Source organism: Streptomyces sp. ISL-94, from assembly GCF_018614075.1.
Classification (GTDB): domain Bacteria; phylum Actinomycetota; class Actinomycetes; order Streptomycetales; family Streptomycetaceae; genus Streptomyces.
Map to the genome: position 1 here is coordinate 21,481 of NZ_JAGGOZ010000065.1, position 45,315 is coordinate 66,795.

Genomic DNA, 45,315 nt, shown 5'->3' on the forward strand with positions numbered 1-45,315 from the left:
CCCTGACGGCCCGCGTCGCTTTCCCGCACCGGGGCGACGAATGGCGTGACCGTGTATCGCAGAACCGAGCTGTCGCCTACCGCATCCACCTGGATGTGACCCGGGGCCGCTGGTACCTGGACGCGTCCTGGCAGCGCAAAGACGCGCCCGTCGTGCCGCTGGAGTCCCTGCGGGCCGGCGAGATCATCGGCGTGGACATGAACGCCGACCACCTCGCCGCCTGGCACCTCGACACCCACGGCAACCCGGTCGGCGAACCCCGCCGCTTCGACTACAACCTGACCGGCACTGCCAGCCACCGCGACGCACAGCTCCGCCACGCCCTCACCCGACTCCTCCACTGGGCAGGCGCGACCGGCGTCCGCGCTATCGCGGTCGAAGACCTCGACTTCACCGACTCCAAAACCCGGGAGAAGCACGGCCGCAAGCGCCGCTTCCGCCAGTTGATGTCCGGTATCCCCACCGGCAAACTCAAGGCCCGGCTCCTGAGCATGTGCACCGAGGCTGGAATCCGGGTGATCGCCGTAGACCCGGCTTACACCAGCATGTGGGGCGGCCAGCACTGGCAGAAACCCCTCACCACCAAGACCAGGCCCGTGACCCGCCACCAGGCGGCGAGCGTGGCCATCGCACGACGCGCCCTCGGACACCCGATCCGGCGACGGACCACACCGCCCCGCCAGCACCAGAGCGATGCCGGCGGGCATCGGAGCGCCCAGGCCGGACCAGGTGACCGGCGGCGTGAGGAAACCCGCCGCCCCGTCACGGACCGTAGCCGAGAGCTACGTACCCGGACAGGGACAACACAAGGAACGCGGGCAACCAGGACACCCAAAACCGTTCGGGGTGTCCGCAGTGACCAGGAATGGGTCCAAGACTCACTCCTGCACGCTGATTAAGGAACGGTTGCCTTCCACGTCTCGTGAACCGGATGCCGCCGGCGGGGGTGGCCCGCGCCGGGCGGGGGCGGCCGCCGGAGCCGCCATGGTCGGGAAATCCGGCATCCGCGGTCCGCGGTCCCGCAGCATGGGGCCATGAGCGACAGTGCGATCACCTACACCCTGTACATCCAGGCCGACCCCGACCGGATCTGGCAGGCCCTCACCGAGCCCGCCTTTACGCGCCGGTACTGGGGCCTGAGCTTCGAGACCGACTGGGCGGTGGGCTCGCCGATGGACTGGGTCGAGCGCGGGGCCCGCACCAGCGATCCCGAGCAGGTGGTCCTCGACTGCGTCCCCGACCGGCTGCTCTCCTACACCTGGCACACCTTCACCCCGCAGTGGGCGGCCTCGGTCGGCATCGGCGAGGAGCTGCGGGCCGAACTGGCGAAGGAGCGGCGCACGAAGGTGACGTACGAGATCGAGCCGGTCGGCGAGACCCTCGCCCGGCTGACCATCCTCCACGAGGGCTTCGAACCCCGCGGCACCCTCATCGGCATGTGCGGCCGCGCCTGGCCGCTGCTCGCCTCCAGCCTCAAGACCCTGCTGGAGACCGGGGCCCCGCTGCCCGAGCCGGGCCACGAGTCGGAACAGGGGTCCGGCGGCCACGAGGCGCACGAGCCCCACCCGACCGGTGGACCCGACGGCAGCTGACCGGCCGGCACGGAGAACCGGCGCGCGCCCGGGAGCCGGCTCTCCGCGTCCGCGTCGTCCGGGCCGCCGGCTACCAGCCGGTCGGCGCGCCCCCCCGGGTGCCTGATGCCGGCTCGCGCCCGCGGATAGCAGCCCGACGGCACCCTGACCGCCGGCCGCTCAGGGCGGTCGTGTGGAATGGGTGCCATGGGGAGAGGGAAGCAGCAGCGGCCGGCCATCGCCGTGCCGCAGACGGTATGGGTCATGCCCACGGCGGGCGGCTGGGCTCAGGCGATCGCCGGAGTGGGGTGCGGTCGGCCGGATCCGGCCGTCGTCGATGCCGAGCAGGCCAAGGCCAGGGCGGCCGGTACCGGGACCGCCCTCGCGCGGGACGTGCACGGCCGGGCCGTGGAGGTCCGCTGGGAGCCGGCCACGTACGGCGCGTGGGTCGGGCGCGTCGGCGAAGGCGTTGCCCGATGAGCCGTTCCGATGCCGCCATGCCCCCCGAGCACTGGCGCTACGGCCGCCACCTGGAGTCGCTCGCCGTGGCGCCGGGAGCGGACGCCGAGGCCGAGGTCGCGGCAGCCGTGCTGCGTGATCCCGACCCGGTCATGGCCGAGAGCGCGGTCGTCACCCATCTCGACCGCCGTGCGGCACGGCTGCTGGCCGACGACGGGTTCCCCGCCTGGGCGCGGGCCATGACCGGCGTGCTCGCCGGCCGTGCCTTCCCCGAGCGCCGGCTGCGCGAGTGGACCCTGCTCAAGGCCATCACCCACGGCGAGCCCTGGTCTGCCGCGGAGCTCGTCGCCGCCTCCGACTGGTGCCAGCGCACCGCCGCGCAGTCCCTGACCTCGCTCGACGCCCTCGTCCTGCTCGCCTCCAGCGCCCGCACCCGCCGCGTCCGCAACGCCGCTGCCGAGCGCCTGCGCCGCCGTACCGTGGTCTGACAATGGGCAGCGGCCGGGCGCTGTACGAGGACCCCGCCGGCTCCCGCCGCGCCTCGGCCGGCAGCTGTCAGACGCCGCGCCGCACCCGCGCCGCGCGGCGGGCTTCGGCCTGCTGCCTGGCCTCCAGCGTCTTGCGGGACTCCTTGCCCTTGCCCACCCGCCCGGGGCGGGTGCCCATCCCGCGGAAACCGAGCTCCGAGCCGGACGGCTTGCCCTGGGCGTCGGTCGGGGCCGCGCCGGCCAGCGGGACCCCGGACGGCGCCTTCGCCCCGGTGATCCGGCTCAGGGCCGCCTCGCCGGACCGCACCTGGGTGATGGTGGGCCGGATCCGGGCGTCCGCCATCAGCCGGACCATGTCCCGGCGCTGGTTCGGGGTGACGAGGGTGACGACCCGGCCGGACTCGCCGGCCCGGGCGGTGCGGCCGCCCCGGTGCAGGTAGTCCTTGTGGTCGGCCGGCGGGTCGACGTTGACCACGAGGTCCAGGTCGTCGATGTGGATGCCGCGCGCCGCGACGTTCGTCGCGACCAGGACGGTGACGGCCCCGGTCTTGAACTGCGCCAGGGTCCGGGTGCGCTGCGGCTGCGACTTTCCGCTGTGCAGCCCCTCGGCCCGTACGCCCATGGCCCGCAGGTGCTTCACGAACTGGTCGACCCCGTGCTTGGTGTCGAGGAACATCAGCACCCGCTTGTCGCGCGCCGCGATCTCGGTCGCCGCCGAGATCTTGTCGGCCGCGTGGATGTGCAGCACGTGGTGGTCCATCGTGGTCACCGCGCCCGCCTGCGGGTCGACGGAGTGCGAGACCGGGTCCTTCAGGTACGAGCGCACCAGGTGGTCCACATTGCGGTCCAGGGTCGCGGAAAACAGCATCCGCTGCCCCGCGTGGTGCACCTGGTCCAGGATTTCGGTGACCTGCGGCATGAAGCCCATGTCGCACATCTGGTCGGCCTCGTCGAGCACGGTGATCTTCACGCGCTCCAGGTGGACGTCACGCCGCCCGACCAGGTCGCTCAGCCGCCCCGGCGTGGCCACCACGACCTCGGCGCCGGTGCGCAGCGAGCTGACCTGCCGCCCGATGGACAGTCCGCCGACCACCGTGGCCATCCGCAGCTTCAGGGCCTCGGCGTAGGGGGTCAGCGCCTCCGTCACCTGCTGCGCCAGCTCGCGCGTCGGCACGAGGACCAGCGCCAGCGGGCGCTTCGGATCGGCCTGCTGTCCCGCCGTACGCGCCAGCAGCGCCAGCCCGAAGGCGAGCGTCTTGCCGGAGCCGGTCTGCGCGCGGCCCAGGACGTCCCGCCCGGCCAGGGCGTTGGGAAGGGTCGCGGCCTGGATGGGGAACGGCTCCTTCACCGCCAGGTCGGCCATCGTCTTCACCAGCTCATCGGGCAGGTCCAGCTCCGAGAACGACTTCACCGGCGGCAGCGCCGGCACCTTCGGCTCGTGCATCGTGAACTCACCCTGCGGCCCGATGCTCCGAGGGGCCTTGGCGCCGGATTTGGTGGCGGCCTTGGCACCGCCCTTCACACCGAAGCGCCCATGAGCTGACGGGTTCCTCATGCAGAACCTTTCGAAGCAGGAAAGAAGATGGTCAACCGCCCATGGTACCAGCGGGGGCTACGCCTCCGCGGCGTCCAGTTCGCCCGCCCGCACCTGCGCGCAGTGGGCGCGCACCTCGACCGCCGCGCGCTGGAACCAGTCGGCGATCACGGCGATCTCGTCGGGGGTGTAGTCCGTGAACAGGGCGCCGAGCCGGCGAGCCGGCGCAGCAGCCCCTCGGCCTCGATCCGCCGCGTCGTTGCCCGCTCCGGACAGCAGCGCATGAAGATCGCGGGACGGTAGTCGTCGCCGGGCCGGGGAATGTTGCGAACCTGACCATGTCCGTCCCCTTTCGGAGGGTGCGCCGAAGGTACCTTTCCCCCGATTCACGGATGGGGCGGCCAGAAGTTCGAATCCGCGGCGCGCCCCGGTTGGCCGCGTCCAGCGTGTGCTGTGCGGGACCGTTGGGCAGGATCGAGACGGCCGCGCGTGCGGCCCGCAGTGGAACGTTGAGAAGGATCAGCCAGATGGCAACAGGCACCGTGAAGTGGTTCAACTCGGAGAAGGGGTTCGGCTTCATCCAGCAGGACGACGGCGGCCCCGACGTGTTCGTGCACTTCTCCGCCATCGAGTCCACCGGCTTCAAGTCGCTGGATGAGAACGCGAGGGTCGAGTACCAGGTCACCCAAGGCCCCAAGGGCCCCCAGGCAGAGCGGGTGGTCCCCATCGGGTAGTACCGCTTCGCGAGGCGCTCTCGTGAGCCCGGGCCCCGCCGGTCATCCGGCGGGGCTTTCGCGCGCCCGGGGGCTTTCGAGGGTCCGGCGGTGTCCCTCGCCGCACTAGACGGCGCGGTGGAGGGCCAGCAGGAGGGGCCACATGAGGTCCGCCAGGCCGGCCGGATCGGCAGGGATGGCCTCGTGGAGCCAGTCCGCCAGGACGCCGGTGAAGGCGGCGGCGACCGCCGAGGCCACGAGGTCCGGGTGCGGGGCTCCGACGGCCGTGCGCTCGGCGCGGGCGCGCGCCCGCAGCTCCCGGTGGAGGCGCTCGCCCAGTGGACCGCCGCCGCCCGGGAGGAGGAGCGTGCGGTAGAGCGGCGCGCGCTGGGCGGCGCCCGCCAGGAAGCCGGCCAGTGCGGCGGGGGGCCGGGCCGGGGCGACGGCCGCGGGGCCGGTCTGCCAGGCGTGCAGGGCGTCGACCGCCGCGTGCACCACATCGGCGCAGGCGTCCACGGCGAGGGTGGTGAGGTCCTCGTAGTGCAGGTAGAAGGTGGCGCGGCCGACTCCCGCCCGGCGGACCACCGCCGAGACGCTGACCTCCGCGAGCGGCCGGCCGGCGCACTCGGCGAGCAGGCTCTCGCGCAACCGCGCCTTCGTCCTGGCCGTACGGGGGTCCGGCGCGCGCGACTCCTGTGGGCTCACGCGGCGAGCAGCGCCGCGCCGAGGGCGAGGGCGCCGGGCAGGGCCTGGGCCACGAGGATACGGCGGTTGGCGGTCGCGGCCCCGTACACCCCGGCGACGATCACGCACACCAGGAAGAAGACCTGCGTGGCGAGCGAGTCGATGACCAGGGACCAGACCAGCCCGGCGGCCAGGAACCCGTTGTAGAGGCCCTGGTTGGCGGCGAGCGGCGCGGTGAGGCGCGCGGTGTCCGCGTCGAAGCCGGACAGGGCGCGGCCCGGTGGCCGCTGCCACAGGAACATCTCCAGCACCAGGAAGTACGCGTGCAGGAAGGCCACGAGGCCGATCAGGATCAGAGCGACCGTGTGCATGGCCGCCTCCACTTCGCCGGGGGGTTCGTCAGGATCGGATTTCCTGGACAACTGTACAGGAAATCCGATCCCGCCCCATGGCGGGCCCGCCCCCGGAGTCCGTCAGCCTCCTCCGGGCATCAGGCGCCCGGGCGTACGGAGATGGCCGAGACCGGGCAGGCCCGTGCCGCCTCGCGGACCAGCGGGCTGCCGGCGCCGTCCGCGCGGCCCGGGAGCACCGTGCCGAAGCCGTCGTCGTCCTGGGTGAACACTGCGGGCTCGGTCAGCGCGCACTGGCCCGCGCCGATGCAGACGCCGGTGTCGATCTCGATGTGCACGGGGGGACGGGGAGTCGTGTCGGCCACGGCCCTCACCACGCCACGGGGAGTTCGACCATGCCCTGGATGGTGTCGCCGGGTTTGAACGGGATCCGGTCCGGTTCGGCCGCCAGCCGCAGGCCGGGCAGCCGCGCGAACAGCGTGCCCAGGGCGATCTCCATCTCGGCGCGGGCCAGGTTCTGGCCGAGGCACTGGTGGATGCCGAAGCCGAAGGCCACGTGGTGGCGGGCCGGCCGGTGCCAGTCCAGCGTGTCGGGCTGTTCGAAGACGGACGCGTCGCGGTTGATGACGGAGGTGGAGAAGACCACCCCGTCGTCCGCGCGCACCGTCACCCCGCCGATCTCGATGTCCTCGGTCGCCACCCGCAGCATCCCGTCCGCGATCGACAGGAAGCGCATCAGCTCCTCCACCGCCGTCGAGATCAGGGACGGATCGGCCCGCAGTTCGGCGAGCTGCTCGGGGTGGCGCAGCAGGGTGAACGTGCCGAGGGAGATCATGTTGGCCGTGGTCTCGTGGCCGGCCACGAGCAGGATCACGGCGAATGCGACCAGCTCCTCGACATCGATCTCACCGGTCTCCAGGCGCTGGGCGATGAGCTCGTCGAGCAGGCCGTCCCCGGGCTCCGCGCGCTTGCGCTGGATCAGGTCGTGCAGGTACGCGTCGAGTTGCCGGCGGGCCTCCTCCACATCGGCCGTTTCCGGCCCGCGCAGCAGCCGGCGCGACTGTCCTTCGAAGAACTCGTGGTCCTCGTACGGCACCCCGAGCAGGTCGCAGATCACCATCGACGGCACCGGCAGGGCGAAGGCCCCGACCAGCTCCGCCCGCGGGCCGCCGGCCGCCATCTCGTCGATCAGGCGGTCCACGGTCTGCTGGATCCGCGGACGCAGGGCGGCGGTGCGCTTCAGGCTGAAACGCGGGATCAGCATCCGGCGCTGCGCGTTGTGCTCGGGATCGTCGAAGCCGAGCAGTGCGGCGCGGCGGTTCTGCAGCCCCTTGAAGCGCTGGGTGGGCGCGGGGAAGGAGGCCTTCGTGCGGTCGGCGGAGAGCCGGCCGTCGGAGAGCAGGGCGCGCGCCTCGGCGTGCCCGGTGACCACCCATACCGAGCGGCCGTCGAAGAGGGTGACGCGGGAGAGGGGCCGCCCCTCCCGCAGGGGCTCGTAGCCGGTCGGCGGGTGGTAGGGGCAGGTCCGGTCCTGGGGAAAGGCAACGGTCTCTGACGTGAAGGACATCAAGCACCTCGCGAGCATGGTTCCGTGATCCGTCGTGCCGGACTCCATTACATGCCTGAGGCACCTATCCCACCTATGCCACTTTCGGCCAGATCACCCGAGTTCGCCCAAGTGGGTGTCCAGGAACACCCGGAACTCCTCGCGCGTCATCGGTCCGGCGTGGCTCGCGACCGCCCCGCCGTCCTTGATGAGCACGGCGGTCGGGGCGGCGGTCACCCCGTAATGCCTGGTCGGCCCGGGGCAGCGGGTCATGTCGGTACGGACGGCGGTGAACCGCGCCCCGTACTCCTCGGCCAGCTCGCCGACGACGGCGTCCATCGCGCGGCATGCATCCAGGGCCTTCGGCCAGGTCCCGCAGAAGTAGGCGAGAACCGGCCCCGGCGCCATGGAGAGGATGAAGTCGAACTCCTGGTCCTCCAGTGGCTGGTGTACCCGACGTGCCATGCGTACCGCTCCTCGCTCCCGCGCCCCGCCCGTGATCGGGAAGGCGGCCACCATCATCGCCGCTCGGAGGTGGCCCGTTGTCAGTGGCGCCTGTGAAGCTGAGCGGTATGGACGACAGGATGCTCCGGCGCCGGGTCTACGGCGCCGACCACGACGACCCCGACCCGGGCCCGCGCCCCGGCCACGTCTACGGCGAACTCGTGGGCGGCCCCCTCGACGGGCTCCTCCTCGACATCACCGGCTGGAGCGCCCCGCAGCTCGCCGAGGAGGCCAGGCTCCCCACGGAGATAGGGCGCTACGGAGCGGGCGGCCGCGCCCACTACCGCCGCCGACCGGGTGATCCGGGGCGCTGGGACTGGACCGGCGACAGCCGCTGACCGGCCCCGGGCCCCCCGTCCCCGGGCCCCCCCTCGCCGGTGGTGGAACTCAACCGGGCGGTCGCCGTCTCCATGGCTCAGGGGCCCGAGGCGGCCCTGCCGCTGGTCGACGCCCTGGCGGAGGAACCGGCCCTGCGCGCCTACCACCTGCTGCCGAGCGTACGGGGCGACCTGCTCGAACGCCTCGGACGGCCGGCTGAGGCCCGCGCCGAGTTCGAGCGCGCGGCCGCGCTCACCCGCAACGCCCGCGAGCGCACCCTGCTCCTGCGGCGGGCGTCCGGCCTCTGATCCGTGGCGGCCCCGGCCCCGCGCGGGCCGGGACCCCTGGTCATCTGCGGCGGGCGAACGAGGCCACGTCGAGCGGTGTGCCGAGCGGCCGGCGGGGCGCGGTCAGTGCGATGGGGCGCCGGAACCCGCCGGAGCGGGCGATCTCCTGGACCGTCAGGCGCAGGGCCTCCTGGAAGTCGCCCATGGTGCGGCGGGCCGCCGGGGTGTCGACGTACAGGGAGTTCATGTGCATCCCGGCGGCGTCCCGCTGGAACCACGAGCAGGCCCCGTTGGCGCGCGCCGACCACACATGGGTCGCGGGCCGCCACTGGCCGTGGCGCTCGGCGCCCGGGCACTTGCGCATGTCGAGGTACGAGAAGAAGTTGACCGGGTACGGCCAGGAGCGGGCGGCGAACTCCTCGGGCGCCAGCAGCTCCCACGCCCGTACGAACGGAACGTCGATATGGCCGATCATCTCCGTGAACCCGGCCCGCACCGCGGCCATGACCTGCGCGAAATCCCGCCCTGGGGAAGCGTCGAACTCGATGGGCATGGTGTTGACGAACCAGCCCACCGAGTCCGCCCACGTGCCCCGGCCGCGCTCGCTGACCGGCATGAGGCCCCGGTAGACACCGGGCCCGCCGGCCTCGCGCAGACACACGGCGACAGCGGCCAGCACCCCCATGAAGGGCTTCCCGTCGACCGTCGCACAGGTCTTCTCGAACACCTCGGCATCGGCGGCGTCCAGCAGCGTCGAGGCCTCGTTGACGATCGGGTACATCCGGCCCGGCTCCACGCCGAGGTCGAGCGGGAAGCGGGGGAAGAACGAGCCGCCCCGGCCGATGAAGGACTTCCAGTAGTCCAGACGCCCGTCGTCGGCCTCGATGGAGAGGTAGCGCCGCCGCTGCTCGTCTGCGAAGTCGAGGTAGCTGGGGGCGGACGGCAGTTCGACGTCCTCGCCGCGGCACAGGGCCTCGTACGCGCTCAGCACCTCGTTGACGACGATCGGCATCGACATGCCGTCGCACACGATGTGGTCGAAGGCGAGGTAGACCGTCGCGGAGTCCTCGCGCAGCACCGCGCCCATGGTGAACAGCGGCCAGGAGAGGGTGTCGATGGACCGCTTGAACCGCTCGACGAGGAAGCCGCGCAGCAGCTCCGATGTCGCGAAGGTCCCCACCTCCTCGGCATCGAGCGCCAGTTCGGCGGGGTCGAAGGGCTCGCAGGCCAACTCCCCGGCCAGGCGGCGGAACGCGCACCGCAGCACCTCGTGCCGCTGGACGAAGCCCAGCAGGGCCTGGGCCAGGGCCCGTTCGTCCAGCCGCCCGGCCACCTCGAAGGTGACCGCCAGCCACGACGCCACGGGATCATCGGCGGCGCGGCTCTCCTCCGCTACGGTGAAGTGCTTGTCCTGGTTGAAGGACGCCCTCCTGCCCGTCGGATCGGCCGGGCCGTCGGCCCCGGCCGCAGCCGTGGACCGCAACCGCCACTCGACCACCCGGCCGGGTGCCACCTGGTGCATCTCCAGAGGAAATTGCCGCATTCCGTCATCCCTTCGCCCCCGAGTCAACCCCCCAGCCCCTAACGACCCCCGGGCCGGGGAGGTGACGGAACGACTTGCGGGCTCAGGATCCTTCGGCCTCCACGTCGTCGCGGCGGACCTCGATGTGGTCGGCGGCGAGGTCCACCGCGACGCGGTGCTCCATGCCCAGGGCCTCCAGGAACTTCTGCGGGAGCTGCACGCGGCCGGTGCGGTCCAGCATCACGTACTCGCGCTCGCTCACCGACTCCGCGCCGTGCTCGTCGGTGACCGTGCGGCGCAGGACCTCACTGCTCGTGCGGCCGTCGCGGATGGCGACCGTACGGCGGACCTCGCCGGCGACGAGCGGGTCGTGGGTCACGATGACCACCGTCGCGCCGAGGTCCCGGTTCACCGTGCGGAAGGCCTCGAAGATCGCGGCGCCGGTCTCGGAGTCCAGCTCCCCGGTGGGTTCGTCGGCCAGCAGCACCCGCGGGTCGTTGGCCATGGCCACGGCGATGGCCACGCGCTGCTGCCGGCCGCCGGAGAGCGCGGCCGGGCGCCGGTCCGCGAGGCTGGCGATCTCCAGGGCCTCCATGAGCTCCGAGACGCGGGCCGCGCGGCGCCCGGCCGCGCCCCGGGAGGCGCGCCCCTTCAACTGCATGGGGAGCGCGATGTTCTGGGCCGCCGTCAGGAACGGCAGGAGGTTGCGGGCCGTCTGCTGCCACACGAAACCCACCGTCTCGCGGCGGTAGCGCAGCCGGTCCTTGGCGGACATCTCCAGCAGGTCGTAGCCGCCGACGGTGGCGGTGCCGGCCGTGGGGACGTCCAGGCCGGCCAGGATGTTCAGCAGCGTGGACTTCCCGCTGCCCGAAGCGCCGACCAGCGCCACCAGATCGCCCTGCGCCACGGTCAGTTCGAGCCCCTGCAGGGCCTGCACCTCGACGCCGCCGGCGCTGAAGATGCGCACCAGGCGGTCGCAGACGATGGCCGTGCCCGCCCCCGTCGTACGGGGTGCTGCGGCGGCCAGGGCCTGCCGGCGCAGCTCTTCGTAGGTCGGCTGGTCGGTGTTCACCGCTCGTCTCCCGCTCTCAACTCGGTGGTGATCTGTCTCCGGCCGGATATCGCCGCCTCCGCGAGGACGACCGCCACGACCAGCGCCTGGGTCAGTACCGGCCGCGCGGCGAGGTCCACCCCGGCCGCGACCGGCGCGCCGACCAGGGCCGACAGGTCCACGGCCGGGCCGAGCAGGGCCACGGCGGCCGCCGCGGCCGGCGCGCCGCCGAACGCGGCGACCAGGGTCTGGGGCAGCGCTTCGGTCAGGATCAGCGCCACGCCCTGGCGCGGCCGCAGCCCCATCGTGCGCAACCGGGCCAGCAGCGCGGCCCGTTCGGGCGCGGCCCGGACCAGCGTCAGCAGGACCGCCAGCAGGGCGAAGCCGGCGGCCCCCGCGACCGAAGCCCAGAACAGGCGCTGCACCGCATGCTGGAGCGGGTCGGTGGCGAGGTTCGCGACCACGGTGGCACTGGTCCGCACCTGGTACTTCTCGGCGGCCGCGGCCGGCAGCGCGGCCCGGAGCAGCTCCTCCAGCCGGTCGGCGTCGACCGAACCGGTGGCGAACCACCTGTTCGGCAGCGCGGACTTGGGCAGCAGCGAGGTCATCGGCCGGGCCGGCAGCACGAGGGTGGCGCCGCCGCGGTCCGGCAGGGCCGGCGTGCCGTCGACCACCCCGGCGGCCCTGACCTGGAGGTCCTCACCGCGGATCCGCAGCCGGAAAGGCCGGTCGCCGGGTTCGGCCCCGAGGTCGCCGCTGAACAGCGCGGGCACGGGATCGTCGAGGCTGCCCCCGCCCCCGGCGAGCACCGCCGGGTCGAAGCGGCCGCGCCCGGCCGTCCGGGCCAGCTCCGCGTAGGCCGCCGGATCGGCGACGACCACCGTGACCTGCCGGGAACCCCGGTCGACGCCGAAGAGGAAGGCGTCCTCCTCCGTCCAGGCGGCCACCGAGGTCCGCACCTCGGGCAGGGCCCTGGCCGCCCGGATCAGCTCCGCGGGAACGGCCTGGTCCCGGGGAGCGGTGATCTGGGCGTCTCCGCCGCACCGCGTCGACCAAGGCGACCGGGGCGACCAAGGCGACCGGGGCGACCAGGGCGACCGGGGCGACCGGACCGGCCAGGGCGACCAGGCCGGGCAGTCCGCCGTCCGCTGAAGCGCCACGCCGCGCCGTTCACCCGCGCGTGCCGTGTCGCCCGTCCGCTGCGGCGATCGCGCGCGGTGATGACGGAGAGTGGGCCGCGTGGATGTGGACGAGGTCATCGACGCCCTGTACGCGCTGCCCCCGGCGCTGTTCACGGCCGCCCGGGACGAGGCGGCGGCCCGCGCCAAACGGGCCGGGGACCCGGCGGCGGGGAAGCGGATCGCGGGGCTGCGGCGCCCCACGCTGGCGGCCTGGACGTCGAACACGCTGGTACGGGCGAAGCCGGAGGAGGTCGAGCAGTTCCGCCAGCTCGGACAGGCGCTGAGAGTGGCGCACCGCACCCTGGACGGGGAGCAGTTGCGCGCCCTGTCCCACCAGCAGCACGTGGTCGTCGGGGCCCTCGCGCTGGAGGCGCAGCGACTGGCCGAGGAGGCCGGAACGCCGGTCTCCGACACCGTGCGGCGCGAGGTCGGCCAGATGCTGTACGCCGCGCTGGCCGATCCTGAGGCGGCCGACGCGTGGGCCTCCGGCCGGCTGTCGAAGGCCCCGGCCCCGGTGACGGAGTTCCCCGGCATCGACCCGGACGCCGTGCCGCCCGCACCGCCGCCCGCACCCGCGCCCGTACCGCAGCCTGAGCCGCCCGTACCGCGGCCCGAACCGGCCGGACGGCGCCCCGACCGCCGGGTGGAGGCCGCCCGCGTCGCCGCCCAGGACGCGGAGTGGGCCGCGACGGCCCGGGAGGACGAGCTGCGCGTGGCCGAGGAGGCGCGACAGCGGACGGTCGAGGCGGCGGCGGCCGCCGATGCCGAACTGGAGCGCGCCCAGGCCGCCCGGGACCGCGCGTACGCCGCCGTGGCCGAAGCCGAGGAGCGGCACCGCGAAGCCGGCCGCACGGCCCGGGAGGCCCGCCGCGCCGCCAAGGCCGCGGGCCGCCGGCTGCGGGCCCTGACGGGCGACGCGGCCGGCGGGACCGAGGGCGGCGGGGACGGCGGGGACGGCGAGGGCGGCTGATGTCCCGGCCCGGCCGCGGCTACTCGGTGTGCAGCTCCGCTGTCCGGGTCGGCGGCGGGGGTGTCCACGACATCGGGCGGCAGGCCGGGACAGGAGGCCGGCGGCGGCAAGCGGGAGCGCCGGATTGCCGGCGAGTCCGCACAGGAGGTGGTTCACGGGCGGGTCCCCTGTCCGGCCGCCGCCGTCAGGGCCTCGGCCAGCGCGCTCGCGTACGGCCGCGGCCGCCGTCGGCGCGGCAGCAGCACCCCGATGTGCCGGGCGGGGCGCGGAGGTTCGACGCGGACCACCGCCAGCCCGGGCGCCGGTGCCAGCGACACGTGCGGCACCAGGGAGACCCCGACACCGGCCGCGACCAGCGTCTGTGCGAAGAAGTAGTCGGTGGTCGACGCCCCGACCCGGAGGTCGAAGCCGGCGAGGCCCGCGTAACGGCGCAGGAACGCCTCCGTCTTGAGACAGCCGAGCACCCAGCGGTCGCCGCCGAGCTCGGCCGGGCTCAGTGAGGCCCGGCCCGCGAGCCGGTGCCCGGCCGGCAGCACGAGCCACAGCGGATCCTCCATCAGCGGCAGCCAGTCGAGCCCCGGCCGCTCACCCGCCCCCACCGGCGGAGGCCCGTCGAAGTGGTAGGTCAGGGCGAGGTCGGCCGCGCCGCCGCGCACCATCGGCACGGCGGCCTCCGGCTCGCTCTCCAGCACCGTCAGCTCCACCTCCGGGTGCGCGGCCACGAACCGGGACAGCGCCTCGGGCAGCAGATGCCGGCCCCCGCTGGTGAAGGTGGCGACCGTCAGGCGCGGCCGCGGCGCGGTGAGCCGGTCGATCTCGTGGCGGACCTGGTCCAGTTCGGCGGATATCCTCTCCGCCGCCTCCACCAGCAGCCGCCCCGGCTCGGTCAGCGTGACCCCGCGCGTGCTGCGCACCGCCACCGGGTGGCCGAGCGTGCGCTCCAGCGAGGCGATGTGCTGGGAGACGGCCGACGGGGTCAGGAGCAGGGCTCCGGCCGCCTTGTTGAAGCTGCCGTGCTCGGCCACGGCCCGAAGGATGCGCAGCCGCTGCACGTCGATCATCGGTTTTCCTTCATACGCGTTCAGTGGATCGTCAGTTCCGCTGGGGACCCTACAGCGGCAGAGTCGAACGCATGCGAAAGATTCTTGTCATCGGCGGGAGCCGGTACTTCGGAAAGAGCCTGGTCACCAGGGCCCGTGACGCGGGTGACTCGGTCACGGTCCTCAACCGGGGCTCCACCGCCCCGCCCGCCGGTGTCGGCCACCTCGTCGCCGACCGCGACGACGAGGACCGGCTGCGGGCGGCACTGGGCCCGCGCACCTTCGACGCCGTCATCGACCAGATCTGCTACACGCCGGACCAGGCGGCCGTCGCCCGGCGCGTGTTCGCCGGACGGACCGGGCGCTACGTCATGACCTCGACGATGGAGGTGTACGACCCGGCCACCCTCCCCGGACCGGCGGACCCCCGGCGGCGGGAGCCCGTGGCCGAGGAGTCCCTCGACCCCGTGGCGCTCGCGCACCCGCCAGGGCTGCCGTGGCCGGACCGGGCGGAGGCGGAGCGGCTGCTCGGCCCCGCGCGGGCCTATGCGGAGGGGAAGCGGCAGGCCGAGGCCGTCTTCCTGCGCGAGCCGGCCTTCCCGTACGTCTCCGTACGGACCGCGCACGTCCTGGGCGGCGGGCCGGAGGACTTCACCGGGCGGCTGGCGCACTACGTCGGGCGGATCGCCGACGGGATCCCGGTCGACGTCCACGAAGCCCCGTACGCCACCTCGTTCATCCACCACGAGGAGATCGCGGAACTCCTGCACTGGGCGGCGGGCCAGAGCTTCACCGGGCCCCTCAACGCGGCCTCGCACGGGGCGCTGGACGTGACCGCGCTCTGCGAGGCGGTCGCCGAACGGCTCGGGCGGCGGCCGGTGTACCGGATCGCCGGGGAGGGCGCCGCCGCCTCGCCCTTCTCCTTCGACCGCGGCTACGCCCTGGACAACGGACGGGCCGCAAGGCTGGGTTTCTGCTTCGGCCGGATCGCCGACTGGCTGCCCGGGGCGATCACGGAGGTGGCGCAAGTGGCCTGACGAACCGTCGTTCGAGGCGTCGCCGCGTCCCTGGAGGAGGTCGCCCCGGCGCGGCCGCGGGGCTGCACGCGGCCGCCCGTGTGAGACCGGGCCCGCCGGTTGGGTAGGGTGCCGGTCGTCGGGTGAGGGATCAGCGGGGGAGACATGAGTCGATGAGTGGTCAGCAGCCGGGCCGGGCCGGTAATCCACAGGTCTTCCAGCCGCTTGCGGCGGACGATCCGACCACCGTCGCCGGATACCGGCTGGCCGCCAAGCTAGGCGCCGGCGGCATGGGCAAGGTGTACCTGTCGTACACGCCCGGCGGCCGGCCCGTGGCCATCAAGGTGATCCGCCCCGAGTTCGGCGAAGACCCCGAGTTCCGGCGCCGTTTCGCCCAGGAAGTGCAGTCCGCCCAGCGCGTGCAGGGGCTGTTCACCGCCCCCGTCATCGACGCCGACACCGACGGCGCCCAGCCCTGGCTGGCCACCGCCTACGTGCCGGGGCCCTCGCTCGCCGATGCCGTCGTCGCCCACGGGGCCCTGCCGGTCGAGGCGGTGCTGCTGCTGATCGCCGGCATGGCAGAGGCCCTGCACGTCATCCACGGCGCGGGCATCGTGCACCGCGACCTCAAGCCGTCCAACGTGCTGCTCGCCGCGGACGGGCCCCGCGTCATCGACTTCGGCATCGCCTACGCCGCCGACGCGACCTCGCTCACCGGCAGCGGAGTGACCATCGGCACGCCCTCGTTCATGGCCCCCGAGCAGGCGGCGGGGCGCAAGGTGACCCCGGCGACCGACATCTTCGCGCTCGGCCAGGTCGCGGCGTACGCGGCGACGGGCACCCCGGCCTTCGGCGAGGGCACCTCGCACGGGGTGCTCTACCGCATCGTGCACGAGCAGCCCGACCTCAGCGGGGTCCCGGAGCGGCTGACGGAACTGGTCACCCGCTGCCTCGCCAAGGACCCCGAGGCCAGGCCGACCATCGCCGAGGTCATCCGGCTGTGCCAGACCGCGAACGCGGAGACGGTGCTGCGCCGCCCCGAGGACTGGCTGCCCAGCTCGGTCGCCGCCGACATCACGGTGCGCGCGGCCGCCCCGGCCCCGGTCCAGACCCCGCCGCCCCCGGCGGCCGCCCCGGCCGTGGCCTACTCGCCGACCGCGCCGGTGGCCCCGGCCACCCCGCCGCCGGGCTTCGGGCCGCCGCAGCAGCAGCCCGTCCAGCCGCCGGTCCAGCGGCCCGGAACGCCCGTACCGCCTGCGCAGCAGCCGCCGAGGCCGTACCCCGCGCCGCCGGCGCACGCCCACGCCTACGCGCCGACCCCGTTCCCGGCGCACCAGCACCAGCAGCAGCACCCACAGCCGTACCCCGGAGCGCCGGTGCCCCCGAAGAGCGGGGGCAAGCGGGGCGTGTTCATCGCCCTGGCGGCCGCGGTGATCTTCACCGTCGCGGGCAGCGCCACGGCGTACGTCCTGCAGAAGGACGACGGGCAGCAGAAGCAGGGCAGCGGCGGTTCGGCGCAGGGCGCGGAGCAGGGCAAGGGCAACGACACGACGGCGGCTGGCGGGGCCGCGGCGGGCTCCGCGAAGCCTAACGCCAAGGCCGACCCGAAGCCGGCCGACTTCAAGGCGATCAACCTCACCGCCGGCTACCACCTGACCCTCGGAGACGATGACGTCCGGCCCCAGCAGGGCGAGGACGGCGGGTACGAACTCTCCTACGACACCGGCGGATACCTCGACGCGGAAACCTCCGAGGGGAACCTGGTGCTGCTCGACCCGGGGCAGGAGGGCTCCCTCGCCGTCTGCCGCGCCGAGACCCGGTTCGCCAAGAACATCTACCTCACCAAGCTCGCGAAGGGCCGGCAGATCTGCGTCAGCACGGGCACCGGGCACATGGGCCTGGTGACCGTGCAGGGGTTCTCGCCCGAGGGCTCGCCCAGCGAGTACATGACGCTGGACGTGACGGTCTGGCGCAATGCCGTCGGCACCGGTTCGGGCTCGCGCAGCTGAGCCCGGGAACTTCCGCGGAACCGGATCTCCCGGGCCGTCGTCTGAGACCGCGTGTGGATGAAACGAAGAATCGCCGTACTGCTGTTCGCCCTGCTCACGACCCAGGTGGGCGCGCTGGTCAACCCTGCCTACGCGTGCGGCTGCGGGGCCATGGTGCCCGACGGGCAGTCCCGGATCGGCGTCGACCGGGAGACCTCCGTCGTGCGCTGGGACGGCCGTACGGAACAGATCGTCATGCGGTTCACGGTCGGCGGGGACGCCCACCGGGCCGCCTGGATCATGCCCGTGCCGGGGCGGGCCACCGTCGAGCTCGGCGATGCCGGGATGTTCGGTGAACTGGCCTGGCTGACCCGGCCCGAGCGCAGGACGCGCAGCTACTTCTGGCCGCGCGGCGGCGACTGGCCCTTCTCCTCCGGGGCCCGCGACGGCCTCGCTTCCGCCCTGCCGGGCAGCGCCGACGCGGGAGTCGGCGTCGTCGGCCGCGAGCAGCTCGGCGACTTCGACGTCGCACGCCTCACCGCCACCGACCCCGACGCTCTGAAGAACTGGCTCGAGTCCAACGGCTTCAAGCTCCCCGACCGGCTCGCCGCCGAGGTCAAGCCGTACGTCGACCAGAAGTGGGAGTACGTGGCCGTACGGCTGGCCCCGCGGCAGCAGGGCAAGGTCCTGCGGGGCGACCTGGACCCCCTGAAGATCCGCTTCGAGAGCCCGCGGCTGGTCTACCCGATGCGGCTGTCCCGGATGGCGCGCACCCCGCAGTCCCTCGGCCTGTACGTGCTGGCCGACCACCGCATGGAGCCCGGCTCCGCGATCGGCGGATCCGCCCCGAAGGTGACCTTCGCCGGCACCGTCACCCCGAAGGACGGCCCGCTGGCCGAACTCGCGGGCGATAAGCAGGTGTTCCTGACCGCGATCGACCAGGAGTTCCCGGAGCCGGGCCGCATCGACGCCGACCACGAACTGCGCGCCGCGCCCGCGGACGCCCCCTACCGCCGGGCCGTCTACCGCGACAAGCTCCTCACCGTGGGGGACGGGATCCCGGTCTGGCTCCTGACGGTGTCCGCCGCCCTCGTCGCCCTGGCGGCGTCGGCCTTCGCGGTGCTCCGCCGCCGACGCCGCCTGAACCCGGCCTAGGAGCTAGACGCTCAGGGACCGCCAGAACGCGCACTGGTGGTCCTCCCCGAAGGACGTACTCGGCCGCGTCGCCCAAGGGTTGAGGGTCAGGACGGTCCCGGTGCCGGTGCCCGTCCGGGGCCACCCGGGCTGGTCCGGCACCGCCGGGGCGCCGAAGCGGGCGAAGGCGCCCCAGTAGCGCTTCATCCGGGTGGCCAGAGCGACCTGGACCGGGGTCAGCGGCCGCTCGCCCATGGTGAAGTCGTGCAGGTACGCCAGCTCCGCGCTGTGCGCGTTCGACTCGTCCAGGCCAGGCACCTGCGCGCCCGCCAGTGTCGGCGAATCCGGGTCGTCGAACTCGTAGGCGTACGTCGGTACTTGAGGGGCGAAGAGCTGCGCCGTCCACGCGGTGTGGCAGGCGAAGGACGAGTCGGTCATGAGGGCCGACAGCGCCAGATACGCAGAGCCGTGCGCGGCGACCGGATAGCGGGCGAGCACCTCGGAGCCCGCGGCCCCGTACTGCGCCAGGACCTGCGCCGCGTACTGCTCCGCCGTCAGGTGCGGTTGGCTCAGGGCGACGAAGAAGCGGGACTCGGAGCGGGTGCTCCCGACCAGGACCGGCACCTTGTTCCACGCCCCGCTCCCGATGGCCCGCGCGGGGTCCACCGGCAGCAGCCCGTCACCGGACGCCGGACCCGAGGTGGGGAGCGTACGGGCGGCCTCGACCAGAGCCGGTCCCGGGGCGCCCCGCAGGCATGCGGCGATACCGGCCGGACCGGCGCACCCCGCCTGCGCGGCGAAGGCCCGCGCCTCGGTTTCGGCCCGCGCGCTGTCGGGCGTACGGATCAGCGTGCACGGGCCGCTCTGCAGCACGGCCCGGTGGAACAGGCCGGCGGCGGACGGCGCGGCCAGCAGCGCGCAGACCGAACCGCTGCCGGCGGACTGGCCGGAGATCGTCACACTGCCCGGATCGCCGCCGAACGCGCCGATGTTCTCCCGCGTCCACCGCAGGGCCGCCACCTGGTCCATCAGGCCGAAGGACCCGGAGTGCCGGTCGTTCTCCGCGGCCAGTTCGGGCAGTCCCAGATAACCGAGCTGCCCCAGGCGGTAGTTGATGCTGACCACGACCGTCTGGGTGAGATCGGCCATGGTGCGCCCGCCGAACTGCGTGCCCGTCCCCATGGTGTACGCGCCCCCGTGCATCCAGACGATCACGGGAAGCCGGGACCCGGGGCGGGCCGTCCGCGGCCGGTAGACGTCCAGGTACAGGCAGTCCTCGCTGACGGCTTGCGGATCACGCAGCCCGAACGGCATGAACTGCAGACACGCGGGGGCCTGCCGGACGGCGTCGCGCACCCCGGTCCACCGGGGCGGCGGCTCGGGAGCCCGCAGCCGGGCGGCCCCGACGGGGGGAGCGGCGTACGGGACGCCGAGGAACTCCTGCGCTCCGTCGTGGGCCTGTCCCCGTACGGCGCCCTGCGCGAGGGCGGCCACCGGGCGCGGTGGTGCGTCCCCGGCCGCCGCCGGCGGTGCCGAGACGGTGAGCAGGGCCGCCAGCGCAAGAGCCGTACCGATCAGGGGTCTTGCCGAAGCCAGCCGCTTTCCGGGCCACTTCATCCGTCCTCCTGGGTGTGACCGGGGGCCGGGGGCGGGGCGGGCGTGCGCGTGCTCCACCTCCCCGCCCCCAGCCGTCCGATGGGGTGGGTTTACAGGTGCAGCCCCGCGAGCAGGGCGGTGGTCAGGGCCTGGTCGGCCGGGCCGGTGTTCCAGTCCGCGTTCATCGGGCTGACGGCGATGCGGCCGGCGCTCACGGCCTCGATGTCGCCGCCCTTGGCCGCGGGCCGCAGGGCCACCTTCACGGAGACCTTCCACGTGCCGTCGCCGGAATCGGTGAAGTCGGGCTGGAGGAAGTTCTGCGGATCCTGGAAGGTCGCGGCCACACCGGCGGCCGTGCCCTTGCCGTCCGCCCCGACCACGGGGTGGTTGACGTTCAGGCCGACACCCTGGGGCAGCAGCGGGCCGGACCGTGCGTGCGCCCGCAGCCGGTCGATCAGCCGGACGGCGAAGTCGACCGTGGGGTCCATCGCGTTGACGGTGGTGACCGGGTCGGGCGCGGTCAGGCCGCCGGTGCTCAGCGCGATGGCCGGCACACCGGATTCCAGCGCGGCGACGGCGCCGCCGACCGTACCGGAGTGGGTGGCGAGCCCGGCGACGTTCGGGCCGAAGTTGGTGCCGGAGACCACCAGGTCGGGGGCCTTGCCGGCGAAGACCTCGGCCAGGCCGAAGGCGACGGAGTCGCCCGGGGTGCCGTCCACGGCCCAGACCTTCGGCTCGGGGTGCTTCACCGTGACGGAGGGCGCGCTCATCATCTTCGTACCGGTGCCGCTCTGGTTGGTGAGCGGGGCGACGATCGTGACGTCGTGCCCGGCCGCGGTCAGCCGGTCGAAGGCCTTCCGGATGCCCGGCGCGTTGTAGCCGTCGTCGTTGGTGAGCAGGATCCGCAGCGGGCCGGCGGGCGCGGTCTGCGGCGTGGCGGCGGCGGCGGGTGCCGTGCCGGCCAGGGCGGGTGTGCACAGCATCAGGGCGGCCAGCGGCAGGACTCGCTTGCGTCTCACAGGGTGCTCCTTCAGAGGGGCGGGGAGGGTCGGAGGGGTGGATGGCCGGCGGGCGCGCGACCCTCGGCGCGCGCCCGCCGGAGCTGCTCAGCGCACGCTGCGGATCGGGAGGATGGCGAGCGCGCCGATGAGGGAGAGGGCCCCGCCGACGAGGAACAGCGGGGTGTAGCCGCCCAGGCCGGTGACCACGGCCGAGGCGACGAAGGGGGCGATGACCTGCGGCCCGGCATTGGCGATGTTGAGGACGCCCATGTCGCGGGCGGCGTCCTCCGCCCGGGGGAGGACGAGCGTGACGAGAGCCGTGTCGACGGCCATGAAGCAGCCGAAGGCGAGGCCGTTGAGGGCACTGAAGACGAGCATGCCGGTCCAGGTCGGGCTGATCACCGGGACCGCCATGACGAGCCCGGCGAGGGCGGCCGATACGCCGACGAACACCTTGCGGCGGTTCCACCGGTCGGACAGCAGGCCGCCCAGCAGGGTGGACACGGCCATCGCGACCATGGAAACGGGGGTGAGGACGGCCATTGCGCCGGGCGGGGTCAGTCCGGCGGGCAGGGTGATGTGGTCGTCGAGGATGTAGAGCTGGTAGCCGACGACGGAGAAGTAGCCGAGGACCATCAGCGCCCGGCCGATGAAGGCCCACCGGAAGTCGTGGTGCGACAACGCCGAGAGGAAGGCGGCGAGTTGTCTCCCCTTGGGCTCCCGCTCGGTCGGGGCGGGGTTGGCGGCCTCGGTGCGGGGGACGTCCCGGCAGAAGGTGGTGAGCAGCAGCGCGGCCAGGGCGATGACGGCGCCGAAGACGAGATAGCCGGACCGCAGGTGTTCCGAGGTCTGTGAGGCGATGAGCACGCCGGCCGTACCGCCGATGGGCAGGCCGAGGCCGACCAGGGCGGACGCGGTGCCACGGCGGGCGGCGGGGATGCGGTCGGGCACGATGGCGGTGACGGCCGCCTGGTAGATGTTCATCGTCGCCTGGACCAGGCACCAGCCGATGCCGACGAGGAGCGCGGTGCCGACGCTGCCGAGGAAGGCCAGGCCGGCGAGCGACCCGAAGGCTCCGCCGAGGATCCAGGGGCTGCGGCGCCCACTGCGGTCGGACAGGGCGCCGGCGACCGGGTTGAAGGCGGTCGCGAAGACCGCGCTGATCCCGCCGATGAGGCCGAGGACGGCGACTTTGCGGACGGGGTCGATCTCCGCGATCTGGAGCGGCAGCAGGACGGAGCCGACGCCCATGTAGACGGCCATCATGGCGGAGTTCGCGAAGAGCAGCAGGGGCAGCAGCCCCCGCCGACGGGGAGGTTCGGGAACCGCGGGAACGGGCGGACCGGCGATTTCGGGCAGGGCCATGACGACTCCTCGGGGGACCGAGCGGGAGGGGAGCGGCGAGGCGGCGGGGTCGCCGGGAGGGCGGCGAGACGGCGGGGATTCCGCCGGGGCGGTTGTTACACGTGTCACCGTCGGCGCTGGACACTGTGTAGCACCCATTTCGGGGCCCCGCTAGAGGCTGCGCGCCGTCGTTGCGCAGATCGTGACCGATGGGCGGCTGTCGATGCGATGACGTGTAACCGCCACTCGGCGGCCACCGGGCGGCGTGGAAGTGTCGTAAAACCGTCTTGCCCTTGTGGCGGCCGTCACGCATCAGCCATACTCCGTGCCGCAGCGCGACCAGCCCTGCCGATCGGGCCGCGCCGGCCCTCCCCGGCCACCGCCGAGACCGGTAGCCCGTGGCGCCGCGCCACAAAGCGCGAGCCCCGGAATCGCTCTCTGGCCACCGCCGGGGGCCGGTAGCCCGCGGCGGCGCATCACGAGGCGCGAGCTCCGGCTCGCCACCCGACGCACCATCCCCGCAGGGTGCGGGACCATCGCAGCCGACCGCGGCGACCCCGCGTCCCGAGCCCGCTCCCAGCCGGAGCGGCAGGCGCCGTCCCACCCGCGGGCCGCCGCAGGCAGGGCGCCGGCACTCGAAGGGGGTGGCGAGCGCCGACGCTCCGGCGGGCGGGCCCGGCGGCTCGGTCGGGCTCGTGCGAGTGACAGCGCAGTGCATGTCAGGCGGGGCATCGCCGGGGCTCCCCGGAACGGGGTCCGGCGAGGTGCTTGGCGGAGACGTCCACACCGGGCCTCAGCCGGACCGGATCCCCATCCGCCGGAGGACGTGCGGCTCCGGCGCCTCCGGGGTCCGGCCTGCCGGGCCTGCCCACCCAGGGCCGGCCCACCTCGGGCCGGCCGTAACGCCAGGTCGGTTCGGACGGAGCGAGCCCAGCCCGGCCGGGCCCACCCCGGCCGGCCGAGCCCAGTCGGGGCTGGCCGGTCCGGCCGGTCCGGGAGTTCAGGCCGGTCATGAGCCGCCACGGGCCGGGCCGGCCCATACGTTCGGCCCGTCCCGGCCAGGCGGCAGGCCTGGGCCCCCTAGTTTCGGCCAGCCAGGCCAGCCAGGCCAGCCAGGCCAGCCAGGCCGTCAGGCCGTCAGGCCCGGTGACCGGCCAGGCCAGCTCGGCCGGCCCGGGCCAGCCCACCCAGCCCACCACCCAGCCCACCCAGCCCACCCAGCCCATCAGCCGGGTCAGCCGGGCCAGCCGGGTCAGCCCACCCAGCCCACCAGCCGGGCCAGCTGGGCCAGCCCGGTCGGCCGGGTCGGCTGCGCGCACGTTGGCCGCTTCGCGGCTTGGTGGGTGGCCGGGTGTTCCTCGACCTTCTCTCCCCCTTCCCCGTATTCGCCCCCGGGCCCCCAGGGGCCCATCGCGAAAGGCACGCCATGGCGACTTACCGGCATCCTCTTCCGGCCGCTCCGCCCCGTCACGCGCTGGTCTGCGGGGTCGGTCTCCTCCTCGTATCGCTGCTCGTGGCGCTGTGGCTCCGGGTCTCCCCCCGGCCCGCCTTCCAGAGTCTCGACGACCAGTGGGCCGCGTCCCTGGACGGTTCCTCCGCCGGTGGCGGTGAGGGCTGGGCCATCGTTCTGGACCGGCTCGGCGGGCCGTTCGGGCTGGTGTTGCCGCTCGCGCTCGTCGGCTGCCTCTGTGTCTACGGGCGCTGGCGCTCCGCTCTCTTCGTCCTCACCGCCGCCGTCGGCGCGAACGTCCTGGTGGTGCTGCCGCTCAAGCAGCTCGCCGACCGGCCCCGTCCGCCCCACCCCTCGGTCCTGGTCAACGACGGCTCGTATCCCTCCGGCCAGGTGTTCAGCGCGGTGATCCTCGTGCTCGTGGTCGCCGTCGTCGTGTTCCCGCCGCGGGCCCGCCGCTGGTGGTGGCCGGTCGGCGCCGCGTACGTCCTCGCCATGATGGGCAGCCGGACCTGGCTGCACGCCCAGTGGCTCAGCGACACCTGCGCCGGCGTCCTGCTCGGTATCGGCACGGGCCTCGTGCTGTGGCGGGCCTTCGCGCCGCTCCTACGGACGGAAGCCGAGCTCATGGCATCCGACAGCCTGTGGCTGTGAGGCACGGGACCGCCGTTTTATGGAGAATCATTGACGGTCGCGAAATGTTCGCAATATTCTCTGGTGTCGGCGCGCACCTCCGCGCGCAGCCAGGAAGGATTCGACCCATGGCTCACTCCGCTCACTCCGCAGCCGAGGACCGAACGGTGGCCGACCTGCCGGCAGGGCGGCTCCGCGGTGCGATCGAAGGCGGCGTCGCCGTCTTCCGCGCCGTGCCCTACGCCGCCCCGCCCGTCGGCGGCCTGCGCTGGCGGCCCGCGCGGCCGCACCCCGGCTGGCACGGTGTGCGGGACGCCACCGCCGACGGCCCCAGTGCCCCGCAGATGTACCAGGAGGGTGGCGACCCCGTGCTCGGCGGGCACGGATCGCCCCCGTTCGACGAGGACTGCCTGACCCTCAACATCTGGACTCCCGCCGCCGACGGCGCCCGCCGCCCGGTGCTCCTCTGGATCCACGGCGGCGGCTTCGTCTCCGGCTCCGGATCGCTGCCCGGCTACTCCGGCGAGACCTTCGCGCGCGACGGCGACCTCGTCGTCGTGAGCATCAACTACCGGATCGGCCCGCTGGGTTATCTCTACCTCGGCCCGGAGGGCGGCGACGGATCCGGGCCGGCCGACGCCAACCACTGGCTCACCGACCAGCTCGCCGCCCTGCGCTGGGTGCGCGAGAACATCGCCGCCCTCGGCGGCGACCCCGACCGCATCACCGTCGCCGGACAGTCCGGCGGTGCGGTCTCCACCGCCGCGCTCGCCGGGCACCCGGAGGCCCAGGGGCTGATCCGGCGGGTGATCCTGCAGAGCCCGCCGTTCGGCCTGGACCTCCCCGACCCGGAGGCGTACCTGGAGCGCACTGCCGCCTACCTGGAGCTGGCCGGCGTCAAGGACGCCGAGGAACTGCGGGCCCTGCCCTGGCCCGCCCTCATCGGAGCGGGCGGCGGGCTCTTCGCGCGGACGATGCGCTGGGGCTACTGGCCCACACCTTTCCTGCCCGTGATCGACGGGACCAGCCTGCTCCGCCATCCGGCTCGGACCCTGCTGCACGGAGCGGCCGCCGACCTCGACGTCATGATCGGCTGGACGCGAGAAGAGGCCAACTTCGGCTTCGCCCTCGACGAGGGGTACGCCGCCGCCACCCGCGACCGGGTGACGAGCCGGATTGCGGAGACCTTCGGGGCCGAGGCCGCGCCCGGGGTGTACGCGGCGTACGCGTCGGCCCGCCCCGGGGCCCGGCCGGCCGATGTGCTCATGGACCTGATCACCGACGAGCTGTTCCGCGTCCCTTCCGTACAGCTCGCCGAGGAGCGGGCCGCGCTGGGCCGGCCCGTCTGGGCCTACCAGTTCGACCTGCCCACGCCCGCGTACGAGGGCCGGCTCGGCGCCGCGCACTGCCTCGAACTCCCCTTCGTCTTCGACAACTTCGACCAGTGGTCGCACGCCCCCTTCCTCGCCGGGCTCGCCCCCGCCGTCCGCGACGGCCTCGCGCACTCCATGCACCAGGCCTGGATCGCCTTCGTCCGCACGGGCGACCCGAACCACCCCGACCTGCCGGACTGGCAGCCGTACGACGCGCACGCGCGCACCACCATGCGCTTCGACTCGGTCGTCACCCCCCTCGGCGACCCCGCCGCCACCTCCCGGCTCCTGCACCAGTCCGCCCGCCCCGACCGCACGAGTGGGCACGCCCCCGCTCGCTTGATTTAACTCGTGTAACCTGAAAGGAGGTGCGCGTCGGCCGGATGCGCGTCGAGCAGCGCGCTCTGCCAGTGCCGCGAGTGCAGCGAGTGCAGGCAGCGCACGCAGCGCAGCAGCGCAGGTCGAGCAAGAGGAGTGTCGAGGGACGTCATGGCCAAAGACACGCACGTCCGCGCGTCCATCACCAGCGCCGACGTGGCCCGCCTCGCGGGAGTCTCGCGCGCCACGGTCTCCTTCGTGCTGAACGACACCCAGGGCCACCGGGTCAGCGACACCACCCGCGCCCGGGTGCTCGACGCCGCCGATCAGCTCGGCTACGTACCGCACGCCGCCGCCAGGTCCCTGCGCGCCGGCCGCAGCAACCTGGTCCTGATGCCCGCGTCGATCTCCGCCGTCGGCCGGCTCGTCAGCGACTGGATCGACGACCTGCACAGCGAGCTCGACCGCCACGGCTATACGGCCGTGCTCCACGCGGGCCGCTTCGCCGACCCCCTGGACGCCGCCCGGGCCTGGGCCGAACTGCGCCCGGCGGCCGTCGTCGCCCTCGACGGAGACCGCTTCACCGCCGAGGCGGCCCGGCTGCTGGGCCGTGCCGGGGTGCGGGGTCTGCTCGCTTTCGCGGCCCGCCCCGTCGAGGGCGTGTTCACCATCGGTTTCGACCACGCCCGGATCGGCGCCACCGCGGCCGAGCACCTCATCGCCCGCGGCCGGACCCGGATCGGCGTGGTCATGCCCGCCGAGCGCGGCCTCGGCACGCTCGCCCAGCCGCGCCTCGCGGGCGCCGAGTCCGTCGCCGCCCGCCACATGGCCACCGTCACCGCCGTGGAGCTGTCCTACACACGGGAATCGGCGACCGCCCTCGCCCGCCGGTGGCGCGGCCTCGGCCTGGACTCCGTCTTCGCCTACAACGACGAGTACGCCGCCCTGCTCCTGCACGCGCTCCAGGCCGAGGGCATCGTCGTCCCGGACGAGGTGGCCGTCGTCGGCTCCGACGACCTCGTCCTCTCCGCGATCCAGCAGCCCGCGCTCACCACGGTCCGGCTGGACATGCCTTCGGCCGCGCGGATCGCCGATGCCCTGCACGCGCTGATCGAGACCGGCACGGCCCCGCCCGTACCGGCCGTCGAGGCCGTGCTCGTCCAGCGCCAGACGTCCTGAAGGGCCGGGGGAAGCAGCCGCTTCCCCCGGCCCCGGCCGGACCGCACCCGTCAGACGGCAGCGCGTTCCGGGACGCCCGCGGCCGCCCCCCGGCGGTCGAGGACTCGTACGTGTTTCCCGGCTTCCCGGGCGAGCGCGGCCCGGCACAGCCACCACGCCAGCAGTCCCGTGCCCGCGCCGGCGGCGGCCCCGGCCACCGTGTCGCTGAGCCAGTGCGCGTGCAGCCACGTCCGGCTCCACATCATGGCCAGTGTGAAGACGGTGCCGGCCGGCCACCACGCCCGCCGCCGGGCGGCCGGGACCAGCAGGGCTCCGATGAGGACGACGAACAGCGCCGCCGTGGCCGCGTGACCGGACGGGAAGGAGCCGTGGTCGACGCGGACCAGGGGGTTCGCCGGGCGCGGCCGGTCCACCAGGTGCTTGAGCCCCTGGATGACGGCCAGGTTGCCGCTGGCGTAGACGAGGAAGAGGAAAGCGGCGGACGCCCGGCGCCCGCGCACGAGCAGCACGGCCAGCAGAGCGAGCGGGACGACGACGCCGAGCGGTCCGCCGAACCAGTTCAGCACCGCGGCGAGGGCCGCGTACGGCCCCCCGTGTGGGCCTCCCATCCAAGCCAGCCAGCGGTCGTCCAGGCGCTGAAAGGGCGGATCGGCGACGTCCGAGCGGACGACGAGGGCCAACACTGCGGCAGCCCCCAGGAACAGGAGGGCCGAGGCGAGCACGAGGACGCCGGGGCCGTGCGGGGCCTCGTCGCCGCGGCTACGCCCGTCGGGCCGCTGGTCGGGCCGCCGGTCGGGCGTGTCAGGTCTGTGGGGCGGGGTGGTGGCGTGGTTCATCGCTGCCTCTCGCGGCCGTGCGGGTGCTGAGGGGACGCGGGGGCGCGGGCCCGGCGGGCGCCGCGCCCCGCGCGGTGGAGCAAAGAGGGTGGTCAGACGCTCGCGCCGAGGTGACCGGCCAAGAAGGCGACGCTCTCCGCGACGATCCCGGCGATGTCCGGCGAGCCGAGGAAGATGTGGTCCGCGCCGTCCACCGGCCGCAGGGTGACCTCGCCCCCACTGGTCCGCAGCGCCGCGGCGAGCGCCTCGCTCTGGCTGTACGGGACCAGGCCGTCACGGGTTCCGTGCACCAGCAGGAACGGCGGCAGGTGCGGACCCCCGGCGTACGTCACGGGGCTGGCGGTCCGCGCCAGCGCCGGGCGCTCGGCCTCGGTGCCGCCGAGCAGGGAAACGTACGGATCGGGGAACTCCACACCCGACGGCATCGGCGGCATGGGGTGGGCCGCCAGGGCTTCGAGGTCGGAGCAGCCGTACCAGTCGACGACGGCCAGCACCCCCGTCTCGCCGGTACCGACACCGGCCGTGCCTTCGAGCGCCGCGCCGTCCGGGGTGCCGGAGCCGACGAGGCCCGCGAGGGCCGCCAGGTGGCCCCCGGCCGACTCGCCCCAGACGCCGATCCGGTCCGGGTCGATGCCGAGGTCGCCGGCGAACGCGCGGACGTAGCGGATCGCGGCCTTCACATCGTGCAGCTGGGCCGGGAAAGGGGCTTCGAGGCTGTGCCGGTAGTCGATGGAGACCAGCGCGAGGCCGGCCGCCAGCACCGCCCCGTGCAGCAGCGCGGCGGGCACGGTCGGCGGCGGGTAGCGGCGGTCGCCGTCCAGCCAGCCGCCGCCGTGGATCCACACGACGGCGGGGAACGGCCCTTCGCCGGCGGGGACCTGCACATCGAGCAGCCGGGGACGGTAGCCGGGCGTGGTCGCGTACGTGACCCCGTCGAAGCGGCGGACGCCGTCCGGGCCGGTCGCGGGCGGCACGGGGGACTGGTACGGCGGGGGCGGCCAGGTCATGTCGGAGACGTCGAACACGGCCGGGGGCGATGGGGTCATTGCGGCCCTTCCAAATCGGCGCGGCCAGGGTTGGCCGGCGGGTCCACGTGCGGGCTCAGGTTTCGTGCGCTTTGTCCGAAATCCTTGCGCAAGTCATCCGGGTGGACTTACGGTGTTGAAGCGAAGCGTTACACGTGTCACCAAGACTCTAGCGACGCATTTCCACTGACTACAAGCCCAGAGGCGCTCTGACTTCCGGGCCCGTTACACGAGCCGCCCAGCAGGGGCGTCGCCCCTTCCCCTCCGGGAGCACGTCATGCTCACCAGCAGCGCCATCAGCGACACCCTCGCCCCCAGTGCCATCGCCGCCACCCGTGCCGCCGCCACCCCCGCCCGCAGCGGCAGCAAGAACTTCACCCACTGGGTCACCGATCCGGTGGCGGCGACCGTCCCCCAGGTCAGGGCCCGGGTGCGCGCCGCGCTCGAGGGCTGGCGCGTGTCCCCCGACGAGGCGGACGTCCTGCTGCTGGCCGTGAGCGAACTCGTCGCCAATGTCGTCCGGCACGCGGGCGCCGGCCGGATGCGGGTGGGCGTGGCCTCCGGCGGCGGATGGCTCCGGCTGGAGGTCGCCGACCAGGGCGCTGCCCTGCCCCGACTGCCCGCCCCTTCCGCGGTGGTCGACCCGGATTCGGAAAGCGGCCGGGGGCTGCTGCTCGTGCAGCTGCTGGCCGCCGACCTCGGCGGGGACCTCGCCCTGACCGTCGATGAGTTCGGAAAGGCCGTCCGGGTGCGCATCCCGGCGTCACGGATACCGCCCCCAGGCACCTGCGCCGAGACGTCCTGACGGACAGCAGCCATGCAACAACACGCCTGTTTCCGCCCCCCGCTGCTCCCTGACCGAGGTGCCGCCCATGGAGCTCTCCCCTTCCGCGCACGCCGATTCCTTCTGCCGGGACCGGCTGCCGCCCTTTTCCCTCTGGCCCGAACTCCACTTCGATCTGGCGGAGTTGGACTATCCGGACCGGCTCAACTGCGCCGGCCGACTGCTCGACGACGCCGTCGAGCAACGCGGCCCCGACCGCCCCTGCCTGCTCACCCCGACCGAACGCTGGACCTACGGCGAGCTACAGCTCCGGGCCAACCAGGTCGCCCAGGTGCTCACCGAGGACCTGGGCCTGCGACCCGGCAACCGCGTCCTGCTGCGCGGCCCCAACAACCCCTGGCTGGTCGCCGCCTGGTTCGGCGTCATCAAGGCGGGCGCCGTCGCCGTCACCACCATGCCGCTGCTGCGCGCCGCCGAACTCGCCGAGCTCCACGACATCAGCCGGCCCGCGGTCGCGATCTGCGACCACCGCTACGCCGGGGAGCTCGAAGCGGCCCGCCTCCCCGGGCTGAGCGTCCTCACCTACGGCGGCCCGGCACCGGCGGACCTGACCGCGCGCTGCGCCGCCAAGGACGGCCGTTTCGCCACCGTGGCCACGGCCGCGGACGACGTGGCGCTGATCGGCTTCACCTCCGGTACCACCGGCCGCCCCAAGGCCACCCTGCACTTCCACCGCGACGTGCTCGCCACCGCCGACACCTTTTCCCGGCACGTTCTGGCGCCCCGCCCGGACGACGTCTTCGCCGGCACGCCCCCGCTCGCCTTCACCTTCGGGCTCGGCGGACTCGTGGTCTTCCCCCTGTCCGTCGGAGCCGCGACCCTGCTGATCGAGCAGGCGACCCCCGAGCGGCTGGCCGACCTCGTCGCGGACCACGGGGTGACGGTGCTCTTCACCGCGCCCACGGCCTACCGCGCGATCATGGCGGCCGGGGCTGCCGGCCGGCTGGCCGGCCTGCGCCGCTGCGTGTCCGCCGGAGAAGCCCTGCCCGCCGCGGTGTGGCACGGGTTCCGCGCCGCCACCGGACTGCGCATCATCGACGGCATCGGCGCCACCGAGATGCTGCACGTCTTCCTCTCGGCGTCCGACGAGGACATCCGGCCGGGCTCCACCGGCCGCCCCGTGCCCGGCTACCGCGCCGCCGTCGTCGACGAGCACGGTGATCCCGTCCCCGACGGGCAGCCCGGCCTCCTCGCCGTCACCGGACCCACCGGCTGCCGCTACCTCGCGGACCCGCGCCAGGCCTCGTACGTGAGGAACGGCTGGAACATCACGGGCGACACCTACATCCGCGACGCGGAGGGCTACTTCTGGTACGTGGCGCGCAGCGACGACATGATCGTCTCCTCCGGCTACAACATCGCGGGTCCCGAGGTCGAGAAGGCCCTCGCCGCCCACCCCTACGTCGCGGAGTGCGGTGTCGTAGGGGCCCCGGACGAGCGCCGCGGCACCGTAGTCAAGGCGTACGTCGTCCTGCGGGCCGGCGCACCGGCGGGCGAGGCGGCGGTCCGCGAGCTGCAGGCCCACGTCAAGCGGGCCATCGCCCCGTACAAGTACCCGCGCGCCGTCGAGTTCGTCCCGGACCTCCCGCGCACCGGCTCCGGAAAGCTCAAGCGCGGCGAACTGCGCATTCGGGCCCGCACCACCACCACCACCACCACCACCGCCGCAGCCACCGCCGCCGCCACCACCGCAGACAGCCAGCCGACTCCGCCCGCCCCGGGCCGGCCCTGACGCAGCAGGGGCAGGGTCACCGCCGGGATCGACAGCCGTGCACGGCGACCCACTCGCCCGCCGCCACCCTGCCCTGCGCCACCACGGCCCGGAACGCCGTCGCGAACCGGCAGCCCGGCCCGGCCGCGGTCGCGTACGACAGCTCCCCGGGCACCGCCACCAGATTGACGTCGGCGTGGTCGAGAGCCCCGTAATCACCTGTCCGGCCTCAGCAACCGCCGTTGCGGTTGTCGTCGTCGCCGCCGTCGGCAGCGGCAGCGGCCGCAGGAACGGGGCGGCGGCCGGCCCGGCTCAGGGCCAGGGCCGCCAGGGCCTGCGGCGCGCCCGCCTGGCCCCGGATCCCGGGGAAGGCGTTGATGTCGACGATGAGCGGGGTGCCGCCACCCGTGTCGATGATGTCCACGCCGTAGACGTCGAGCGAGAACACCGCCCCGGCCCGCCGCACCAGATCGGCCCAACCGGCGGGCAGTTCGTCCACCGCGACCGGCCGGGCGGGACCGCGCTCCCCGGGCGAGAGTTCCGAGCGGCGCAAGGCGGCGAAGACCCGGTCCCCGATCGCCCACAGTTTGTGGTCCCAGCCGCTGTTGGGGGCGAATTCCTGGACCACGACCGGCTCCTGCGGCCAGGAGGCCGCCAGCTCCCGCAGCACCGCGGAGTCGTCTACCCGGGCGACCAGGTCCAGGCGGCGGCTCTGGCGGCTCTTGACGACGACAGGGGTGCGCAGCGGTGCGGCGCCGGACGCCCACGCCGCGAGGGAGTCGTACGTACGGGTGCCCGCGAACGGCAGGCCGGCCCGCGTGGCCAGCTCCGCCATGGCCGTACGGTCCTGACAGAGCGCAGTGGCCGCGGCCGAGTTGACCACGGGAACCCCGCGCCGCTCCAGCTCCCGGGCGAGGGCCAGCGCCTGCGGTGTCCTGGACTTCAGCAGGTACAGGTCGGCCGGGTCGTCGGGCACGGCGGCGGCCGCGTTCGGATCGAGCGGCTCCACCTCGTGTGCGGCGGCGAGCAGCGCGGTCGTGGAGGCCAGCAGCGGATGGCCGGGTTCCGGGGTGATCAGGCCGATCCTCACGCGCCGTCACCCGCCCGCGCGGACGCCTGTGCCGGGATGGAGACGGGCAGCGTGTACGGCCGCGCTGACGACGTCGGCGGGGGCGGCGCGCCGCCCGTGCGCGCCAGCCCGAGCACCGCCCGGGCCACCCGCGCCGCCGCGTCCGGCACCTGGCGGAAGCTCGGGAAGTCGTTCACGTCGACGACGACGGGCCCGTCCGGGCCCAGCAGCACGTCCACCCCGTACAGGTCGAGCCCGTACACCGCCCCCACCTGCGCGGCGATCGCCGCGACCTCGGCCGTCAGCGGCACGCGCCGCTCCCGCACCGAGGGATCGGGGTGCAGCGGGGAGCAGCGCTCGGTCGCGAACAGCTCCCCGCCGACCCCGTACACCTTGATGTCGGTGCCCGAGTTGGGCACGTACGGCTGGGCGATGAGCATGCCCTCGCCCGCGAGCGCGGGGAGCATCGCCGCCAGCCGCTCCGGCGAGGACACCAGGTGCACGGCGCGTCCGGAGCTGCCGTCGGCCGGCTTCACGACGAGGGGGTACTCCGCCGCCGGTATCTCCCCGAGCAGCTCGGGGCAGGCAGCCGCGTAGGTCGGGGGCAGCGGAAGCCCCCGGGCGCGGCCGATGGCGGCGGCCAGCGCCTTGTCCCGTACGCCCCGGATCGAGCGGGCGTCGTTGACCGTGGTCAGCCCGGCGGCGGCCGCGGCCTCCAGCAGGGTCAGCCCCGGGCCGCCGGAGACCGTCTTGAGCACCCAGGCGTCGTGCGCGCCCGCGTGCACCGCCTCGGTCATGCGCAGCAGCGAGCCGCCCGGCCGCACCACGTCGACCTGGTGGCCCCACGCGGTCAGTTGCCGGATCACCTCGTTCGGCATGCCGTCGTGGCGGTAGAGCTCCTCCACCAGGAAGCAGAGCCTCATGGACCTTCCCCATATTCCCCGGACGTCCGCCGATCCCGCCCGGCGAGTTGTGACGTCACAGGATGTCATGGACCGCAATGTGATGATCGTCCCGCGTCGGCGGGGCTTGCCCCGCCCCGCGGGGCCGGGCGGACTTCGACGAAACGACCTGCGGTCGGGCCCCGTGTGACACCCGCCGGGCCCGCCGTCATTCCTTGTACGTCGTCGTGTCCAGCGCCGCGTCGCACACCTCCGGCTCCGGGTGGCGCCGCAGCGCCCTCAGCTGCTCGCGCCACTCCGGCGGCCAGTCGTGGCCCACCCGACGCCCGAGAGGAGCGCCACGGCGAACAGCCCCGCTGCCGTCCCCCCGTCGGCCGCGAGGGTCCGTACGAGCTCCAGGGTTCCGGCCGGATCCGGCGCCGGGTCCGCGCTCTTGTGGCGCTGGTCCAGTACGGCCGCCGTTGCCGCGGCCATCACCGGCCGGCCCTCGTGCGCCGCGGCCAGCTCGCGCAGCGCCGCCAGGCGCGCCGGTGCCGGTGCCTGCGGGTCGACCGTGCGGACCAGCAGCTCCACCCGCGTGCCCGTCAGGGACGGCTCGCCGGCCAACTGCCCGGCAAGGGCGGCTGCCAGGCCGATGTCGTCCCCGACCGCCTTCGTCGTCAGCCAGTGCAGCCGCCACCGCGCCGGGAGGTCGCCGTCCTTCTCGGCCTCCGGCCCGTCCCCGGCGCGCACGGCGGCCAGCAGAGACTCGACCGTACGGTGGAGGAGGCTGCCGGCTGCGGCCCCGCCGACCGGGTGCTCCAGCCCCGACCCGGCGATCTGCCCCAGCACCTGCGCCGCGCCCCGCCATCTCCGGTCCCGGCGGGACACGTCGCACACAGCCGCCCGCACCGTGTCGCCCGCCCCGGGCGCGTACGCGATCCACCGGGGCAGTCCGTGGACCGCCATGAAGGACGCCTGCGGGTCGGGTGCGGTCGCGAGCACGGCCACCAACTCCCCGTAGCGCGCCCGGAATTGCGGTGCCGCATCCAGCGGAGCCGTCCGCAGGATCGCCTGCCGGGCCGCCGCGTTGCCGGTGGCGGCCGCGGCCTCCAGCAGCTCCCAGGCGGGGTCGAAGGCCAGCAGCCGCGGAGCCAGGGCCACGGCAGCGGCCACCACGTCGGCGTCCCCGGCCGGGTCCAGCAGGCCGTCGGGCAGGTCCGCCAGCCGGTCCGGCGCCGTCCCGGCCGACGCCCGACCGGCCGCGTACAGCGCCACTCGGGCCCGGAAGTCCGAGCCGTCGCACCGCCACAGGGGGAAACAGAGGCGGCCCTTTAATCTCAGATTCTCGCTCCGGTCTCAGTATTCGCCGCCGAACACCGGATCGACCGAGCGCGGACGATCATCGACGGATGGGGGTTCAAGTCCCTCCTGCGCCTCTCCTCGTGGCGCGGTAGTTCAAAGGCAGAACACGGCGATCTAAGAATGATCCGCGGCTCTCAAACGCCGCCGGTGTGCGCCATCGGGTGGCAAACAGGAGCCCGGGAGCTGGACATGCTCCCGGGCTCCGTCACCTCCTCACGTCCTCGGCCCGTCTGCTACACCGGTACGGACACGAACGCCCTGCCGGCCTCGTTCTCGACCAGGATCGCCTTGACGTCGGCAGGGTCCACGGCCGCCGAGCCGTCCAGCGCCGCGCCCTTGCCCTCGCCGTTCTCCTGGCTGCCCACGACCCACCCGCCGGCGGTGGTCCGCGTACCGTCCTTGGCGACCACGACCAGCCGGCACCGCTCGCCCGGCGGCACCCCGGTGACGGCCGCGTGCACCCTGACCCACCGGGCGGCCGGGGTCATCTGCACGGTCAGCCGCGCGCCGGTGGCCGGATCGGTCGCCGAGCCCAGCCTGGTCCCGGCCGGCAGGGTCGAAGGGGCCGTCGACACCGTCGGGGACGGCAACGGCAGCGCGACCGGCCCGGGATCCCCGGCGCCCAGCTGCGTACCCACCCAGAACACGGCGGCCAGCGAGGCCGCCGCGGCCAGTCCGGCCAGTCCCACACGGCGGCGCCGCGCACCGGCCAGCTCCCCGCGCATCTCCCGCAGGGTGCGCTGGAGCAGCAGGTCACCGCCCTGCGGCGATCCGTCGAGGAACGCCTCCTCGGGCACCTCGCCCAGTGCCGCCTCCATCTCGCGCAACGCGGCCACCTCCTGCCGGCACTGCACGCATCCGCTCATGTGCTCCTCGACCCGGCGGACCTCCTCCTCGTCCAGGACTCCGAGCACGTACGGGCCGAGCTGTTCCTCCTCGTGCCGCTGCCGGTTCATGCCACCACCTCACGCAGTGCGGCGGGCTGCTGGGGCGGCCTGCCCGATCGATTGCCGTTTCTGGACGTCCTGTCCCTGGCACTGTTGTCCCGGAAGACCTCGCGCAGGGCTTTGAGCGCGTAGTGCGAACGCGATTTGACCGTCCCCGCCGGGATGCCGAGGCGGTCGGCGGTCTCGGCGACGCTGAGCTGGCGGTAGTACAACTCCGTCAGCACGTCACGGTGTTCCGGCGACAGCTGGTCGAGGGCCCCCAGGACCGTCATGGTGTCCACCACGGAGTCGGCGTGGTCCGCCTCCACCGGGGGAGCGGCCGAGGCCCCGGAGACCTCGGGCGGCCGGGCGGCCTTGGCCCGGTAGCGGTCGGTGATGATGTTGCGGGCCACCGTCAGCAGCCAGCCGCGTACCGAACCCTTCCCGTTGACCAGGACCTCGGAGTGCCGCCAGGCCCGGATGAGCGTCTCCTGGACGACGTCCTCGGCGGCGGCCCGGTCCCCGGTCAGCCGGGTGGCGTACGCGAGCAGGGCGTGACCGTGCTCCTCGTACACCGACTTGATCAGTGCCTCATCGGTCGAGCCCCGCCGAGTGCGGGGCCACAGCGGTCCGGCCATCTCACCCTCTCCGTCTTCCTCGCATGAGTGGTGCGGTCGGAACACGCCCGCCGGACGGCTCCGGTTCATGTGGCGTAGGTCACTCCCATCCGGCAGTCGCGGCCCTCGTTGAGGCAGTCGCCGACCGCCGCCATCTGGCGGTCGGTCATCGCGTTCACGAACATCCCGTGGTCCGTCCTGGCGAGAACCGGCCCCGTCGGCGGGCGAATTGTCCGTGCGTGCTTGCCGTGCGGGCCGGCGGCCGCACAGAGTACGGCCCATGACGACCGCCATGACGCCCGCCGAGCTCCTGGACGCCTTCGCCCGTACCCGCGCCTCGCTCGACGGCGCCGAGGTCACCTTCTGGTGGACCGGCGACGTCCACTCCTGGGCCCCGGGGGAGCCGTACGAGCGGCTCTTCGGCTTCGAAGGGCTGAACGTCGCCCGCCTGACCGCCGACGAGGAAACCGGAGGCTACCGGCTGCTGTCCAGGGAAGCCGCGTTCTACCTCGACCCCCGCACCCGGGAGATCGCGGAGACCTGGCAGGACAAACCGGTGGTTCACGTCTGGAACGACCCCGCGAACCAGCAGTGGCGGCCCTTCCCGGTCCCCGTGACGGAGCTGGGCGACCAGGTCTGCTTCAGCCTGGAGATCCCGCTGGCCTACCCGTCGCCCCTGCCGGTGGCGGACTACCCGGCCCAGTCGGCCGACGACACCTACCGCGCCCTGGAGCTCTTCCAGTTCTTCGCGCCGGCGGCCGCCCTCACCACCGACGCCCCGAGCGTCCCGTCGACGATGTCCTGGACCCGGATGTCGCCGTGGCTGCCGTGGATGGAACAGGGGCAGCGCCCCGGCGGTCTCACCTTCCACTGCCGGGGCCGCAAACTCGGCTCCCACGCCGAGGTCCCCGAGCGCACCCGCGCGTACATCGCCGACCGGCACCCCGAGTTCGCCCACGCTCCGGAGAAGTGGAGCGACCCGAACGAAACCAGCTGGACGTACTACCGTAAACTCCTCCCGCCCCGCCCTTAGCGGCGGTTCGAAGGGCGGCGGTAGGACCCGAGGGGGGAGCGGCAGGGGGCGGACAAGGGTTTTCCCCGTATCCGGTTCATCTCCGCGTTGCCTACTGTCTGCCCACCGGCGATCTTCCCCAGGTCACGGCCAACGCGCCCACCCCACATGGCGTGATGCCGCGCGGCCCGGGGAATCGCCGGCACCGCCGTTGCCCAGCCCCGCCGTCGCGGCCGGGACAACGTGGCGCGCGGCGGCGCCGGGGGGAGTTCGACCAGCTCGCCCCGGTTCCGCAGCCGCCGGTACACCTCCCACACTGCACCGACCGGCCGATCCGGCCTGCCCGGAACGGCCCGCGAAAGGGAACAACGTGCACGCATCCAGACGTAGGCTCATATCCGTGGTGGCGATGTCCGTCACCCTGCTCGCGGGCTCCGCCACCGCCGCCGTGGCCCTGGCCGCCGAGACCCCCGCGGCCCCGGCCGCCTCGGCCGCCACCCCCGCCGCCCCGGTCCAGAACCTCATCGTCGGATACAAGGCCTCCGCCACCGAGGCCAGCTCCAACTCCGCGGCCGCCGACGACGCCGCCGCCAAGGGCAAGAAGGCCGGCAAGAAGGCGACGTTCGACCGCCGCCTCGGCACCGGAGCCGCCCTCGTCAGCCTGGGCGGTACCACCGCCCCCGCCGACGCCGCGAACGTCATGGCCCAGTTCCGCGCCGACCCGGACGTCGCCTACGTCGAGCCGGACACCCGCGCCTACGCCACCGCCGTCACCCCGAACGACACCGAGTACGCCAAGCAGTGGGACCTCTTCGAGGCCACCGCCGGCATGAACGTTCCCGCGGCCTGGGACAAGACCACCGGCTCCGGCGTCACCGTCGCCGTGATCGACACCGGCTACGTGGCCCACTCGGACGTCGCGCCGAACATCGTCGCCGGCTACGACTTCATCAGCGACTCCACCGCCGCCCGTGACGGCAACGGCCGCGACAGCAACGCCGCCGACCAGGGCGACTGGAGCGCGGCCGGCGAGTGCGGCACCGGCTCCACGGCCAGCAACTCCTCCTGGCACGGCACCCACGTGGCGGGCACCATCGCCGCGGCCGCCAACAACGCCAAGGGCGTCGCGGGCATCGCGTACAACGCGAAGATCCAGCCCGTCCGCGTGCTGGGCAAGTGCGGTGGCGCCACCTCCGACATCGTCGACGCCATCACCTGGGCGTCCGGCGGCTCGGTCCCCGGCATCCCGGCCAACGCCACCCCCGCCAAGGTCATCAACATGAGCCTCGGCGGCTCCGGCGCCTGCGGCACCAGCTACCAGAACGCCATCAACGCGGCCGTCGCCCGCGGCACCACCGTCGTCGTGGCTGCCGGCAACAGCAACTCCGACGCCAGCGGCTTCTCGCCCGCCAGCTGCGCCAACGTGGTCAACGTGGCCGCCAGCAACCGCACCGGCGACCGCTCCTTCTACTCCAACTACGGCTCGATCATCGACGTCGCCGCCCCGGGCGGTGAGACCCGCCGCGCCACCGACACGCCCGGCACCGTCACCACCCCCGAGAACGGCATCCTCTCCAGCCTGAACTCCGGCACCACCACCCCCGGTTCCGAGATCTACAAGCCCTACCAGGGCACCAGCATGGCCGCCCCGCACGTCGCGGGCCTCGCCGCGCTCCTCGTCGCCGCCAAGCCCTCGCTGACCCCGGCGCAGATCGAGTCGGCGATCAAGGCCAACGCCCGCCCGCTCGCCGGCACCTGCACCGGCGGCTGCGGCGCCGGCCTCGCCGACGCGGCCGCCACCGTCACGGCCGTGACCTCGACCCCGACCACCCCGGTCTTCGAGAACACCGCGGACGTGGCCATCGGCGACAACACCACCGTGGAGAGCCCGATCACCGTCAGCGGTGTGGCCGGCAACGCCCCGTCCACCCTCAAGGTGGGCGTGAACATCGTGCACACCTACATCGGTGACCTGAAGGTCGACCTGGTGGCCCCCGACGGCACCGTCTACACCGTGCACAACCGGGCCGGCGGCAGCGCCGACAACATCAACACCGTCTACACCGTGAACGCCTCCTCCGAGGTCGCCAACGGCACCTGGAAGCTCCGGGTCAACGACAACGCCGGCGGCGACACCGGCTACATCAACTCCTGGAACCTCACCTTCTGATCCTGACGGGCCGATAGTACGGACCAACAGAGCCCGCGGACCTGCTGATACACCTCGTATCGGCAGGTCCGACGGGTTTTCCGGGCCTCTGGCTGATTTCTGCGTCACAATGCGGGCCCACCCGGCATCCGACCTCGTATTGTCGCGTTTCACAGGAAGGGCACAGGGGAACCGGAAGGCTGGTGGCTGTGCGTGGTGGCGGCGACGGGGCACGCTGACACAGGTGTCGGACACGGCGAACTGATCAGGGCGGTCGACCGCGCCCTGACCGAGCACGGCCGCGCCCTGCTCACCGGACCCGCCGGAGCGGGCAAGACCGAGGTGGTCCGCGCCGTCGCGGCCGCCGCCGCGTCCCGCCGCGAGACCGTACTGCGGCTCGCCCCGGAGGCCGCCGACCAATGGATACCCGAGGCCTCCGCCGCCGCCCTGCTGGCCTCCGTCCCGGGCGCCGCGCTGGAACGGCTCTCCGGCCCGCAGCGCACCGCCATCGCCCTCCTGTGCCGCGAGGCGGACGCCCCCCGCGCCGGCCGCGACCACGTCGCGCTGCGCCTCGCCGTCGTCGAGGTGCTCCGCACGCTCGCCGCCCGCCACCCCGTCCTCCTCGTCCTCGACAACGCCCAGTGGCTCGACGCCGAGAGCACCGACCTGCTCCGCTTCGCCCTGCGGCTCACCCCGCCCCGCGTGCGGGTCCTCGTCGCCGAATGCGTCCAGGGCGGCGCACCGGTCGGCGAATCCCTCTGCGGGACGGGGACCCCCTCGATTCGGGTGCCCCCGCTGGGCGCCGACGAGGTCGCCGAACTCCTCGTCCGCCACGGGCTCCCCGCCCGCCTCGCCGGCCGCATCCACCAGGCCAGCGGCGGCAACCCCCGGCTCGCCCTCGCCCTCGGGCACTCCCTCGCCGAAGCCGCCGGCTCCCGCGACGGGGGCGCCCACCACGCCGACACCCTGCCCGTCTCCGGACAGGCCCGCGAGGTGGCCCGACGGCTGCTGGCCGAGGCCCCCGCCCAGGCCCGCCGCACCCTGCTCCTCGCCGCCCTCGCGACCCGCCCCACCACCGCCCTGCTGCGCCGGGCCGGGCGACCCGACGCCGAGGCGGAGCTGGCCGAGGCGGAACGGGCCGCACTGGTCCGGGTCGGGGAGGACGGCACCGTGGAGTTCACCGCCGGCGCCCTGCCCACCGCACTCGCCGCCGACGCGGGATGGCCGGAACGCGCCGCCGGACACGCCGCGTTGGCCGCTGCCGTCGACGACCCGGTCCAGGCCGTACGCCACCGCGCGCTGGCCGTGGACACCCCTGACCAGTGGCTCGCCGCGGAGATCACCGAAGCCGCCGCGGTCTGCCGCCGCCGGGGCCAGCGGGCCCTCGCCGCCGAACTCGGCCTGCTCGCAGCCGAACGTACGCCGTGCCACCTGCCCGGCGAGCAACTCGCCCGGCTCGTCACCGCCGCCGAGGACGCGGGCTGGGCCGGCCGCGCCGACCTCGCGCGCCTCGCCACCCGGGCCGTCCTGGCCCGCGACGCCTCGCCCGCCGACCGGGTACGGGCCCGGCTCGCGGTCATCGACGCCGCCGGGCAGGCCCTCGGCGCCCTCGACGAGACCTTCGCGTACGCCATGGACGAAGCCGCCGGGGACCCCTCCCTCCAGGCCGCGGTCCAGCTGCGGATCGCCTGGAAGCACAACCTCAGCGACGGCGACCCCGTCCGCTCCCGCGACGCCGCCGCCCGGGCCGGCGCCCTCGCCGCGCTCGGCGGCGACCGGACCGCCCAGGCCATGGCCCTGACCGTACGGGCCCGCATGGGCCGCATCCTCGGGGACCCGGGCGCCGAGGCCATCCTGGCCGAAGCCCTCGCCCTGCCGGCCCCCGAGGTGCCGCTCGGCATGCGCAACGCGCCCCAGTACCTCGCCGTACGCCACGCCCTCTTCGACGACCGTCTCGACGACGCCCGCAACCAGCTGATGGTCCTGCTGCCCGCAGTCCAGCGCACCGGCTCCGCCGAGGACGTCTTCGAGGTCCTGCGCAGCCTCAGCGAGGTCGAACTGCGCAGCGGCCGGTGCGCGCCCGCCTCCGCCCGGGCCCGCCAGGCACTGGAGCTGACGATCGAGGCGGGCCTCTCGCCCGGCCCCGCCTGGTACGTCGCCGCGATGGCCGAGGCCGCGGGCGGCAGCTTCGCGCGCGCCGCCGGATACGCCCGGCGCGGCATCCAGGCCTCGCAGGAGGAGCACGACCAGGTCTTCCTCTCCCGCAGCCTGCACGCGCTCGGCCTCGTCGAACTGGCCACCGGCGAGGCGGCGAAGGCGGTCGCCACCCTGCGCCGGGTCGCCGAACTGGAGGCCGCCCAGCAGGTGGTGGACCCTTCGATCCTGCGCTGGCACGGGGAGCTCGCGGAGGCCCTGGTCGCCGCCGACGCACCCGACGAGGCCGCCCGCCTGATCGACTCCGTCCGCACGGTCGCCCGCGGCCTCGGCCGTACCGGGGTCGTCGCCGCCCTCGACCGGGCCCGGGGCCTGTGCCTGTCCGCCCACGGCGAGGCCGACGAGGCCGTCCGGGTCCTGGAGGCCACGGCGCAGCGGTTCGACCTCCTGGGACTGCCGCTGGAGCGCGGGCGCACCCTGCTCGCGCTCGCCCGGGTGGAACGCCGCCGCCGGCGCCGCGCACCGGCCCGCGCCGCGCTGCTGGCGGCGGCCGGCGTCTTCGAGCGGGCGGGAGCCACTCCGTGGACGGAGCTTTCCAGGGAGCCCGCTCCCGGCGAGGCGGCCGGCCGCCCGGAGGTGGCGGCCATCGCGACCCTGACCGAGGCGGAGACCCGCCTCGCGCTGCTCGTCAGCCAGGGGGCCAGCAACCAGGAAGCCGCGGCGAAGCTGTTCCTCAGCGTCAAGACGGTGGAGGCACGCCTGACCCGCATCTACCAGAAGCTCGACGTCCGCTCCCGGGCCCAACTCGCCACGTCGCTCGCCCGGTCACACGGAAACGCGCCAGCGTAGCAGGCTACGCCGGCGCGGGGCCGCAGGACCGTGGGGGTCAGCTCCCATGCGAGAGGCTGCCCGACAGGACCGGGATGTCGTCCACGAGGTGCGAGAGCGGCTCGTCTCCCTTGGCCTGGGTGGAGTTCTCGGCGCACTGCTGGTTCTGGGGGTTCGACAGGACGGGGATGTCCTGGACGCCCACGTTGATCAGCAGCAGGATGGACTGCACGTTGGCCTTGGCCGGCAGGCCGGTGCAGAGTTGTTGAGGGAGCCCTGGACCAGGCCGGCCTGGGGGCTCAGCGCACCCTTGGTCTCCTGGTTGCCGTAGATCTGCTCTTCGCCGTTGCCGTTGACCGTCTTGACGCCGTTGTCGTTGCCGATCGCCATCGCGGGGCGGCGGCCGCGGCGCCCACACCGATCACGGAGGCGGTGCCGCGGCGGTGACCAGGAACTTCTTGAGCATCCGGGGGATCCTTCTGTCGCTCTGTCGCAGTGATGGGCGCCCTTGGGGGACGCCCTGATCAACTGCCGGCGACGCTCGGGGTTGTCCCCACTCACCCGGGTGGCCCGGCACGCCGGGGCAGCCCGGTCCCGCCGCCGTGACGGCGAGACGGAGCACCTCGTGTGAGGGTCAGCCGGTCTTGCGGCGGACCTTCTTGTTCTTGCCGCCGGGGCCGCTGCTCGCACCCTGGACCTTGGCGCGGCTCTGGTGGGCCTGCTGGGAATGGGCGTTCGCGGCGTTGCGCTCCAGCGCCTCCCGGAACTTGCGCTTGGCCTCGTCGGCCGGTGATTCGTCCTGCGGGGTGTCTGTCTCGTCAGCCATGTGTCCTCCTGGGGGTTGTCAAGCCGTTTCAGTCTGTCAGCTGGCGTGCCCGCTGACCAGCGAGTTCCGTGTGACCAGCTCCTGGGGCAGGTACGGGGAGCCCACCGGCACGGGCCGGCCCATGCGCCGGGCGTGGCAGACCAGCGCCAGGACGTCCGGGCTGAGGGCGGCCTCGGGCTCCCGGCCCAGGGCGCCGACCTCGTGGTGTTCCCGGTGCTCCTCCAGCGCGTCCGCCGGCGCCCGTGCGAAGCCTTCAGGTCGCCCTCGATCTTTACGGGCCGGCATAAGAGGGGTCGTATACAGACCGTTGGCCCCCAAGGATGGCTTTGGGAGGTCATAAGTTCTGCTGATGAGGTCATAACCCTGTACCGGGTGCCGGGTTAGGATTGCCTTCGCTTAGGGTTCCCTTGATCGATTGTGCTGTCGCTCGAAGGGAACCCTTGCCATGCCTCGCCCTCTGCGAGTAGCAATCGTCGGTGCCGGCCCCGCCGGGATCTACGCCGCCGACGCGCTGCTGAAGTCCGAGGCCGCCGCCGAGCCCGGTGTGTCCATCGACCTCTTCGAGAAGATGCCGGCGCCCTTCGGTCTGATCCGTTACGGCGTGGCGCCCGACCACCCCCGCATCAAGGGCATCATCACGGCCCTGCACCAGGTGCTCGACAAGCCGCAGGTCCGTCTCTTCGGCAACGTCGACTACCCGAACGACATCAGCCTCGACGAGCTGCACTCCTTCTACGACGCCGTGATCTTCTCCACCGGCGCCACCGCCGACCGCGCTCTGAACATACCGGGCGTGGACCTCGACGGCTCCTACGGCGCCGCCGACTTCGTCTCCTGGTACGACGGCCACCCGGACGTCCCGCGCACCTGGCCGCTGGAGGCGGAGAAGGTCGCCGTGCTCGGCGTCGGCAACGTCGCCCTCGACGTCGCGCGCATCCTGGCCAAGACGGCCGACGAGCTGCTGCCGACCGAGATCCCGCCGAACGTCTACGACGGCCTCAAGGCCAACAAGGCGCTCGAGGTGCACGTCTTCGGCCGCCGCGGTCCGGCCCAGGCCAAGTTCAGCCCCATGGAGCTGCGGGAGCTGGACCACTCGCCCACCATCGAGGTCATCGTCAACCCCGAGGACATCGACTACGACGAGGGCTCGATCGCGACCCGCCGCTCCAACAAGCAGGCGGACATGGTCGCCAAGACCCTGGAGAACTGGGCGATCCGCGACATCGGCGACCGCCCGCACAAACTGTTCCTGCACTTCTTCGAGTCGCCCACCGAGGTGCTCGGCGAGGACGGCAAGGTGGTCGGCCTGCGCACCGAGCGCACCGAGCTCGACGGCACCGGCAACGTCAAGGGCACCGGCCAGTTCACCGACTGGGACGTCCAGTCCGTGTACCGGGCCGTCGGCTACCTCTCCGACGAGCTGCCCAAGCTCCCCTGGGACGTCGAGTCGGGCACGGTCCCGGACGAGGGCGGCCGCGTGATCGAAGCCGGCGGACACCGCCAGTCGACGTACGTGACCGGGTGGATCCGGCGCGGTCCGGTCGGCCTGATCGGCCACACCAAGGGCGACGCGAACGAGACCGTCGCGAACCTGCTGGCCGACCACGCGGAGGGCCGCCTGCACACGCCGGCCGAGCCCGCGCCGGAGGCCGTCGAGTCCTTCCTCGCCGAGCGCAGCGTCCGCTACACGACGTGGGAGGGCTGGCACCGGCTCGACGCGGCCGAGAAGGCCCTCGGTGAGCCCCAGGGCCGGGAGCGCGTGAAGATCGTCGAGCGCGAGGACATGCTCGACGCGAGCGGCGCCTAGTGCTGTGACCGGAAA

Annotated in this window: 42 protein-coding genes and 3 pseudogenes; 21 read left to right on the forward strand and 24 right to left on the reverse strand. The window is 73.8% G+C overall.

Features of this window, described 5'->3' with window-relative positions; genetic code table 11:
* The 4 genes and pseudogenes from J7E94_RS34775 to J7E94_RS20795 form a co-directional block, all read left to right on the forward strand.
* Window positions 1-899, forward strand: a pseudogene (locus tag J7E94_RS34775) (IS200/IS605 family accessory protein TnpB-related protein); the annotation flags it as partial.
* Window positions 900-1,034: 135 nt separating this feature from the next.
* Window positions 1,035-1,592, forward strand: a complete 558-nt coding sequence (locus J7E94_RS20785) for an SRPBCC domain-containing protein (RefSeq protein ID WP_215017572.1) — start codon at window positions 1,035-1,037, stop codon at window positions 1,590-1,592.
* A 186-nt stretch (window positions 1,593-1,778) separates the two neighbouring features.
* Window positions 1,779-2,051 carry a hypothetical protein gene (locus J7E94_RS20790; RefSeq protein WP_215017574.1) on the forward strand — a complete coding sequence of 91 codons (273 nt, stop codon included), beginning with the start codon at window positions 1,779-1,781 and terminating at the stop codon, window positions 2,049-2,051.
* Complete coding sequence (locus tag J7E94_RS20795) at window positions 2,048-2,518, forward strand: hypothetical protein (RefSeq protein ID WP_215017576.1); 471 nt, start codon at window positions 2,048-2,050, stop codon at window positions 2,516-2,518. The genes J7E94_RS20790 and J7E94_RS20795 overlap by 4 nt, the downstream gene beginning before the upstream one ends.
* A 67-nt stretch (window positions 2,519-2,585) precedes the next feature.
* On the opposite strand, the gene J7E94_RS20800 is transcribed toward J7E94_RS20795, so the two are convergent.
* Window positions 2,586-4,073 (reverse strand): DEAD/DEAH box helicase, encoded by a 1,488-nt coding sequence (locus J7E94_RS20800; RefSeq protein WP_215017578.1) that lies wholly within the window; start codon window positions 4,071-4,073, stop codon window positions 2,586-2,588.
* Between the two features lie 506 nt (window positions 4,074-4,579).
* On the opposite strand from J7E94_RS20800, the gene J7E94_RS20805 reads away from it, so the two are divergent.
* Complete coding sequence (locus J7E94_RS20805; RefSeq protein ID WP_215017580.1) at window positions 4,580-4,786, forward strand: cold-shock protein; 207 nt, start codon at window positions 4,580-4,582, stop codon at window positions 4,784-4,786.
* Window positions 4,787-4,891: 105 nt separating this feature from the next.
* On the opposite strand, the gene J7E94_RS20810 is transcribed toward J7E94_RS20805, so the two are convergent.
* The 5 genes from J7E94_RS20810 to J7E94_RS20830 form a co-directional block, all read right to left on the reverse strand.
* Complete coding sequence (locus tag J7E94_RS20810; RefSeq protein WP_215017582.1) at window positions 4,892-5,470, reverse strand: TetR/AcrR family transcriptional regulator; 579 nt, start codon at window positions 5,468-5,470, stop codon at window positions 4,892-4,894.
* Complete coding sequence (locus tag J7E94_RS20815) at window positions 5,467-5,820, reverse strand: DUF1304 domain-containing protein (RefSeq protein WP_215017584.1); 354 nt, start codon at window positions 5,818-5,820, stop codon at window positions 5,467-5,469. The genes J7E94_RS20810 and J7E94_RS20815 overlap by 4 nt, the downstream gene beginning before the upstream one ends.
* A gap of 119 nt (window positions 5,821-5,939) precedes the next feature.
* Complete coding sequence (locus tag J7E94_RS20820) at window positions 5,940-6,137, reverse strand: ferredoxin (protein ID WP_215017657.1); 198 nt, start codon at window positions 6,135-6,137, stop codon at window positions 5,940-5,942.
* A gap of 32 nt (window positions 6,138-6,169) precedes the next feature.
* On the reverse strand, window positions 6,170-7,366 hold the full coding sequence (locus tag J7E94_RS20825; protein ID WP_215017586.1) for a cytochrome P450: 1,197 nt from the start codon (window positions 7,364-7,366) through the stop codon (window positions 6,170-6,172).
* 93 nt (window positions 7,367-7,459) lie between these two features.
* Window positions 7,460-7,810, reverse strand: a complete 351-nt coding sequence (locus J7E94_RS20830; RefSeq protein WP_215017588.1) for a co-chaperone YbbN — start codon at window positions 7,808-7,810, stop codon at window positions 7,460-7,462.
* 107 nt (window positions 7,811-7,917) lie between these two features.
* Here J7E94_RS20830 and J7E94_RS20835 point away from each other — a divergent pair, with 107 nt between their 5' ends.
* Window positions 7,918-8,187 (forward strand): hypothetical protein, encoded by a 270-nt coding sequence (locus tag J7E94_RS20835; RefSeq protein ID WP_215017590.1) that lies wholly within the window; start codon window positions 7,918-7,920, stop codon window positions 8,185-8,187.
* Between the two features lie 30 nt (window positions 8,188-8,217).
* Window positions 8,218-8,475: pseudogene (locus tag J7E94_RS20840) on the forward strand (RNA polymerase subunit sigma-24); the annotation flags it as partial.
* Window positions 8,476-8,515: 40 nt separating this feature from the next.
* Here the strand turns inward: J7E94_RS20840 and J7E94_RS20845 are convergent.
* The 3 genes from J7E94_RS20845 to J7E94_RS20855 all read right to left on the reverse strand — a co-directional run bounded on the left by J7E94_RS20845 (window position 8,516) and on the right by J7E94_RS20855 (window position 11,974).
* Complete coding sequence (locus tag J7E94_RS20845) at window positions 8,516-9,997, reverse strand: condensation domain-containing protein (protein WP_215017592.1); 1,482 nt, start codon at window positions 9,995-9,997, stop codon at window positions 8,516-8,518.
* Window positions 9,998-10,079: 82 nt separating this feature from the next.
* On the reverse strand, window positions 10,080-11,048 hold the full coding sequence (locus J7E94_RS20850) for an ABC transporter ATP-binding protein (RefSeq protein WP_215017594.1): 969 nt from the start codon (window positions 11,046-11,048) through the stop codon (window positions 10,080-10,082).
* Complete coding sequence (locus J7E94_RS20855) at window positions 11,045-11,974, reverse strand: ABC transporter permease (protein ID WP_215017596.1); 930 nt, start codon at window positions 11,972-11,974, stop codon at window positions 11,045-11,047. Before J7E94_RS20855 ends, J7E94_RS20850 begins: the two co-directional genes overlap by 4 nt.
* A gap of 73 nt (window positions 11,975-12,047) precedes the next feature.
* Between J7E94_RS20855 and J7E94_RS35470 the strand changes: the two genes are divergently transcribed.
* Both J7E94_RS35470 and J7E94_RS20860 read left to right on the forward strand, forming a co-directional pair.
* Window positions 12,048-12,179 (forward strand): hypothetical protein, encoded by a 132-nt coding sequence (locus J7E94_RS35470; RefSeq protein WP_285440805.1) that lies wholly within the window; start codon window positions 12,048-12,050, stop codon window positions 12,177-12,179.
* Window positions 12,180-12,266: 87 nt separating this feature from the next.
* Window positions 12,267-13,178 (forward strand): hypothetical protein, encoded by a 912-nt coding sequence (locus J7E94_RS20860; RefSeq protein ID WP_215017598.1) that lies wholly within the window; start codon window positions 12,267-12,269, stop codon window positions 13,176-13,178.
* A gap of 152 nt (window positions 13,179-13,330) precedes the next feature.
* On the opposite strand, the gene J7E94_RS20865 is transcribed toward J7E94_RS20860, so the two are convergent.
* A complete protein-coding gene (locus J7E94_RS20865) occupies window positions 13,331-14,239 on the reverse strand; it encodes a LysR family transcriptional regulator (protein ID WP_215017599.1) in 909 nt (302 codons plus the stop codon).
* 71 nt (window positions 14,240-14,310) lie between these two features.
* On the opposite strand from J7E94_RS20865, the gene J7E94_RS20870 reads away from it, so the two are divergent.
* From J7E94_RS20870 to J7E94_RS20880, 3 genes are all read left to right on the forward strand, one after another.
* Window positions 14,311-15,255: an NAD-dependent epimerase/dehydratase family protein gene (locus J7E94_RS20870; RefSeq protein WP_215017601.1), complete on the forward strand. Its 945-nt coding sequence runs from the start codon at window positions 14,311-14,313 to the stop codon at window positions 15,253-15,255.
* A gap of 152 nt (window positions 15,256-15,407) precedes the next feature.
* A complete protein-coding gene (locus tag J7E94_RS20875) occupies window positions 15,408-17,243 on the forward strand; it encodes a serine/threonine-protein kinase (RefSeq protein ID WP_215017603.1) in 1,836 nt (611 codons plus the stop codon).
* A gap of 57 nt (window positions 17,244-17,300) precedes the next feature.
* Window positions 17,301-18,377, forward strand: coding sequence for a DUF2330 domain-containing protein (locus tag J7E94_RS20880; protein ID WP_215017605.1), 1,077 nt, complete (start codon window positions 17,301-17,303; stop codon window positions 18,375-18,377).
* Between the two features lie 3 nt (window positions 18,378-18,380).
* On the opposite strand, the gene J7E94_RS20885 is transcribed toward J7E94_RS20880, so the two are convergent.
* From J7E94_RS20885 to J7E94_RS20895, 3 genes are all read right to left on the reverse strand, one after another.
* Window positions 18,381-19,973, reverse strand: coding sequence for a carboxylesterase/lipase family protein (locus J7E94_RS20885; RefSeq protein WP_215017607.1), 1,593 nt, complete (start codon window positions 19,971-19,973; stop codon window positions 18,381-18,383).
* An 89-nt stretch (window positions 19,974-20,062) separates the two neighbouring features.
* Window positions 20,063-20,971: a 5'/3'-nucleotidase SurE gene (gene surE, locus J7E94_RS20890; protein WP_215017609.1), complete on the reverse strand. Its 909-nt coding sequence runs from the start codon at window positions 20,969-20,971 to the stop codon at window positions 20,063-20,065.
* Between the two features lie 87 nt (window positions 20,972-21,058).
* Entirely contained in the window at window positions 21,059-22,318 is a 1,260-nt protein-coding gene (locus J7E94_RS20895; protein ID WP_215017611.1) for an MFS transporter, read from the reverse strand.
* A gap of 1,405 nt (window positions 22,319-23,723) precedes the next feature.
* Here J7E94_RS20895 and J7E94_RS20900 point away from each other — a divergent pair.
* The 3 genes from J7E94_RS20900 to J7E94_RS20910 all read left to right on the forward strand — a co-directional run bounded on the left by J7E94_RS20900 (window position 23,724) and on the right by J7E94_RS20910 (window position 27,250).
* Entirely contained in the window at window positions 23,724-24,401 is a 678-nt protein-coding gene (locus J7E94_RS20900) for a phosphatase PAP2 family protein (protein ID WP_215017613.1), read from the forward strand.
* A gap of 107 nt (window positions 24,402-24,508) precedes the next feature.
* On the forward strand, window positions 24,509-26,101 hold the full coding sequence (locus J7E94_RS20905; RefSeq protein WP_215017615.1) for a carboxylesterase/lipase family protein: 1,593 nt from the start codon (window positions 24,509-24,511) through the stop codon (window positions 26,099-26,101).
* A gap of 141 nt (window positions 26,102-26,242) precedes the next feature.
* Window positions 26,243-27,250 carry a LacI family DNA-binding transcriptional regulator gene (locus J7E94_RS20910; protein WP_215017617.1) on the forward strand — a complete coding sequence of 336 codons (1,008 nt, stop codon included), beginning with the start codon at window positions 26,243-26,245 and terminating at the stop codon, window positions 27,248-27,250.
* A gap of 50 nt (window positions 27,251-27,300) precedes the next feature.
* Here J7E94_RS20910 and J7E94_RS20915 read toward each other — a convergent pair whose 3' ends face one another.
* On the reverse strand, window positions 27,301-28,086 hold the full coding sequence (locus J7E94_RS20915) for a phosphatase PAP2 family protein (RefSeq protein WP_215017619.1): 786 nt from the start codon (window positions 28,084-28,086) through the stop codon (window positions 27,301-27,303).
* A gap of 92 nt (window positions 28,087-28,178) precedes the next feature.
* Window positions 28,179-29,132: an alpha/beta hydrolase gene (locus tag J7E94_RS20920; RefSeq protein ID WP_215017629.1), complete on the reverse strand. Its 954-nt coding sequence runs from the start codon at window positions 29,130-29,132 to the stop codon at window positions 28,179-28,181.
* A 256-nt stretch (window positions 29,133-29,388) separates the two neighbouring features.
* On the opposite strand from J7E94_RS20920, the gene J7E94_RS20925 reads away from it, so the two are divergent.
* Together J7E94_RS20925 and J7E94_RS20930 are read left to right on the forward strand one after the other, a co-directional pair.
* The gene (locus tag J7E94_RS20925) at window positions 29,389-29,916 is read left to right on the forward strand and encodes an ATP-binding protein (protein ID WP_215017631.1); all 528 of its coding nucleotides are present in this window, start codon (window positions 29,389-29,391) and stop codon (window positions 29,914-29,916) included.
* Between the two features lie 67 nt (window positions 29,917-29,983).
* The gene (locus tag J7E94_RS20930) at window positions 29,984-31,687 is read left to right on the forward strand and encodes an AMP-binding protein (RefSeq protein WP_215017633.1); all 1,704 of its coding nucleotides are present in this window, start codon (window positions 29,984-29,986) and stop codon (window positions 31,685-31,687) included.
* Window positions 31,688-31,703: 16 nt separating this feature from the next.
* Here J7E94_RS20930 and J7E94_RS20935 read toward each other — a convergent pair whose 3' ends face one another.
* The 6 genes from J7E94_RS20935 to J7E94_RS20960 all read right to left on the reverse strand — a co-directional run bounded on the left by J7E94_RS20935 (window position 31,704) and on the right by J7E94_RS20960 (window position 36,545).
* The gene (locus J7E94_RS20935; protein WP_374224476.1) at window positions 31,704-31,841 is read right to left on the reverse strand and encodes a hypothetical protein; all 138 of its coding nucleotides are present in this window, start codon (window positions 31,839-31,841) and stop codon (window positions 31,704-31,706) included.
* A 54-nt stretch (window positions 31,842-31,895) separates the two neighbouring features.
* Window positions 31,896-32,756 (reverse strand): RimK family alpha-L-glutamate ligase, encoded by an 861-nt coding sequence (locus tag J7E94_RS20940; protein ID WP_215017635.1) that lies wholly within the window; start codon window positions 32,754-32,756, stop codon window positions 31,896-31,898.
* On the reverse strand, window positions 32,753-33,658 hold the full coding sequence (locus J7E94_RS20945) for a RimK family alpha-L-glutamate ligase (RefSeq protein WP_215017637.1): 906 nt from the start codon (window positions 33,656-33,658) through the stop codon (window positions 32,753-32,755). The genes J7E94_RS20940 and J7E94_RS20945 overlap by 4 nt, the downstream gene beginning before the upstream one ends.
* 258 nt (window positions 33,659-33,916) lie before the next feature.
* Window positions 33,917-34,894: a hypothetical protein gene (locus J7E94_RS20950; RefSeq protein ID WP_215017639.1), complete on the reverse strand. Its 978-nt coding sequence runs from the start codon at window positions 34,892-34,894 to the stop codon at window positions 33,917-33,919.
* A gap of 320 nt (window positions 34,895-35,214) precedes the next feature.
* Window positions 35,215-35,937 (reverse strand): zf-HC2 domain-containing protein, encoded by a 723-nt coding sequence (locus J7E94_RS20955; protein WP_215017641.1) that lies wholly within the window; start codon window positions 35,935-35,937, stop codon window positions 35,215-35,217.
* Entirely contained in the window at window positions 35,934-36,545 is a 612-nt protein-coding gene (locus tag J7E94_RS20960; RefSeq protein WP_215017643.1) for a sigma-70 family RNA polymerase sigma factor, read from the reverse strand. Before J7E94_RS20960 ends, J7E94_RS20955 begins: the two co-directional genes overlap by 4 nt.
* 259 nt (window positions 36,546-36,804) lie before the next feature.
* On the opposite strand from J7E94_RS20960, the gene J7E94_RS20965 reads away from it, so the two are divergent.
* The 3 genes from J7E94_RS20965 (at window position 36,805) to J7E94_RS20975 (ending at window position 42,688) form a co-directional block, all read left to right on the forward strand.
* Window positions 36,805-37,557, forward strand: coding sequence for a DUF1838 family protein (locus J7E94_RS20965; protein WP_374224477.1), 753 nt, complete (start codon window positions 36,805-36,807; stop codon window positions 37,555-37,557).
* A gap of 388 nt (window positions 37,558-37,945) precedes the next feature.
* Complete coding sequence (locus J7E94_RS20970; RefSeq protein WP_215017661.1) at window positions 37,946-39,706, forward strand: S8 family serine peptidase; 1,761 nt, start codon at window positions 37,946-37,948, stop codon at window positions 39,704-39,706.
* A gap of 192 nt (window positions 39,707-39,898) precedes the next feature.
* The gene (locus tag J7E94_RS20975) at window positions 39,899-42,688 is read left to right on the forward strand and encodes a LuxR family transcriptional regulator (RefSeq protein WP_308345400.1); all 2,790 of its coding nucleotides are present in this window, start codon (window positions 39,899-39,901) and stop codon (window positions 42,686-42,688) included.
* A 37-nt stretch (window positions 42,689-42,725) separates the two neighbouring features.
* On the opposite strand, the pseudogene J7E94_RS20980 reads toward J7E94_RS20975, so the two are convergent.
* The 3 genes and pseudogenes from J7E94_RS20980 to J7E94_RS20990 form a co-directional block, all read right to left on the reverse strand.
* A pseudogene (locus J7E94_RS20980) lies at window positions 42,726-43,133 on the reverse strand (rodlin).
* 168 nt (window positions 43,134-43,301) lie between these two features.
* Window positions 43,302-43,493, reverse strand: a complete 192-nt coding sequence (locus J7E94_RS20985; RefSeq protein ID WP_215017645.1) for a DUF5302 domain-containing protein — start codon at window positions 43,491-43,493, stop codon at window positions 43,302-43,304.
* A 36-nt stretch (window positions 43,494-43,529) separates the two neighbouring features.
* Window positions 43,530-43,778: an Imm49 family immunity protein gene (locus J7E94_RS20990; protein ID WP_215017647.1), complete on the reverse strand. Its 249-nt coding sequence runs from the start codon at window positions 43,776-43,778 to the stop codon at window positions 43,530-43,532.
* A 160-nt stretch (window positions 43,779-43,938) separates the two neighbouring features.
* Between J7E94_RS20990 and J7E94_RS20995 the strand changes: the two genes are divergently transcribed.
* A complete protein-coding gene (locus tag J7E94_RS20995; protein WP_215017649.1) occupies window positions 43,939-45,300 on the forward strand; it encodes an FAD-dependent oxidoreductase in 1,362 nt (453 codons plus the stop codon).
* The last annotated feature ends 15 nt before the right edge of the window (window positions 45,301-45,315 follow it).

Bases quoted from the DNA above. Each gene is read 5' to 3' on its own strand.
- J7E94_RS20785 (WP_215017572.1), top strand. From the start codon at position 1,035: ATGAGCGACAGTGCGATCACCTACACCCTGTACATCCAGGCCGACCCC.
- J7E94_RS20790 (WP_215017574.1), top strand. From the start codon at position 1,779: ATGGGGAGAGGGAAGCAGCAGCGGCCGGCCATCGCCGTGCCGCAGACG.
- J7E94_RS20795 (WP_215017576.1), top strand. From the start codon at position 2,048: ATGAGCCGTTCCGATGCCGCCATGCCCCCCGAGCACTGGCGCTACGGC.
- J7E94_RS20800 (WP_215017578.1), bottom strand. From the start codon at position 4,073: ATGAGGAACCCGTCAGCTCATGGGCGCTTCGGTGTGAAGGGCGGTGCC.
- J7E94_RS20805 (WP_215017580.1), top strand. From the start codon at position 4,580: ATGGCAACAGGCACCGTGAAGTGGTTCAACTCGGAGAAGGGGTTCGGC.
- J7E94_RS20815 (WP_215017584.1), bottom strand. From the start codon at position 5,820: ATGCACACGGTCGCTCTGATCCTGATCGGCCTCGTGGCCTTCCTGCAC.
- J7E94_RS20825 (WP_215017586.1), bottom strand. From the start codon at position 7,366: ATGTCCTTCACGTCAGAGACCGTTGCCTTTCCCCAGGACCGGACCTGC.
- J7E94_RS20830 (WP_215017588.1), bottom strand. From the start codon at position 7,810: ATGGCACGTCGGGTACACCAGCCACTGGAGGACCAGGAGTTCGACTTC.
- J7E94_RS20835 (WP_215017590.1), top strand. From the start codon at position 7,918: ATGGACGACAGGATGCTCCGGCGCCGGGTCTACGGCGCCGACCACGAC.
- J7E94_RS20845 (WP_215017592.1), bottom strand. From the start codon at position 9,997: ATGCGGCAATTTCCTCTGGAGATGCACCAGGTGGCACCCGGCCGGGTG.
- J7E94_RS20865 (WP_215017599.1), bottom strand. From the start codon at position 14,239: ATGATCGACGTGCAGCGGCTGCGCATCCTTCGGGCCGTGGCCGAGCAC.
- J7E94_RS20870 (WP_215017601.1), top strand. From the start codon at position 14,311: ATGCGAAAGATTCTTGTCATCGGCGGGAGCCGGTACTTCGGAAAGAGC.
- J7E94_RS20875 (WP_215017603.1), top strand. From the start codon at position 15,408: ATGAGTGGTCAGCAGCCGGGCCGGGCCGGTAATCCACAGGTCTTCCAG.
- J7E94_RS20880 (WP_215017605.1), top strand. From the start codon at position 17,301: ATGAAACGAAGAATCGCCGTACTGCTGTTCGCCCTGCTCACGACCCAG.
- J7E94_RS20885 (WP_215017607.1), bottom strand. From the start codon at position 19,973: ATGAAGTGGCCCGGAAAGCGGCTGGCTTCGGCAAGACCCCTGATCGGT.
- J7E94_RS20895 (WP_215017611.1), bottom strand. From the start codon at position 22,318: ATGGCCCTGCCCGAAATCGCCGGTCCGCCCGTTCCCGCGGTTCCCGAA.
- J7E94_RS20900 (WP_215017613.1), top strand. From the start codon at position 23,724: ATGGCGACTTACCGGCATCCTCTTCCGGCCGCTCCGCCCCGTCACGCG.
- J7E94_RS20905 (WP_215017615.1), top strand. From the start codon at position 24,509: ATGGCTCACTCCGCTCACTCCGCAGCCGAGGACCGAACGGTGGCCGAC.
- J7E94_RS20910 (WP_215017617.1), top strand. From the start codon at position 26,243: ATGGCCAAAGACACGCACGTCCGCGCGTCCATCACCAGCGCCGACGTG.
- J7E94_RS20915 (WP_215017619.1), bottom strand. From the start codon at position 28,086: ATGAACCACGCCACCACCCCGCCCCACAGACCTGACACGCCCGACCGG.
- J7E94_RS20920 (WP_215017629.1), bottom strand. From the start codon at position 29,132: ATGACCCCATCGCCCCCGGCCGTGTTCGACGTCTCCGACATGACCTGG.
- J7E94_RS20925 (WP_215017631.1), top strand. From the start codon at position 29,389: ATGCTCACCAGCAGCGCCATCAGCGACACCCTCGCCCCCAGTGCCATC.
- J7E94_RS20930 (WP_215017633.1), top strand. From the start codon at position 29,984: ATGGAGCTCTCCCCTTCCGCGCACGCCGATTCCTTCTGCCGGGACCGG.
- J7E94_RS20945 (WP_215017637.1), bottom strand. From the start codon at position 33,658: ATGAGGCTCTGCTTCCTGGTGGAGGAGCTCTACCGCCACGACGGCATG.
- J7E94_RS20955 (WP_215017641.1), bottom strand. From the start codon at position 35,937: ATGAACCGGCAGCGGCACGAGGAGGAACAGCTCGGCCCGTACGTGCTC.
- J7E94_RS20960 (WP_215017643.1), bottom strand. From the start codon at position 36,545: ATGGCCGGACCGCTGTGGCCCCGCACTCGGCGGGGCTCGACCGATGAG.
- J7E94_RS20965 (WP_374224477.1), top strand. From the start codon at position 36,805: ATGACGACCGCCATGACGCCCGCCGAGCTCCTGGACGCCTTCGCCCGT.
- J7E94_RS20970 (WP_215017661.1), top strand. From the start codon at position 37,946: ATGTCCGTCACCCTGCTCGCGGGCTCCGCCACCGCCGCCGTGGCCCTG.
- J7E94_RS20985 (WP_215017645.1), bottom strand. From the start codon at position 43,493: ATGGCTGACGAGACAGACACCCCGCAGGACGAATCACCGGCCGACGAG.
- J7E94_RS20990 (WP_215017647.1), bottom strand. From the start codon at position 43,778: ATGCCGGCCCGTAAAGATCGAGGGCGACCTGAAGGCTTCGCACGGGCG.
- J7E94_RS20995 (WP_215017649.1), top strand. From the start codon at position 43,939: ATGCCTCGCCCTCTGCGAGTAGCAATCGTCGGTGCCGGCCCCGCCGGG.